This is a genomic window from Tepidicella xavieri, assembly GCF_004363315.1.
Lineage (GTDB): Bacteria > Pseudomonadota > Gammaproteobacteria > Burkholderiales > Burkholderiaceae_C > Tepidicella > Tepidicella xavieri.
This window is the reverse complement of the sequence record NZ_SNYL01000020.1, coordinates 1-44,602: the sequence shown is the minus strand read 5'-3', so window position 1 is coordinate 44,602 and position 44,602 is coordinate 1. Positions and strand designations below refer to the sequence as shown.

Here is a 44,602-nt window from a genome sequence, read left to right as displayed (position 1 = left end):
GCGCATGTCCAAGCTCAAGCACCTGCCGGCCAGCCCGTTCGCGCCGGCGATGCCCCAGTGACGGTGTTGCTTTCCACACGAAACGACATGGAGCCCTGATGCGCAGGCCGCCGAATGAGCCCGCCAGGCATTGAAACTTCCAAGGAGGACCGCATGAATCCATCCCCCCGCTCCCGACGCCCCGCAGCCACCACCGGCCCGCAACTGCTGGACCTGGCGCTGCAAGGCGGAGGCTCGCACGGCGCTTACACCTGGGGCGTGCTCGATCGCCTGCTCGAAGACGACAGCCTGGAGTTCGCCGGCATCAGCGGCACCAGCGCCGGCGCCATGAATGCCGTGGCCCTGGCCGCCGGCCTCATGGAAGGGGGGCGCGAAGGCGCTCGGCGCACCTTGCGCCATTTCTGGACCCAAGTGGGCGCCCACTCCCCCTTTGCCGCCTTTCAGCCCTGGTGGGGTGGTCTGGCCATGCCTGGGCTGCAGAGCTGGCAACGCTGGATGCGTGAATCCGCCGCCTGGTGGGCGCGCAGCTTGGCCCAGAGCCTGTCGCCCTATGGCTTCAATCCGCTCAACCTCAACCCGCTGCGCCGCATTCTGGAAGACACGGTGGACTTCGAGCGGGTTCGGCGCTGCCACAAGACGCGGCTGTTCATCGCCGCCACGCGCGTGAGCACCGGCGAGCTGCGCGTCTTCCGCCAGAGCGAGCTCAGCGCCGACGTCGTGCTCGCCTCGGCCTGCTTGCCCATGCTGTTTCAGGCCGTGGACATCGACGGCGAGCCTTATTGGGACGGCGGCTATGCCGGCAACCCCTCCCTCATGCCGCTGATCCAGGAAAGCCCGGCCGATGATTTGCTGCTGGTGCAGATCAATCCCCGCCAGCGCCCCGAGCGTCCGACCCAGGCGGCGGAGATTTTGGACCGCATCAACGAAATCACTTTCAACGCCAGCCTGCTCAAGGAGTTGCGTGCCGTGCAGATGCTCAAAAACCTGATCGCGGAGGAAGGCCGCCCCGGCCACCATTACCGCAACCCCTTGTTTGCCCGGGTGGAGGCGTTGCGCGTGCACCGCATCGACGGTGACGAGGGGCTGCGTGACCTGGGCGCGGGCACCAAGCTGCGCACCGATCCGGTGTTTCTGTGGCAACTGTTCGACAAAGGCCGCGCAGCCGCCGATGCCTGGTTGCGTCAGCACCGCGCCGCCCTGGGGCGGCACGCCACCTTGGATTTGCAGCGGGAGTGCCTGTCATGATCGGCATCATCGGCATCGTGCTGGCGCTGGCCCTGCTCATGGCGCTGGCTTACCGCGGGGTGAGCGTGCTCATCCTGGCGCCGCTGATGGCCTTGCTGGCGGTGCTGTTCAGCCCAGGCACGCCGCTGCTGGCCAGCTACACCCAGGTGTTCATGCCGGCCCTGGGGGGCTTCGTGATCGCGTTTTTCCCGCTGTTTCTGCTCGGGGCGGTGTTTGGCAAGCTGATGGAAGCCTCGGGCGCGGCGCTGGTGATCGCGCGCGGCATCGTGCAGCGCCTGGGAGAGCAGCGCGCCATTTTGGCGATCGTGCTGGCTTGCGCCGTGCTCACCTACGGCGGGGTGTCGCTGTTCGTGGTCGCGTTTGCGGTCTATCCGATCGCCGCGGCCTTGTTCCGGCAGGCGCAGGTGCCCAAGCGCCTCATCCCCGGGGCCATCGCGCTCGGGGCTTTCACCTTCACCATGACGGCCCTGCCCGGCACGCCGGCCATCCAGAACGCCATTCCCATGCCGTACTTCGGCACCACGCCGTTCGCGGCGCCCGGGTTGGGGGTGATCGGCGGCGCCATCATGCTGGGGCTGGGGATGTGGTGGTTGTCGCGCCGGGCGGCGGCTGCGGCCCGGGCGGGCGAAGGCTATGGGGCGCATGACGAGGACTTGCCCGCGCCGGCCCCCGATGCCCCGGCGGCCGATCGCGCGGCGTTCTGGCGCGCCCTGGCGCCGGTGGGGCTGGTGATCGCGCTCAACTACGTGCTGGCCACCTGGCTGTTGCCCGCGCTGGACACGGGCTATCTGGCCGAGCCGCGCTATGGCAACACGAGCATCACCGCGGTGCGCGGCATCTGGGCGGTGATCGTGGCCCTGGCGGCGGCCATCGTGCTGTTGATCGCGCTGCAGCGCCAGCGCCTGACCCAGCTGACTCGCACGCTGGAGCAGGGCGCGGCCGGCTCGGTGCTGCCCTTGATGAACACGGCCTCTCAAGTGGGGTTTGGCGCGGTCATTGCCTCGCTGGCAGGTTTTGCCTTGCTGCGCGACGCCGTGCTCGGCATCGCCCCGGGCAATCCGCTGGTGTCGATGTCGATCGCGGTCAACATCCTGGCGGGGATCACCGGCTCGGCGTCCGGGGGGATGAGCATTGCCCTGCAAACCCTGGGCGAGACTTGGCTGGCCATGGGACAGGCCGCCGGCATCGCGCCCGATCTGCTGCACCGCGTCACGGCCATCGCCACGGGCGGGCTCGATGCCCTGCCGCACAATGGGGCGGTCATCACGCTGCTGTCCATCTGTGGGCTGACGCACCGCCAGTCCTATCTGGACATTTTCGTGGTGGCGGTGGCCATCCCGTTGCTGGCCCTGGTGGCGGTGGTGGTGCTGGGCACGGCGCTGGGGTCGTTTTGACGCCGTTCTGAGACGGCGCCCGCCCAGGCCACGGGTGCGCTCGCTTCAGCCCTGCACCAGCTTGAACACCGCCGTGCTGGCCAGCAGGTTGGGCAGGAAGCGCACCTCGCGCCCCTGTTCGAGCCCGAAGCTGTCGGTGATCACCAGCCCCAGCCGCTGGGCCAGCACCTCGAAATCGGCGTAAGTGCCGACCCGGATGTTGGGCGTGTCGTACCACTGGTAGGGCAGCCGCTTGGTCACCGGCATGCGGCCTTGCAGCACGCTCAGGCGGTTGGGCCAGTGGGCGAAGTTGGGAAAGGCCACGATCGCCTGCCGGCCCACGCGGGCGGTCTCGCGCAGCATGGTCTCAGCGTTGCGCAGGTGTTGCAGCGTGTCGATCTGCAGCACCAGGTCGAAGCTATCGTCCTCGAACAGGGCCAGGCCTTCTTCGAGGTTGAGTTGCAGCACATCGATGCCGCGCTGCAGGCAGGCGTGCACCTTGGCATCGTCGATTTCGACTCCATAGCCGGTGCAGCCCAGGGTGTCGCGCAAATGGGCCAGCAAGGCGCCGTCGCCACAGCCCAGGTCCAGCACGCGGGCGCCGCGCGGCACCAGGCGGGCAATCGATTCGAGCATCAGTCGGTCGGTCATGCGCGGCCTCCGGCACTCAGGCTGTGCGCCACGCGGCGCTCGAAATAAGCACGCACGGCGGCGTGGTAGCGAGGGTCATCGAGCAAAAAGGCGTCGTGCCCATGGGGCGCGTCGATCTCGGCGTAGCTGACCTGGCGCCGGTTGTCCACCAAGGCTTTGACGATCTCGCGGCTGCGCGCGGGCGAAAAACGCCAGTCGGTGCTGAAGCTGATGAGCAGAAACTCGGCCTGGGCGGCGGCCAAAGCGGCGCTGAGGTGGCCGTCGTGCGCCCGCGCCGGGTCGAAATAGTCCAGCGCCCGGGTGATGAGCAAATAGGTGTTGGCGTCGAAATAGTCGCTGAACTTGTCGCCCTGGTGGCGCAGATAGCTCTCGATCTGGAATTCCACGTCCTGCGTGGTGTAGCGATAGGCCAGGCGCACGGCCTCGTCCACCGCGCCAGCTTGCACGGCATCGGTCAGGGGTTTGAGCTGGCGCCCAAACTTCTCGTTCATGACGTCATCGCTCAAGTACGTGATGTGGCCGATCATGCGGGCAATGCGCAAGCCGCGGCGCGGCTTGGTGCCGTGGCGCAGATAGTGGCCGCCGTGGAAGTCGGGGTCGGTCACGATGGCGCGGCGGGCCACCTCGTTGAAAGCGATGTTTTCCGCCGTCAGGTTGGGGGCGCTGGCCACCACCACGGCGTGGCGTACCCGTTCGGGGTATTGCAGGGTCCAGCCCAGGGTTTGCATGCCGCCCAGGCTGCCGCCCATGACGGCCGCCAGACGCTCGATGCCCAAGGCATCGAGCAGCCGCGCCTGGGTATGCACCCAGTCTTCCACCGTCACCACGGGAAAGTCGGCGCCCCACGGCTCGCCGGTGGCGGGGTTGACGTGGGTCGGCCCGGTGGAGCCGAAGCAGGAGCCGATGTTGTTGACCCCGATGACGAAAAACCGGTTCGTGTCCACCGGCTTGCCTGGGCCGACCATGTTGTGCCACCAGCCCTCGCTTTTGGGGATGGGCTGGCCGCTGGCATCGGCATGGTGGCCGGCCACATGGTGGCTGGCGTTGAGGGCATGGCAGATCAGCACCGCGTTGGCGCGGTCGGCATCGAGGGTGCCGTAGGTCTCATAGACGAGTTCGTAGCTGGGCAGCACCGCGCCGCTTTGCAGCGGCAGCGGCTGGTCGAACCGCATGCGTTGTGGCGTGACGATCACGTGCAGCACTCCGGGGGTGGCTCGCACCCCGCAAACAAAAAACCCGGGATCGCTCTCGGCCGCTCATGCTGTGTCAGAGCAGAAACGGCGGTGCGTATCACCGGGTATCTCCTCTTTAGCGGCATTTCTAAAAGCGCCCGCAATTCCGGAACAAATCGGCGCATGCCAAGTATAGGGCATGAGGCGGGGGTGTTGTCACTTCGCAACGGTCATCGCCCTGTCAGCGTGCAAATCGAAAAAAGTCCCCACGGTTTCGGTCAGACGCGCATAATGGGGCGGCGTGTGCGTTTCGCGCGCACGTCAAACGGTGATTGGTCAGTTTCGCGTGCCACTGCAGCCAGGTAAGCGGTTTCGTCGTGCCAACGGGGCTCCATCGCTATTTCGTTTCCTTTTGTGTTTTCAGGAGTCCCGTCAATGGGCAACAAACTGTACGTCGGCAATCTTCCGTATTCCGTGCGCGACGACGATCTGCAACAGGCTTTCGGCGCTTTCGGCCGCGTGGCCAGCGCCAAGGTGATGATGGAGCGTGACACCGGCCGCTCCAAGGGTTTCGGCTTCGTCGAAATGGGCAGCGAATCGGAGGCGCAGTCGGCGATTCAGGGCATGAATGGCCAATCGCTGGGCGGCCGCAGCCTGGTGGTCAATGAGGCCCGTCCGATGGAGCCGCGTCCGCCGCGCAGCGGGGGCTTTGGCGGTGGCCGCCGCGAAGGCGGCTTCGGCGGGGGTGAAGGCCAATTCCGCAGCCCCTATGGCGGCGGTGGCCGCCGAGAAGGTGGCCGCGGCGGCTATTGATTGCGATGTGATCGGCGGTGGGCCGCTTCGCAGGCGCAGCCTGTGCGCGGCCTCCTGTGCAGCCCCGTGCGCATGGCGCCGGGGCTGTGTCGTTTTCAGGGGCGCGGATTCAGCGTGGCACGAACCCGCCCTTGCAGATCGGCTTGCCGCGTGTCCTCGGCATAGCGCAGCCGGTCGGCGCTGACGCGGTCGGTGCCGCGCAGCATGACCACGGGTTGATCGGACTCCAGGCGCTCCTCGGTCACGAAATAGGTCAGTGCTTGGCCGCGAAACTCCAGCCGGGGCAAGGTACGGCCGTCGGCCAGACGCTGGGCTTCGCGCACGATGACCACGTCCCCCGTGAGGGTGTAGAACGACTGTTCGTCGTTGGTCAGCAGCCGCTGGGCCCGCGCCGTGGTCAGGCGCCCTTCGGGGTTGACGCTGCGCAGTTCCACCTGATCGACCTCCAACCGATCCGTGCCGGGGTAGTGCCGCAACGCGGCGCCGCGCAATTCCGATTGCAGCGAGCCATCGGCCGCGAACGTGCGCACGGCGAAATCGTGCATGAAATAGTCCGGCTCGGTGGAAGCGGGCCGCGGCGGGCGCGGCGGCTCGGGCTTGGGGGCCTGGCTGACCACCCAGTAGCTGCCCAGCGCCAGCAGCCCCATCATCAGCACCGGCAGGTAGATGGAGAGCCGATCCCACCATCGCCCCAGGCGCGAGGCCTTGGGCGCACCGCCTGTGGCGATGGGTGGGGGCAGCGATGGAGCGGCGTTCAAGCGCCGGCCTCCTCAAGCAGCGCGGCGTAATGGCCGCTGGCCACGAGGAGCAGGTCGCACAGCTCTCGCACAGCGCCTTGGCCGCCAGCGGCCTGGGTGATGTGGTGGGCCACGCCGCGCACTTCGGCCTGCGCGCCCGGCGGGGCCACGGCCAGGGCGCAGCGGCGCAGCACCGGCAAGTCGGGCCAGTCATCGCCCATGGCGGCCGCCTGGGACCAGTCCAGTCCCAATTCGTCGAGCAGCGATTCGGCGGCCGGTCGTTTGTCTTCGGTGCCGAAGCGGGCATGCGTCACGCCCAGGGCCTGCAGCCGCAGGCGCAGGGCGGCCGAATCCCGGCCGGTGACCACGGCGGCCGTGATGCCGGTTCGGCGCAGCAGCTTGATGCCGTGGCCGTCCAGGGTGTGAAAGCGTTTGAGGGTTTCGCCGTGCTCGCTGTAGTACAGCCCGCCGTCGGTGAGCACGCCATCGACATCGAAGAACACGACCCGCACCGGCTGCGCGCGCAGCAGCAGTTCGGGGTCGAATTGTAGGCAGGGAGGCAGCGGGGGCAGGGCGGCGGCAGGCTGTCGCATGGCTCAGATCACCTTGGCGCGCATGAGGTCGTGATTGTTCAGGGCACCGCAGAGGCGGCCGTCGGCATCGACCACCAGCACGCTGTTGATGCGGTGTGTTTCCATGAGCTCGGCCGCCTCGACGGCCAGCGCTTCGGGCCGGATGGTGCGTGGCCGCGGGTGCATGACCTGGGCGGCGGTGACCGATTGCAGATCGGCGCCGTGTTCGATGAGGCGGCGCAGGTCGCCGTCGGTGAAGATGCCCACCGGCACGCCCGAGGCATCGACGACGGCCGTCGCCCCCAGGCCCTTGGCGCTGATTTCGCGCATCATTTGCGGCAGCGTGGCGTCCAGCCCCACTTGCGGCGCCTGGTCGGCCGGGCGCATCACGTCGCTGACCAGGGTCAGCAGCTTGCGGCCCAGGGCGCCGCCCGGGTGGGAGCGGGCGAAATCGTCGGCCTTGAAGCCGCGCGCATCGAGCAGGGCCACGGCCAGGGCATCGCCCATGGCCATTTGCGCGGTGGTGCTGGCGGTGGGGGCCAGGTTGTGGGGGCAGGCTTCCTTGTCCACCCGGGTGTCGAGCACCACGTCGGCATGGCGACCCAGGGTGGACTGGGGGCGGCCGGTCATGGCCAGCAGGGGCACGCCCATGCGCTTGATGAGCGGCACGATGGCCGTGAGTTCGTCGCTCTCGCCGCTGTTGCTGATGGCCAGCACCACGTCGCTGGCGGTGATCATGCCCAGGTCGCCATGGCTGGCTTCGGCCGGGTGCACGAACATGGCCGGCGTGCCGGTGGATGCCAGGGTGGCGGCGATTTTGCGGCCGACGTGCCCGCTTTTGCCCATGCCGGTGACGACCACCCGGCCCGGGCAAGCCAAGATGCGCCGCACCGCGTCGGCGAATCGGGCATCCAGCCGCTCACTCATCGCCAGCACGGCCTGCGCTTCGATGGACAGGGCGTCTCGGGCCAGCGCCAGCAGGCGGTCGGCGGCGGGTTCAGAAGCGTTCGGAGGCATGGGCGGAATTATCCGCTACCGGCCATGCGCCTGGCGCAGTCCGTGGGGATGGCGGGTCGCGATGAGGGCGCGAGCAGGGGAATGATGCGTGTGGGGGCATGGGCAGGGGTTGTGGGCGCGTGAGGGTTATAGGCGCGTGATAATGGCGCCATGGACACTTCTGCCTATCTCAAGTCCCACATCCGCACCGTGCCGGACTGGCCGGCCCCTGGCGTGCAGTTTCGCGACATCACGCCGCTGTTGCAGGACCCGAAAGTGTTCCGGGTGCTGATCGACACCTTCGTGCACCGCTACATGGACCGAGACCTGCGCCCCGACGTGGTGGCCGGCCTGGATGCGCGGGGCTTCATCATCGGCTCGGTGCTGGCTTACGAGCTGGGCGTCGGGTTCGTGCCCATCCGCAAGAAAGGCAAGCTGCCGTTTACCACGGTGGAGGAAACCTACGAGCTGGAATACGGCAGCGCCACCGTGGAGCTGCACACCGATGCGGTGCGGCCGGGCGACCGGGTGCTGCTGATCGACGACCTGATTGCCACCGGTGGCACCATGATGGCAGGCAAGAAGCTGCTGGAGAAGCTGGGGGCGGTCGTGACGGAAGGCGCGGCCATCGTGGCCCTGCCCGAATTGGGCGGACTCGACCGGCTGCGCGCCTCCGGCTTGGCGCTCAACACGCTGGTAACGTTCGAAGGGCACTGAATCGTATTCAGATAAGCCTGTGTGCTACCCATCGAAAACCCGCCTGTGCCTTTCAAATCCGGCATTCAGCCGTCACAATGGACCTCATTGTGCCTCCAGATGGCCGTTTTTGTCCGATACTTGAACCCCATTCCTTCCACATGACCCAAGGAGATCGCATGACGATGACCGCGCAACAGCAGTCCGCCAAGGCGGGGGCGGGCGCCGCCAGGGCCGCCCAGGGCAGTTCCGAATTCCTGACCTTCCGCCTGGGGGCCGAGGAGTACGGCATCGACATCCTGCGCGTGCAGGAGATCCGCTCCTTCGAGGAGCCGACGCGTATCGCCAATGCGCCGCCTTTCATCAAAGGCGTGGTCAACCTGCGCGGCGTCATCGTGCCGGTGGTCGATCTGCGCATCAAGCTGGGCTGCGAGAAGGTCGAGTACAACGACTTTACCGTCGTCATCGTGCTCAACGTCAAGGGCCGCGTGGTGGGCGCGGTGGTGGACTCGGTCTCCGATGTGCTGGAGTTGGCGCGCGACGCCATCCGCCCCGCTCCCGAGATGAGCAGCGCCTCGGTGGACACGGCCTTCATCACCGGCATCGCCAGCGTGGGCGAGCGCATGCTCATCCTGATGGACATCGAAGCCCTGATGTCCAGCCCCGACATGGGTCTGATCGACAGCGCCGCGGCATAAAGCCCCGCGCCTTTTTACCACGACACCAAGCTATGCCGATGCGGCCCGCAGGCCGCGCCGTTCTTTTGATGAGAGGGAGATGACTGGATGAGCTGGCTGTTGACCTTCATGCGGGCGTTCACCATACGTCTGCGCATGATCGGTGCCATTGCGGTGGTGCTGGTGCTGCTTTCCATCGTGGGTGGGGCGGGCCTGTGGGGGATGTTCCGCATGCAGGCCTTCAATCACGAATTCGTGCAGCATTCTTTTGCCGAATCGGTGGCAATGGGGCAGTTGCAGGTCCAGCTCGGCGAATTGCGGCGCTACGAGCGCGACATGATCATCAATTACGAGCGGCCCGAGGCCGTGCGTGCCGCCAAGGACCAGTGGGACGCCGCCTGGCGCCAGGTACAAGCCCGCCTGGACGAGATGCTGCGTGGCGAGCCCGACGACGATGACGCCTTGGTGCGTCAGATTCGCGAATTGCTCACCGTCTATGGGCAGGCCATGGAACCGGTGGCGCGGCAACTCGAAGCCAGCGCCTACGACTCGGCCACCACCGCCAACCGCCTGCTGCGCAATGCCCACGAGGCTTTCGACAAGGTCGATGCCCTGATGGCCGAGCTCGACCGTTTGCTGGCCGAGGAGGTGCGCGCGTCCTATGAGCAGGCCGAACGCACCTCGCGCATCATTCTCATGCTGTTCGGGGTCGCCGTGGGGCTGGCGGCATTCATCGTGGTGCCCACCACCCTGGCCAACATGCACAGCATCACCCGTCCGCTGGAGCAGGCCCAGGGGCTGGCGGTGTCGATCGCCCGTGGCGACCTGACCACCCAGCCCGATCTGCGTGGCGCCGACGAACTGACCGAACTCATGCGCTGCCTGGCGGACATGCAGTCCTCCCTGTCGCGCACGGTGGGCGAAGTGCGTGCCGCGGCCGACAACATCCGCGTGGCCAGCACCGAGATCGCCTCGGGCAATCAGGACTTGAGTGCCCGCACCGAGCAGGCGGCTTCCAATTTGCAGCAGGCCGCCTCCAGCATGGACCAGATCGCCGCCACGGCGCAGCAGTCGGCCGATGCCGCGCGCTCGGCCAGCAGCATGGCGCAGGAAAACGCCACCGTGGCCCAGCAAGGGGGTGAACTCGTGGGGCAGGTGGTCCGCACCATGGAAGACATCCACCAGAGCAGCCAGAAGATTCACGACATCATCTCGGTCATCGACGGCATTGCGTTCCAGACCAACATCCTGGCGCTCAACGCCGCGGTGGAGGCGGCCCGCGCGGGCGAAGCCGGCCGCGGCTTTGCGGTGGTGGCCGGTGAGGTGCGCAGCCTGGCCCAGCGCAGCGCCGAAGCCGCCCGCGAAATCAAGAGCCTCATCAGCGCCAGCGTGGAGAAGGTCAACGTCGGCACCCAGATCGTCAGCCAGGCGGGGCATACCATCCGCGACATCGTGGACAATGCCCAGAAGGTGTCGTCCTTCATCGGCGACATCACGGCCGCCTCAGCCGAGCAGTCGCAGGGCTTGGCCGAAATCAACGGCGCCGTGGCCCAGTTGGATCAGATGACGCAGCAAAACGCCGCCCTGGTCGAGCAAAGCGCCGCCGCGGCCGACAGCCTGCGTGACCAGGCCCAGCGCCTGGCCGAACTGGTGGCGGTCTTCAAACTCATGAACGGATCGGGAGGGCATCCCCCGCTGACCCCGGCGGCTACCCGGGGCCACGGCACAGCTGGGGTGTACAAAGGCCCTGAGCGGCGCCTGGGCGCGCGCTAAGCGCCCACACCGTCGCAGCTGCGCGCTGCCGGCGGACAACGACAGGAGGTCATATGGGTTTGGGAAATGTTCGTATTGGTTACCGGCTCGGACTGGGATTTGCTGGCGTGTTCGTGCTCATGGTGGCCCTGGTGGGGCTGGCCGTGTATGAGTTTCGGGTGTTGCTGAAGGACGTCTATGAGGTGCGGCAGCAGGAGCAGCGTGCCACCACCGCCCGCGAATGGACCGACGCCACGCGGCTCAACATCACCCGGGTCATGGCGATAGCCACCTCTGGCAATGACCCGGCCGTGGAGCGTTATTTCTCTCCACTGATCAGCCAGACGACCGAACGCATCAATGGCCTGCAGAAAACCCTGGAGGAGGGCGCCAGCCATCCCCAGGAGCGGGAGATGCTGGCACGCATCGCCCAGTTGCGCACCGAGTACATCAACACCCGGCGCGATTTCTTTGCCTTGCTCAGTGCCCGCCCGCAGGCCGCGGTACCTGCGCCGGTGGAGCCGACCGAAGGCGAGGATGCCGAAGCGGCGCAAGCCGCGGCGCAGGCCGCGGCGGCTCAGGCTGCCGCGGCGGCCTCGGCCGAAGCCGAGCGCTTTGCCCAGACCCGCCTTTTGCCCGCCGCCGAGGCCTACATGGCTGCACAGCGCCAGTTCGTCGAGTTCCAGGACAGTTTGTCGGCCCGGGTGGCTGAGGATGCCGAAAAAGAAGCGGCATTTGCCACCACGCTGGTGCTGGCGCTGGCGGCAGCGGCGCTGCTGGTGGGCATGGTCATGGCCACGGCGCTGACCCGTTCCATCACCCGGCCGCTGCGCGAGGCGGTGGACATGGCCAACCAGGTGGCGCAGGGCGATTTGACGCGATCCATCGCCGTGGGGCGGCGCGACGAGATCGGCGAACTGCTCAAGGCCCTCGATGAGATGCAGCGTTCGTTGCTGCGCGTCATCGGCCAGATCCGGCAGGCCAGCGACGGAATCGGACAGGCCGCCAGCGAAATCGCCATGGGCAATCAGGATTTGAGTGCTCGCACCGAACAGTCGGCCAGCAGCTTGGAGGAAACCGCCTCCAGCATGGAACAGCTCACCGCCACCGTGCGCCAGACCGCCGACGCGGCCCGGCAGGCCAATCAACTGGCCTCCAGCGCCGCCGAGGTGGCATCGCGCGGCGGCTCGGTGGTCGGCCAGGTGGTGCACACCATGAACGACATCAACCAGAGCAGCCAGCGCATCAGCGACATCATCTCGGTCATCGACGGCATTGCGTTCCAGACCAACATTCTGGCGCTCAATGCCGCGGTGGAGGCCGCCCGGGCGGGCGAGCAGGGGCGCGGCTTTGCCGTGGTGGCTGGCGAGGTGCGCACGCTGGCGCAGCGCAGTGCCCAGGCCGCCAAGGAGATCAAAGACCTCATCAGCGCCAGCGTGGAGAAGGTGCAGGACGGCAGCCGGCTGGTGCAGGATGCCGGCACCACCATGAACGAGATCGTCTCCAGCGTGCAGCGCGTCACGGACATCGTGGGGGAAATCTCCGCCGCTGCGGCCGAGCAAAGCGACGGCATTGCCCAGGTCAACGTCGCCGTGACCCAGTTGGACCAGATGACGCAGCAAAACGCCGCCCTGGTGGAAGAAAGTGCCGCCGCCGCCCAGAGCATGCGCGACCAGGCCGAGCGGCTGGCGCAGGCCATTGCCGCTTTCCGCACCGGCGATGGGCACAGCGTGCTGACCGCCACCCCGCGGCGCAGCCCGCCCCCCCGGCCAGTCGCCCCGAAGCCAGCGGGTGACAAGCTGCCAGCGCCCAAGCCCCACGCGGCCGCCCAGGCCCCCGCCATCGCTGCCCCCGCCCCTGCTGCTGCGGGCAAGCCGGCCGCGTCGGCCAAGCCCGTTGCCGCGCCTGCGGCCACGCCAGCCGCCCCTGCTGCGGCGAAGGCGCTGCCCAAAGCCGCTGCGCCGGCGCCTGCCGCCAAGCCGGGCGCCGCTGCCGAAGGCGAGTGGGAAAGCTTTTGACCGTTTCCGGAGAATGCCATGAACGCCCGCCTGCCCGATACCGTGCTCGACGCCCGCCGCACCGCCGCCCTGGTGACCCAGCGCTGGCAGGAGCGCATCCTGCCCGCGCTGCACCGCTATATCGAAGTGCCGGCCAAGTCCCCCGCTTTCGATGCCGACTGGGCCGCGCATGGCCATCTGGAGACGGTTTTGCGGCAGGCCGCCGATTGGGTCCAGGCGCAAAAGGTCGAGGGTTTGCGGCTGGAAGTGGTGCGCTTGAACACCCCTGACGGACAGCCGCGCACGCCGGTGCTCTTTTTCGAGCTGCCAGCCAGCGCGGGCCGCGATGGCACCCCCGCGCCGGCCTCGGGGCAGACCGTGCTGATGTACGGCCATCTGGACAAACAACCCGAATTCAACGGCTGGCGCAGCGACCTGGGCCCTTGGACGCCCAAGCTCATCGATGGCAAGCTTTACGGACGGGGGGGCGCCGACGACGGCTATGCCGTCTATGCCAGCATCGCCGCCATCGAGGCCCTCAAGGCGCAGGGCGTGGCCCATCCGCGCATCGTCGGGCTGATCGAAACCTGCGAAGAAAGCGGCTCCCACGATCTGCTGCCCTATGTCGATGCCTTGCGCCCACGCTTGGGTGACGTGGGGCTGGTGATTTGTCTGGACAGCGGGGCCGGCAACTACGATCAACTGTGGCTGACCACCAGCCTGCGCGGCATGGCCAGCGGCGTGCTGCGCGTCGAGGTGCTGACCGAAGGCGTGCATTCGGGCGATGCCTCGGGGCTGGTGCCGTCCAGCTTTCGCATCATGCGCCAGGTGCTGGACCGGCTGGAAGACAGCGCCACCGGGCGCTTGCTGCCGGCCAGTTTCCATTGTGAAGTGCCTGCCGAGCGTCTGGCCCAGGCGCAGGCCACCGCCGCCATTCTGGGTGAGGAGGTGTACAAGCGCTTTCCGTGGGCGCACCACGATTGCGGTGGCTCCACCGTGTTTGCATTGCCCACCACCACCGATCCGGTCGAGGCGCTGATCAATCGCACCTGGCGTCCCACCTTGAGCGTGACGGGCGCCGAAGGGTTCCCGTCGTTGCAAAACGCCGGCAACGTCCTGCGGCCCTATACCGCGTTCAAGCTCAGCTTGCGGCTGCCGCCGCTGGTGGACGCGGCCCAGGCGGTGCAAGACCTCAAAACCCTGCTGGAAGACAATGCCCCCTACCAGGCCAAGGTGACTTTTGAGCCCGAAGGCGCGGCCACCGGCTGGAACGCCCCGGCGACGGCGCCTTGGTTCGAGCAGGCACTGCATGCGGCCAGCCAGGCCCAGTTCGGCGCGCCTTGTGGTTTCATCGGGCAAGGCGGCACCATTCCCCTGATGAATCTGCTCAGCCAAGGCTTTCCCAAGGCGCAAATGATGGTCTGTGGCGTGCTGGGCCCCAAGAGCAACGCCCATGGCCCCAATGAGTTTTTGCACGTGCCGTTTGCCCAGCGGCTGACCGCCAGCGTGGCCGAGGTGATCGCCCGCATGCCGTGACGGGCAGGTCTTTCCGCGTGGGGCTTGCGGGTTAACCCCGGTACTCCAAGGGGGAGAGGTGAGCGAGTCCGTGTCAGAATCCACGGACTCGTGACCTGCCGCTGGCGGCGGCAGTTTCTTCCTTGGGGCCCCGCCGTGAGCGACTCACCGTTTTCTGCGACTTTGCCGGGATCATCGGCCGCCCTTGAAGCGGCCGATGAGGTGGCGCGCAGCGGCCGGCTGTCGGTCGCCGAATTGCTGGATCAGCTCCGGCATGGTTTCATCGTGCTCGATGCCGATGGCCATGTCATTGGTTACAACCTCACGGCCCTGGCTCTGCTGGAACTGCCGGAAGCCTTTTTGGCCGAGCGCCCGCGGATCGACGATGTGGTCCGCCACCAACACGCCTGCGGCGATTTGCGTGGCGATCTCGACCATCTGCTCGAACGGGTTTGGCACCACCTGCGCCGCGTACAGCAGACGGCCGAGCCCCACGTCTACTCTTACACGAGCGCCAGCGGGCGCACCTTGCAAGGCGCGACCATGGCCCTGCCGGGCGGTGGCTGGGTGCGCACCTACACCGACATCACCAAGCACGCCCAGGCGTTGGCGGCTTTGCGCGAGAGCGAGGAGCGTTTCCGCAGCCTGACCGAATTGTCGGCCGACTGGTACTGGGAGTGGGATGCCGAGTGCCGCTACACCCGGTTCGAGGGGCGGCAGGTGCGTGAAAACAACCTGTTGGCAGAGCAGTCTCTGGGGCATCGTCCTTGGGACTTGCCCAGTCTGAATCTGCCTCGTCTCGATGATTGGGCGCCGCTGCGGCAGGCCGTGGCGCAGCGCAAGGTGTTTCGGCGCTGGGAGGTGCAACGTGCCCTGCCCGATGGCCGTACGGCCTGGTTTTCGCTCAGCGGCATGCCCATGCTCGACGCGCAGGGCCGCCTGCTGGGCTACCGGGGCGTGGGGCGCGACATCACCCTGCGCAAGCAGGCCGAGGCCGAGGTGCACCGGCTCGCTTTCTACGACAGTCTGACCGGCCTGTACAACCGCAGCGCTTTCCAGGACCGGCTGCAGCAGGTGCAGTCGGCTGCCCGCCGCGCCGGGACCTGGGCCGCCTTGTGCTTCATCGACCTCGACAATTTCAAAGACATCAACGACGCCTACGGTCACTCTGCTGGAGACGCCGTGTTGCGCGCGACGGCGCGCCGCTTGCAAGTGGCGCTGCGCGCATCCGACATCATCGGCCGGCTCGGGGGCGACGAGTTCATCGTTCTTCTGCAAGATTTGGCGCACGAGCGCGAGCAGGCCGCAGCCGTGGCGCAGGACGTGGCCGAGAAAATCCGCGCGGCCCTGGAGCAGCCGCTGGTGGTGGAGAGCAACGAAGTGCAAGCCACCCCCAGCATCGGCATTGCGCTGTTTGACGGGGGCGAGGAGCGGATGGAGGACATCTTGCGGCGGGCCGATTTGGCGATGTACGAGTCCAAAGCCGCCGGGCGCAACGCCGTGCGCTTTTTCGATCCGGCCTTGCAGGAGCGGGCGCTGCAACGCGCGGCGCTGCAGCGCGAGATGCGGCAGAGCCTGCGCGACGGCGACTTCCTGCTGCATGGCCAGCCGATCGTCGATGCGCAAGGCCAGGTGCAGGGGATGGAGGCGCTGCTGCGCTGGCAGCACCCGACCCGCGGGCCCGTCTCGCCCGTGCAGTTCATTCCTTTGGCCGAGGAGTCTGGCCACATCCTGGCGCTGGGCCAGTGGGTGCTGGAGCAAGCTTGCGCCCGGCTCGTGGCCTGGCGCCAAGACCCGCAGCGCTGCCACTGGACCCTGTCGGTCAACCTCAGTGCCCGGCAACTGCGCCAGCCCGATTTCGTCGCTCAGGTGCGGGCCGTGCTCACGCACAGCGGTGCCGACCCCCGGCGCCTGAAGCTGGAACTCACCGAAAGCCAGTTGCTGCATGACGTGGAAGACACCATCGGCAAGATGGAGGCGCTCGCTGCCCTGGGCGTGCAGTTTGCGCTCGACGACTTCGGCACGGGCTATTCGTCACTGGCCTATCTCAAGCGCTTGCCACTGGCGCAGCTCAAGATCGACCGTTCATTCGTGCGCGACGTGCTGGACGACCCCAACGACGCGGCCATCGCCAGGACCATTCTGCAGCTTGCCCAAAGCCTGGATCTGGACGTGGTGGCCGAAGGGGTGGAGACGCCGCAGCAGTTCGAGGTATTGCGGGCGATGGGCTGCCGGCTGTTCCAGGGCTACCACTTCGGCCGGCCCCAGCCGCTGTAGCCCAGTGGCGGGCGGATGGCCGCCCTCATGCCGCTGCCCCGGCTTGCGCCCGCCGCTTGGCCGCCAGCCACAGCAGCGACACCCCCAGCAGGCCCACCGGCACCAGAGAACCCATGTTCAGCCAGGCCCAGCCCTGGGTGGTGACCAAGGCGCCCGAGGCAAAGGAGGTCAGGGCCATGGTGGCGAACACCCAGAAATTGATGGCGGCCTGGGCCTTGTCCTTTTCCTCGGGGCGATAGGCTTCCATCGCCAGCGTCGTGCTGCCGGTGAACAGAAAATTCCACCCCACCCCCAGCAGAAACAGGGCGATCAGGAACTGGTGCAGGTCCTGCCCCGACAGGGCGATGCCGATGCAGGCGGCGTTGAGCAGCACACCCACGCCCATGATGGGCAGCACCCCGAAGCGCTTGATCAAGTGCCCGGTGAAAAACCCCGGCGCGAACATGCCGATGACGTGCCATTCCAGCACCAGGGCAGCGTCGGAAAAGGGCAGGCCACACACCTGCATCGCCAGCGGCGTGGCGGCCATCAGCAGGTTCATCACCCCGTAGCCCAGCGCCGCCCCCAGGGTGGCCACGATGAACACCGGCTGGCGCATGATCTCGGCCAGCGGGCGGCCACTGGCCGCGCCGGGTTTCTTGGGGGGCCTCCTGGGGGAAGCGGATGCCGGCCATCAGCACCATCGAGAGCACCGCCACCACGGCCAGCGCCAGGTAAGCGCCCAGGAAGGGCTTGCCCAGCCAGTCACGGGTGTGGTTGGCCAGATTCGGGCCGATGATGGCCCCGATCAGCCCGCCCGCCAGCACCAGAGAAACGGCCTTTTCCCGAAACGCCGGGGCCGCCAGTTCGCCTGCGGCGAAGCGGTAGATCTGCCCATTGGCGCTGTAGTAGCCCGCCACCACCGTGGCCAGCACCAGCAGCCAGAAGCTGCCCAGGTACAGCGCGGCCGCGCACAGCAAGGCCGACACGAAAGCCACCACCAGACCGATCTGGAACGCCACCTGCCGCCCCCAGCGCCGCTGGCTGCGGGCCACCAGCCCGGTGGACAGCGCCCCGCCCACCACATAGCCCATCACCGGTAGCGTGGCCATCCAGCCAAAAGGGGCCAGGCTCAGGCCCACCAGGCCATTGATGGCGATGAACACCACGTTGTTGGTGAGAAACAGGCCTTGCGCGCCAGCCAGCAGCCAGAGGTTTTTGTTCATAACGGCGTGTTTATATACGAATACGCCAAGCCTGTCTGTCGCCAGCCCATGCGCCCAGCCCTTGGAAACGCGGCCTTGATCCCCACTCTCTACAATCCGTCATCTGTCAACAGCCAATCCGCGGAGGGCCCTGCATGGTTCCCCATCTCGTCACGGCCCTCACCGGCCCGATCAACGAACTCGAACAGCGCATCCTCGAATCCACGCCCGTCATCGAACGCTGGTTCCGGCTGGAGTGGATGGAGCACACCCCGCCGTTTTACAGCTCGGTGGACATCCGCAATGCCGGCTTCAAGCTCGCGCCGGTGGACACCAACCTCTACCCCGGCGGCTGGAACAACCTCACGCCCGAGATGCTGCCGCTGGCGGTGCAGGCGGCCATGGCCGCGATCGAGAAAATCTGCCCCGAGGCCAAGAACCTGCTGCTGGTGCCCGAGAACCACACGCGCAACATGTTCTACCTGATGAACGTGGCGCAATTGCAGAAGATCTTCTACCAGGCCGGGCTCAACGTGCGCCTGGGCTCGCTCAACCCCGAGATCAAGGCACCCACCACCTTCGACCTGCCCAACGGCGAGCAGGTGACGCTGGAGCCGCTGATTCGCGACAAGCGCCGTCTGGGCCTCAAGCACTTCGATCCCTGCACCATTTTGCTCAACAACGACCTCAGCGCCGGCGTGCCCGGCATTCTGGAGGACTTGCACGAGCAATACCTTTTGCCGCCGCTGCACGCCGGCTGGCACATGCGCAAGAAGAGCAACCACTTCAAGGCCTACGAAGAGGTGGCCAAGCGCTTTGGCAAGCTGCTGGGCATGGACCCGTGGCTGATCAACCCGATGTTCAACCACTGCGGGGAAGTGAACTTTGCCGAAGGCACCGGCATGGAGTGCCTGCAGACCAACGTCGATGCCTTGCTCGCCCGCATCAAGAAGAAGTACAAGGAGTACGGCATCAACGAAAAGCCGTTCGTGGTGGTCAAGGCCGACAACGGCACCTACGGCATGGGCATCATGACGGTGCGCGATGCCAAGGAGCTTGAGGCGCTCAACCGCAAGACCAAGAACAAGATGAACGTCATCAAGGACGGCCAGCAGGTCTCCGACGTCATCATCCAGGAAGGCGTGCTGACCCACGAGCGCATCAACGACGCCGTGGCCGAGCCGGTCGTCTACATGATGGACCGCTACGTGGTGGGCGGTTTCTACCGCGTGCATGCAGACCGCGGCGTGGACGAAAACCTCAACGCCCCTGGAGCGAGCTTCGTGCCGCTGGCGTTCGAGAAGAGTGCCCAGCAGCCCCAGCCCGGGCAGAAACCCGGCGCCAGCGTGCCCAATCGCTTCTACATGTATGGGGTGATCGGCCGGCTGGCGATGCTGGCGGCCAGCTACGAGCTGGAAGCCACCGATCCGAACGCCGAGGAGTACGAATGACGGCGAGGCGCATCCTGTTCGTGGCCGATCCGTTGGCCACCTTCAAGACTCATAAAGACAGCACCTATGCCATGATGCGCGAACTGCAGCGCCGCGGGCACGCCGTGGCCGCCTGCGAGCCCTCGCATTTGCAGTGGCAAAGCGGGGAGCCCGTCACGGCGCTGGTGCGGCATCTGGCGCTCACGGGCGACGCCGCCGACTGGTTCCGCGTGACCCGACAGGGCCGCGAGGCGCTGAAGGACTTCGACGCGGTGCTCATGCGCAAAGACCCGCCGTTCGACAGCGAGTACTTCTACGCCACCCACCTGCTGGAACAGGCCGAGCGCGAGGGCGCCCGCGTGTTCAACCGCCCACGCGCCCTGCGCGACCACCCGGAAAAACTGGCCCTGATGGAGTTTGGCGCATTCGCACCGCCCACGCTGGTGACGCGCTCGCCCGAGGCCATCCGCCAGTTCCACGCCGAGCACCGCGACATCATCCTCAAGCCGCTCGATGGCATGGGCGGGATGGGCATTTTCCGCGTCGGGCCCGACGGCATGAACCTGGGCGCGATCGTCGAGACGTTGAACCACGGTGGGCGCACCAGCGTGATGGTGCAGCGCTTCCTGCCCGCCATTGCCGCTGGCGACAAACGCCTGCTGCTGATCGGTGGCCAAGCCGCCCCCTTCTGCCTGGCCCGCATTCCCCAGGGGTCGGAGGTGCGGGGCAACCTGGCCGCTGGCGGCAAAGGGGTGGCCCAGCCCCTGAGCGACAGCGATTGGGCCATTGCCCGGGCGCTGGCGCCCCAGTTGGCCGCGCGCGGGCTGCTGCTGGTGGGCCTCGACGTGATCGGCGACAAGGTCACCGAGATCAACGTCACCAGCCCCACCTGCTTTCAGGAGATCCAGCAGCAGACGGGCTTTGACGTGGCCGCCATGTTCGTGGATGCGCTGGAGCGCGCCCTGTTGGCGGGCTGACCTCCCATGGGCGCAGCAATCCGAGGTTGGGCGGCCGCAGTGCCGCGCTGGATGCGCGGGCTGGTGTTCTGGGCTGCGCTGACGGCGGTGGTGGTGCTGTCGCTGCTGCCGCCCCAGCACCTGCCCGAAGCGGCCTTTCGCCTGTGGGACAAGGCGCAACACGCCGTGGGCTTTGCCCTGCTCACGGTGCTGGGGCTGTGGGCCCATCCGCGCCGCGTGCGCACCGTGCTGGCGGGTCTGTTGCTTTTGGGCGCAGGGATCGAAATCGCCCAGGGCGCGACCGGCTGGCGCCATGCCGACGCCTGGGACCTGCTGGCCAATGCGGTGGGTGTCTGGGCCGGCGCCTGGCTGGTCTTCAGTGTCCGGCGCTCTTGGAAAACAGGTTGATCACCACCACGCCCGCCACGATCAGCCCCATGCCAATGAGCCCTGGCAGGTCGATCGTCTGGCGATAGACCACGAAGGCCACCAGTGTGATGAGCACGATGCCCAAGCCCGACCAGATCGCGTAGGCAATGCCCACGGGAATGGTGCGCAGCACCAGCGACAGGAAATAAAAGGCCGTCGCGTAACCCAGCGCCACGATCACGCTGGGCCACAGGCGTGTGAATCCCTCGCTGGCCTTCAGGGCCGAGGTGCCGATCACTTCGGCCACGATGGCCAGACCCAAGGCAAGATAAGCGTTCATCGTTGTATTCCCTGGTTCAGCCCAGCCATGCCACCCACAGGGTGATGAGCGCGATGGCCAGGATGTTCAGCCCCATGCCCATGCGCATCATGGTCTGCTGCGTCACCCCGCCGGAGCCAAAGACGATGGCATTGGGCGGTGTGGCCACGGGCAGCATGAAGGCGCACGAGGCCGACAGGGCAACCGCCGCCGCCACGGTCACGGGGCTCAGCCCCCAGGCCGCCGCCATGCTCATGGCGATGGGGATGATGAGGGCGGCGCTGGCGGTGTTGCTCACCAGTTCGGTCAACAACACCACAAAGGCCACCAAGGCCAGCACCACCAGCAGCATGGGCGCATCGGCCACCCACTGGATGAGGGTTTGGGCCAGGTAGTCGCTGCCGCCCGTGGTGGACATGACTTGGCTGAGCGTGAGCCCGCCGCCAAACAGCAGCAACACGCCCCACTGTGTCTGGCGTTCGAGGTCGGGCCAGCGCAGCACGCCAGTGGCGCCCAGCAGGGCGATGGCCGCCAGCGCGACCAGCGTGTCCATGTCGGCCTGCACACCCAGTGCCCGCGCCAGCGGCGCGCCCAACACCCAGCCGGTCACGGTCAGGGCAAAGATGCCGAGCGTGAGCACGCGCTCCCGCGTCCAGCGCCAGGGCTCGGCCGGCGTGGGCTGGGGGCTCGGTGCCGAGACGGCGCGCCATTGCGGCCGCAGCCCGAGAAACAGCAGCGCGATCATCAGCGGCAGCAGCAGCGCCACCAGCGGCAGTCCGATGGTCAGCCACTGGGCAAAGCCGATGCCCGCCTGGGCGGCGGCGATGGCGTTGGGCGGGCTGCCCACCAGCGTTCCCATGCCGCCGATGCTGGCGCTGTAGGCCAGCCCCAGCAGCACGAAGGCGCGGGTGCGCTGGTCCACCGGCGGCTCGGCTTGTTCGGGCTGGCGGTGCGGCAGCAGGCCCAGGGCCAGCGGCAGCATCATGGCGGCGGTGGCGGTATTGCTCAGCCACATCGACAGCAGCGCCGTCAGGCCAAACAGCATCAGCACCGCCAGCACCGCCCGCCCGCGCGCCAGGCGCATCATGGCCAAGGCCAGGGCCTGATCCAGCCCGTGCCGCGAGAGGGCGGCCGCCAGCGCGAACCCGCCCAGAAACAGGAAGATGACGGGCTGGGCAAAGGCGGCCAAGGCGTCGCGTACCGTCAATACCCCGGCCAGCACGGCGAGCAAAGGCACCAGCAGGGCCGTGAAGCTCAGGTGCAGCGCCTGCGTCATCCACAGGCTGCCGATCAGGGCAAACAGACCCAGGCCGGCACGAAGCTGGCCCGTCTCCGGAGTCAGGGCCACCACGGCGGCGGCAAAGGCCACGCAGCCCAGCAGGGTCCATGCCGAACGGGGCGCGCTCATGAGGTCTCCCCGTTCAGCGGCAGGCCGTCCACGAACACCTTCAACTCGCCAGGGGCGAAGGCGGTCCAGGTCTCGTTGCGGGTCAAGGGCGTCGTCACGATCACGGCGGCGCGGTCGCCGGGCTGGTTGATGTCGGCAAAGTTCACGGTCCAGTCCTCGTCCATCAGGGTGGCGGCGGCAAAAGGGTGTTGGCGAATCAGGTAGTGCAGTTGGGTGCTGCAATGGGCCCACAGTGCCTCGCCGTTGGACAGGAGGAAGTTGAAGCTGCCGTGGGCGCGGATCTGGGGCAGGAGCTCCTGCAGGGTCAGGGTCAGCTCGCGCACATCGGGCAGACCCGCGTGGGACTTGGCCAGTTCCTGCATCAGCCAGCAAAAGGCGCGTTCGCTGTCGGTCTCACCCACCGGGCGGAAATGGCTGTGCAGATGGGGGCGGTAGTCCTTGAGGTCGCCATTGTGCGCGAACACCCAGTGCCGGCCCCACAGCTCTCGCGTGAAGGGATGGGTGTTTTCCAGCTTCACCGCCCCTACCGTGGCTTTGCGTACGTGGGCGATGATGTTGGTGCTCTTGAGCGGGTAACGGCGCAGGAAATCGGCCATTGGCGAGTGGGCCGCGCTGTCGTGGTCCACGAACAGGCGCAGGCCCTTGCCCTCGAAAAAGGCGATGCCCCAGCCGTCGGCATGGTGGTCGGTGGCACCGCCGCGGCGGCGAAAGCCCGTGAAACTGAAGTTCGCGTCGGTGGGGGTGGCGCAATTGAGTCCGAGCAGCTGGCACATGGCCTGTAGGGTATCACTGCCCTGGGGCCATTGGCGGGGCCGTGTGGCCAGCCGCGCTGTGCCCACGCTGTACCCTGAAAGACAATCGCATCTTCAGCGGGATGTCGGGGACGAGGGCGTGTTCGCGGCGGGCCAAAGCACCGAGGCGATGGAGACCACCATCAGGGCCACGGCCACCCAGTCCTGCCAGAACAGGCGTTCGCCCAACCACACGGCGCCGCTGAACACGCCCAGCACCGGGATCATCATCACGCTCAGCGTGGAGGCCACCGGAGGCAGGCTGCGGGCGAGGAAGAACCATGTGGCGTGCGCAAAGCCGAAAATGAGCACGCCGTTGTACACGATGGCCCACAGCGTGGTGGCGGGCATGGGCGGCCACGCGCCGTTGCTGGGCCGCTCGAATGCCCAGGCCAGCGCCGACATCACCACCGCCGTCAGTGCCGTCATCCAGAACGAGAGGGTGAGGGTAGCCGCCGGCAGGGTGGTGCGGCGCAGCAGTTGCGTGCCCAGCGCCCAGACGGCGGCCGCCACCAGCGCCAGCCCCACCGCCTGGGGCTGACCGCTCAGGGCGGTGAACTCGTGCCAGAGCAGCAACAGTACGCCCAGGGCGGCTGCACCCACGCCTACCCAGCCGCGCCGGTTCAGCGCGGTGGCAAACAGCACCGCGCCGATCAGCGCGGAAAAAATGGGCATGGTGTAACCCAGGATGGCCGCTCGCCCGCTCGACAGCGCGCTGATGGCCAGGATGATGCACACATGCCACACGAACATGTTGGTGGCCGACAGCTTGAGCAGTTCGAGCCAGTGGCTGCCACCCGGGCCGGCCGGCAGGCGTAGCGGCACCTTCAACGTCCACATGGCTGCGGCCAGCACGGGCAGGCCCAACCACATCGACAGGGCGCGGAAGGTCAGTGGCGGATAGTCGGTCACCCCCAGTTTCATCACAGGCCAGTTCAGGCCCCAGGCCAGGGTGAGCAGCACCAGCAGGACGAGTTGGCGTCGATTGAAGGTCGGCATCAGGCAGGCAGGCGAAAACGTCACCCTACCAGAAAACCCACCGCGCTGGCGCCCTGCCTACAATCCGGGGCATGAACTTCACCGACATGCTGCTCGATGCCGAGCGCCAGAACCGGTCGCTGCTGTGCGTGGGGCTGGACCCCGATCCGGCCCGCTTCCCGCACCACATGCGCAACGACCCTGACCGGATCTATGAATTCTGCGCCGCCATCGTGGATGCCACGGCCGATCTGGCGATCGCTTTCAAGCCCCAGATCGCCTACTTCGCTGCCCACCGCGCCGAGGACCAGTTGGAGCGGCTGATGGCCCACATCCGGGTGGCGGCACCGCATGTGCCGGTGATTTTGGACGCCAAGCGAGGCGATATCGGCAGCACGGCCGAGCAGTACGCCAAAGAGGCGTTCGAGCGCTATGGGGCCGACGCGGTCACGCTGTCGCCCTTCATGGGGTTCGACTCGGTGCAGCCTTATCTGCGGTATCCGGGCAAGGGCGTGTTCCTGCTGTGTCGCACCAGCAATCCAGGCGGCGACGATTTCCAGAATCAGCGCCTGGCCGATGTGCCAGGGCAACCCAAACTCTACGAGCACATCGCCCGGCTGGCGCAAGGGCCGTGGAACGTGAGCGGCCAAGTGGGCCTGGTGGTGGGGGCGACCTATCCGGCGGAAATCGCTCGGGTGCGCGAACTCGCCCCCACGGTGCCTTTGCTGATCCCTGGCGTCGGCGCCCAGGGCGGCGATGCGCAGGCCACCGTGCAGGCCGGCTGGCGTGGGGGTGCCGGCGGCACCACCGCGGCGGTGGCGGTCAACTCCTCGCGCGCCATCCTCTACGCGGGCGCGGGCGCCGATTTCGCCCAGGCCGCCCGGCAGGAGGCCGAACGCACGCGCGAGACGCTGTGGCGCGCGCGCCTTTTCGACTGACCGTCAGACGGCGGGCGCGTTACACTGTGCGCCCCAGGATCTGATTGCCGCGCGCGGCCTCATCGGGAGCCGACCATGGAACATCCGGACCGCCATGCCCTCCGGCTGGAAAAGCTCAACCGCATTGGCGTGGCCCTGTCCAGCGAGACCCACATCGACCGCTTGCTCGAAGACATCCTGCTGGCGGCCAAAGACATCACCCGTGCCGACGGCGGCACCCTCTATCTGCCCACGCCGGACCGAACGGCGCTGCGCTTCGCGATTTTGCGCACCGATTCGCTCGGGATCGAGATCGGCGGCGTCAGTGGCCAACCCCTGAGCGATCGGTTCCACGACATCCCGCTCTTTTTGCCAGACGGCCGGCCCAACAACCACATGGTGGCCGCCTATGCGGCCAACACCGGCGAAACCGTCAACATCCCGGATGCCTATGCCGCCGAGGGTTTTGACTTCTCCGGCACGCGCCGCTTCGATGAACGCACAGGGTATCGCTCGACCTCGTTCCTCACCGTGCCGATGAAAAACCATGAGGGCGACCTCATCGGCGTGCTGCAGCTGCTCAACGCCCAAGACCCCGACAGCGGCCGCGTCGTGCCCTTCACGCCGGCCGACCAGCAATTGGCCGAATCGCTGGCCTCGCAGGCGGCCGTGGCGTTGACCAACCGCTACCTGATCCAGCAGTTGGAAAACCTCTTTGAGTCCTTCATCCGGCTGGTCAACACCGCGATCGACGAAAAATCCCCCTACACCGGGCGGCATTGCGAGCGGGTGCCCGAACTCACCATGATGCTGGCGCATGCCGTCAATGCAACCACCGAAGGCCCGCTGGCCGATTTTCAGCTCACCGACAAGGACTTTCGCGAACTGCGGATTGCCGCCTTGCTGCACGATTGCGGCAAGATCACGACGCCCGTTCATGTGGTGGACAAGGCCACGAAGCTGCAGACGATCTTCGACCGCATCGCCCTTATCGATGCCCGGTTCGAGATCCTGCGGCGTGACCTGGAAATCGAGTTGCTGCGTGAGCAGGCGCAAGGCCGTCTGACGGCCGATGAGGCGCGCGAGCGCCTGCAACAGGGCTGGGCGGCCATGCAGGCCGACCGGGATTTCCTGCACGCCGCCAACCGGGGCGTCGAGCGCATGAGCGATGCCGATGTGGCGCGGGTACACGCCATTGCCGAGCGTTATCGCTGGCGCGATGCCCAAGGGCAGATACGGCCTTTGCTCGATGAGGAAGAACGGGAAAACCTCGCCATCCGTGCCGGCACCCTCACGGCGGCCGAACGCGCCATCATCAACCACCACATCGTGGCCACCATCCAGATGCTGGAAAAGCTCCCGTGGCCCAAGGATTTGCAGAATGTGCCCGAGTATGCCGGCGGGCACCACGAACGCATGGACGGCAAGGGCTATCCCCGTGGACTGCGGCGCGAGCAAATGAGCTGGCAGGCACGCATGATGGGCATTGCCGACATTTTCGAAGCACTGACCGCCTCAGACCGGCCTTACAAAGCCCCCATGAAGCTCTCGCAGGCCCTGGCCATCATGGACCGCTTTCGCGACAACGGCCACATCGACCCCGATCTGTATCAGGTTTTCGTGGCCTCGGGGGTGTACCGCCGCTATGCCGAGCGGTTTCTCGATCCGGCGCAGATCGACTGTTGAGGTGGGACGGGCGCGGGCGATCGCCGCGGGCATTTCTACGGTTTAATGGCGGCCATGACAGCATCGAACGTGTCCTTGGCCACCGCACAGCGTATCGACGACTTTCGCCGCCTGGGGCGGATGCAGGCGGGCTCGCTCATCATCTCGGTGTTTGGGGATGCGGTGCTGCCCCGCGGCGGGCGCTTGTGGCTGGGCAGCCTGATTGCGCTGCTGGAGCCGCTGGGGCTCAATGAGCGGCTGGTGCGCACCTCGGTGTTTCGTCTGGTCAAAGACGAGTGGTTGACCACCCAGGCGGTGGGCCGTCGCAGCGATTACCTGCTCACGGCGGCCGGGCGGCGCCGTTTCGAGGAGGCCGCTCGGCAAATCTACGCTGCGCAAGCCCCCGCTTGGGATCGCCGCTGGCGCCTGGTGCTGGTGGTGGGTGAGTTGGATGTGCGCGCCCGCGAGCGCCTGCGCCGGGCCTTGTTTTGGCAAGGTTTTGGCGATTTGCGCGCCGGCTGCTTCATCCACCCCAGCGCCGACTTGCGGCAGGTGTTCGATGCCTTGACCACCGATGGCATGGGCGACACTTTGCCCGCCCTCATGCCCTTGCTGGCGGCCAACCCCCATCTGGGGGCCTCGGCCAATGACAGCGATTTGGTGCGCCGGGCATGGAACCTCGATGCCTTGGCCGCCGGCTACCAGGCCTTCGTGCAACGCTATCGGCCGTTGTGGGACGAGTGGCGGGTGCCGGCGCGTCGGCCACGCGATCCGGCCCTGGCCTGGCAGGCGCGGCTGTTGTTGATCCACGATTACCGGCGCCTGCTGCTGCGCGACCCGGAATTGCCCGAGGTGCTGCTGCCTGCCGATTGGCCCGGCCAGCAGGCCCGCGCCTTGTGCCGAGACCTGTATCGTTGCCTGCTGGAGCCGTCTGAGCGGTTTTTGGATGGTGCTCTGCGTCTGGCCAGCGGAGAGGTGCCCACGGCCACCCCCTTGCTGCAAGAGCGGTTCCAGCCAGTGGATCCCCTGGCCGTGCCGGTCTGATTCGCGCTGCCTGCGGCCGCGCTCCCGTGTGAGGATTGGAGATCCGGGTAAACCCCAGGTTTACCCGGTCGCGTTTTCGTTTGATACTATTCACATGTAAATTTCTAAGAATTTGTATCGTATCAACGACGCGCTGCCGGCGCTGGCTCACAGCCCGTGGCGGCCTTCATCCGCACCATGACCCATCCTTTGTTTGAGAAGCACCGCGCCACGCTCGACGGCGCCCTCCAGGCCATCGCCACCCGTGGCTATTGGTCGCCCTACAACGAAATGCCCAGCCCCAAGGTGTATGGCGAGACGGCTGCGGCCGACGGCAAGGCGGCCTTCGAGGCCCACCTGGGCAAGCCGTTCGAGCTGAATCAGCCCGGCCAGACGGGCTGGGGCGGCCGCGAGCGCTCGCCCTATGGTGTGGCGCTGGACGTGCGCTATCCCGTTTGCGACCCCGATGCGCTGGTGGCCGCGGGCCAGGCCGCCATGAAGGGTTGGCAGGCGGTCGGCGCGGCGGGCCGTACCGGCATCTGCCTGGAGATCCTGGACCGGCTGTACCGGCAGAGCTTCGAGATGGGCCACGCGGTCATGATGACCACCGGCCAGGGTTGGATGATGGCCTTCCAGGCCGGCGCCGCTCACGCGCTCGACCGCGGCTTGGAGGCCGTCGCCTACGCCTGGCGCGAGCAGAGTTTCGTGCCGGCCGTAACGGTGTGGGAAAAGCCTCAGGGCAAGAACCCCGCGCTGGTCATGAAGAAGCACTACGAGATCGTGGGCCGCGGCGTTGGCCTGGTGATCGGCTGCGGCACCTTCCCCACCTGGAACACCTACCCCGGCCTCTTTGCCGCGCTGGCCACGGGCAACGCGGTCATCGCCAAGCCGCACAGCAACGCCATCCTGCCGGCGGCCCTGACGGTGCGCACCATCCGCGCGGTGCTGGCCGAAAACGGCATCGACCCCAACCTGGTCACGCTGTGCGTGGCCGAGCAGCGCAGCGCCACCCAGGCGCTGGCCACGCACCCGGGCGTCAAATCGGTGGACTTCACCGGCAGCAACGTGTTCGGTCAGTGGCTGCTGGCGAACTGCAAGCAGGCGCAGGTGTACGCCGAACTGGCGGGCGTGAACAACATCGTCATCGAATCCACGAACGCTTACAAGGCCATGCTGGGCAACCTGGCGTTCACGCTGTCGCTCTACTCGGGGCAGATGTGCACCACCACGCAGGCCATCATCGTGCCGGCCGGCGGCATCGAGACCGACGAGGGCCACAAGTCGTTCGACGAGGTCTGCGCCGACCTGGCCGCCGCCGTGCAAAAGTTCCTCGGCAAGCCCGAAGTGGCCTGCGCCGTGTTGGGCGCCATCCAGAGCAGCGCCACCGCCGAGCGGGTGGAGCTGGCCAACAGCGGTGCCCTGGGGCGCGTGGTGCTGGCCTCGCAGAAGCTGGCCAATCCCGAGTTCCCCGGCGCCGACGTGCGCACCCCGGTGCTGCTGGCGGTGGACGCCACCGACGAAGCCGCCTACATGGAAGAGCGCTTCGGCCCCATCAGCTTCGTCGTCAAAGTGGCGGATGCGCAGGCGGCCATCGCCCTGTCGGAGCGCATCGTCAACACCCACGGCGCGCTCACCGTGGGCCTGTATTCCACCAAGCCGGAGGTGATCGACGCCATGACCGAAGCCAGCTGGCGCGGCAAGGTGGCGCTGTCCATCAACCTCACCGGGGGCGTGTTCGTCAACCAGTCTGCCGCCTTTTCGGACTACCACGGCACGGGCGGCAATCCGGCGGCCAATGCGTCCTATTGCGACTCGGCCTTCGTGGCCAACCGCTTCCGCGTCGTGCAGCGGCGCTTCCACGTCTGAAGGCGGCTCCGATGAGCACCCCCGTTCCCACCGATCCGCAGGCGCTGGCCGAAGCCGTGGCGCAGGCCATGTGGTCGCGCGATCACGCCTCCCAGGCCCTGGGCATGCGGTTGGAGTCCATCGGCCCTGGGCGCGCCACCCTGAGCATGGCGGTTCGCCGCGACATGGTCAATGGTCACGCCATCTGCCACGGTGGCTTCATGTTCACGCTGGCCGACAGCGCCTTTGCCTACGCCTGCAACAGCTACAACCTCAACACCGTGGCGTCGGCCTGCCACATCGACTTCCTGGCGCCCGCCCGCGAGGGCGACGTGCTGGAGGCCGAAGCCGTGGAGCGCTCGGCCAGTGGCCGCACCGGGGTGTACGACATCACGGTGCGGGTGCGCGGGGGCAAGACCGTGGCCCTGTTCCGCGGCAAAAGCTACCGTATCCAGGGCGAGGTGATCGCTGGTCTGCAGGCGCAGCCGGCCTGAGCCCGATATCGTGCCCACCCCATCGCAGCGAGGAGACTTTCATGCCCGTCAAACGCCCCGGCCCCGGCGACCTGGAGCCGATCGAGACCGCCAGCCGCGACGAGATTTCGGCCCTGCAACTGCAGCGTCTGAAATGGACGCTCAAGCACGCCTACGACAACGTGCCGCACTACAAGCAGAAGTTCGATGCGGCCGGTGTCCACCCGGACGACCTCAAAACCCTGGCCGATCTGGCCAAGTTCCCCTTCACCACCAAAGCCGACCTGCGCGACAACTACCCCTTCGGGCTGTTTGCCGTGCCGCGGGAGCAGGTGGTGCGCATCCATGCCTCCTCCGGCACCACCGGCAAGCCCACCGTGGTCGGCTACACGCAGCGCGACATCGACACCTGGGCCAACCTGGTGGCGCGCTCGATCCGTGCCGCCGGCGGCCGCCCCGGCGACATCGTGCACGTCGCCTACGGCTACGGCCTGTTCACCGGCGGGCTGGGCGCGCACTACGGCGCCGAGCGGCTGGGCTGCACCGTCATCCCGATGTCGGGCGGGCAGACCGAGCGCCAAGTGCAGCTCATCATGGACTTCAAGCCCGACATCATCATGGTCACGCCGTCTTACTCGCTGGTGATCGCCGAGGAGTTCGAGCGGCAGGGCATCACCCCTGATCAGATCTCGCTGAAAGTGGGCATTTTCGGCGCCGAGCCGTGGGGCGAGGGCATGCGCGCCGAGATCGAGCGCAAGCTCGGCATCGATGCGGTGGACATCTACGGCTTGTCGGAGGTCATGGGCCCGGGTGTGGCCAACGAATGCATCGAATCCAAAGACGGTCCGGTGATCTGGGAAGACCATTTCTACCCCGAGATCATCGACCCCGACACCGGCGAGGTGCTGCCCGACGGCGCCGACGGCGAATTGGTGTTCACATCGCTGACCAAGGAAGCCATGCCCGTCATCCGCTACCGCACGCGCGACCTCACCCGCTTGCTGCCGCCCACCTCCCGCGCATTCCGTCGCTTCGGCAAAATCACTGGCCGCAGCGACGACATGCTCATCATCCGCGGCGTCAATGTGTTCCCGACGCAGATCGAGGAGCAGATCCTGCGCGATCAGCGGCTGGCCGGCATCTACCAGATCCAGCTCAGCCGTCAGGGCCACCTCGACGAGGTGGAAGTGCAGTGCGAACTGCAGCGCGAGCTCATGGGCCGCATCGACGACGCCGAGCGCCGCGCCATCGGGCAGGCCCTGCAACACCGCATCAAGACCCTGATCGGCATATCCACCCGGGTCACGGTGCTGGATGCCGATGCCATTCCCCGCACCCAGACCGGCAAGGCCCGTCGCGTCGTGGACAACCGCCCCAAGACGCTCTGATTTCCGCTTCCCAGGAGAGCCGCCATGTACACCCAATCCTTCAGCGTGCCGGACGACACCGGCAAGACCGTTCAGCCCCTGACGCCCACCGAACCCGAGGAACTGCTGGCCCGCTTCGAGGCCCGCATCGCCGCCGATGGACGCATCGAACCGCAGGACTGGATGCCCGAGGCCTACCGCAAGACGCTGATCCGGCAGATCAGCCAGCATGCGCACAGCGAGATCGTGGGCATGCTCCCCGAAGGCAACTGGATTTCCCGCGCCCCCAGCCTCAAGCGCAAGGCCATCCTGATTGCCAAGGTGCAGGACGAAGGTGGCCACGGCCAGTACCTCTACAGCGCCGCCGAGACGCTGGGCATCAGCCGCGCCGAGATGCTCGACGCCCTGCACAGCGGCCGGGCCAAGTACAGCTCCATTTTCAACTACCCCACGCTCAACTGGGCCGATGTGGGCGTCATCGGCTGGCTGGTGGATGGTGCGGCCATCATGAACCAGATCCCGCTGTGCCGCTGCAGCTACGGCCCCTATGCCCGCGCCATGATCCGCATCTGCAAGGAAGAAAGCTTCCACCAGCGCCAGGGCTACGAAGCGCTGCTGGTCATGATGAAAGGCACCCAGGCCCAGCGTGACATGGTGCAAGACGCCGTCAACCGCTGGTGGTGGAAGTGCCTGGCCATGTTCGGCCCGCCCGATGCCGACAGCCCCCACACGGCCCAAGGCATGCGCTGGGGCATCAAGCGCATCAGCAACGACGAGCTGCGCCAGAAATTCATCGACGCCACCGTGCCCCAGGCCGAGGTGCTGGGCGTGACCTTGCCCGACCCCGACCTCAAATGGAACCCCGAGCGCGGCCATTACGACTACGGCCAAATCGACTGGGACGAGTTCTGGCAGACCGTCAATGGCCACGGGCCGATGAACAAGCAGCGCCTGGCCACGCGGGTCAAGGCGCACAACGACGGCCAGTGGGTGCGCGACGCCGCCCTGGCCCATGCCCGCAAACAACAGCAACGTGCCCTGAAGGAGGCCGCATGATCACCCCTGCCAACACCCCCGCCCTCAAAGACTGGCCCCTGTGGGAAGTGTTCGTCCGCAGCAAACAGGGCCTGGAACACAAACATTGCGGCAGCCTGCACGCCGCCGATGCCCAGCACGCCCTGCAGATGGCGCGCGACGTCTATACCCGCCGCCAGGAGGGCGTCAGCATCTGGGTGGTGCCCTCCAAGGCCATCACCGCCAGCGCCCCGGACGACAAGGCCGAATTTTTCGAGCCGGCGGCCGACAAGATCTACCGCCACCCGACCTTCTACGAGATTCCTGAAGAAGTGGGGCACATGTGATGAGCGCCACCACCACCACCACCGACGTCACCATCGACTACCTGCTCCACCTGGCCGACAATGCCGTGGTGCTGGGCCAGCGCAACGCCGAATGGTGTGGGCACGGGCCCGTGATCGAGGAAGATCTGGCCATGGCCAACATCAGCCTGGACCTCATCGGCCAGGCCCGGCTGCTGTATCAGCAGACGGCTGCCCGCATGGGTGGCGACGTGACCGAAGACACCCTGGCTTACTTCCGCGACGACACCCAGTTCCGCAACTACACCCTGCTGGAGTTGCCGCACCATGGCCCGCTGGTGGGCTATGCCCGCACCGATCGCGACTATGCCACCACCATCGTGCGCAACTTCCTCTACAGCGCGTTGATGGTGCTGGTGTGGGAGGCCCTGCAACGCTCCTGCGACGACGAACTGGCCGCCATCGCCGCCAAGTCGCTCAAGGAAACGCGCTACCACCTGCGCCATGCCCGCGACTGGCTGGTGCGCATGGGCGATGGCACCGACGAGTCACACGCCCGTGCCCAAGCCGCGCTCGACCACCTCATGCCCTATACCCAGGAATTCTGGGCCGACAGCCCGGTGGAGGCGGCCGCGGCGGCCTTTGGCCTGGGGGTGGACGTCAAAACCTTGCGTCCGGCCTGGGACGCCATCGTCGATGATGCCCTGGCCGAAGCCACGCTCAAGCGGTCTGCGGCCACCGGCTACGTGACGCAGGGCAAAAACGGCCTGCATTCCGAGCACCTGGGCTATCTGCTGGCCGAAATGCAATGCCTGGCACGCGCCCATCCCGGCGCCCAGTGGTGAGCGGGTTGCCATGAGCCAGACCGTCGAACGCGTATGGGCCGAGCTGGAGCGCCTCAGCGATCCGGAAATCCCCGTGCTGAGTCTGCGGGAGATGGGTATTCTGCGCGACGTGCGCGAAACCGCCGACGGTGTGGAAGTGGTCATCACGCCGACCTACAGCGGCTGCCCGGCGATGGCGCAGATCGAGGACGACGTGCGCCAGACGCTGCAAAGCCTGGGCGTGCCGGCGCGGGTCGTTACCCGGCTCGCCCCTGCCTGGACCACCGACTGGATGAGCGAGACGGCGCACGAAAAGCTGCGTGCTTACGGCATCGCGCCCCCCCAAGGGCGCTGCGCCGAAGCCGCTGTGGCCGCGCCGGCGGCCGAGCGGGTGCTGCGGTTCGTGCGTGGCGCCGGGCAAGGCGCCCCCGGCGTGGCCTGTCCCCGTTGCGGGTCGCTGCACACGGTCGAGACGTCTCACTTCGGCTCCACCGCCTGCAAGGCCCTTTACAAATGCCTGGATTGCCAGGAACCTTTCGACCATTTCAAACCGTACTGACATGACCGCACCGCGTTTTCACGAACTCACCGTCAAGCGGGTCAGCCCCGAAGCCGCGGGCTCGGTGGCCATCACTTTCGACGTGCCGCCCGAGCAGCGGCCGGTGTTTGCGTTCGAGCCGGGCCAGTTCCTGACGCTGCGCGCCCAACTGCAAGGGCAGGATGTGCGCCGCAACTACTCCATCAGCAGCCCACGCAGCCGTTTCGAGCGCCACGGCGAGCTGGAAATCGGCATCCGGCCGGTCGATGGCGGTCTGTTTTCCAACTGGGCCGTCTCGGCCATCCGGGTGGGAGACCGGCTGCACGTCATGCCGCCCGATGGCCGTTTCACCGTCAAGAAGGCGCGCGCCATCCATCGCGTCGGCTTCGCGGCCGGCTCCGGCATCACGCCCATCCTCTCGATTGCGGCCACCACGCTGGAAGAGCAGCCCGAATCCAAGTTCACCCTGGTCTATGGCAACCGCCGCATGAGCAGCGTCATGTTCAACGAGGCCCTGCAGGACCTCAAGGACCGCTACCCGGACCGCTTCACCATGATCCACATCCTCTCGCGCCAGGCGCAGGAGGTGGACTTGCTGCAAGGCCGCATCGACAAGCAGAAGGTGCTCGACATCGTGGCCGCCCTGTTGCCGGCCAAGAGCATGGATGAAGTGTTCATCTGCGGCCCTGAAGCCATGATCGAAGCCACCGAGCAAGGCTTGCTGGAGGCGGGCGTGCCGGCCAGCCGCATCTACACCGAGCGCTTCACCACCGGGGCGGCCATGGCGGCCAAAGTACAGGCCGACGTGGACGCCAAGTCCCGCCAGGTCGATGCGGCCAAGGGCATCCGGCTGACCGTGGTGCTCGATGGCAAGCAGCACGAGGTGCCCCTGGGCCGCGACGAGCGCGTGCTCGATGCCGCGCTCAACGCCGGCCTGGACCTGCCTTATTCCTGCAAAGCCGGTGTGTGCTGCACCTGCCGTGGCAAGGTGCTCGATGGCCGGGTAGAGATGGAGAAGAACTTCACCCTGCAAGACGATGAGATCGCCCAAGGCTTCGTGCTCACCTGTCAGGCCAAGGCGCTGACCGACCGGCTGGTCGTGAGCTTCGACGAGCGCTGAGCCGTCGCCCTTGCCGCGCGCTGGGTGGGCACGGCTACACTGGCGCCTTATGCAAGCCGAGACCATCGAACGCGCGCGACAGGCGTTTGCCGCCGGGGTAGCCCTCTTCGAGCAGGGCAACCTTCAGGCAGCCGAGTCCGCCTTCAGTGAAGCCCTGCACTGGGCGCCCGGGCGTCCGTCTGTGCTGCTGAATCTGGGAGTGACCCGGGTGCATTTGCAGCGCTACGCGCAGGCCCTCGAACCCTTGCGCCAGGCATTGCGCACCGAAACCCAGGCCGCCGACGGCTGGGCGGCGCTCGGGGTGGCTTGCTCAGAACTGGGGCAGTGGGCCGAAGCCCTGACTGCGCTGGAGCAGGCCATTGCCTGGGGAAGGGGGCATGCCGATCTGGCGCTGCGCCGGGCCCGTTGCCTGAGCCGGCTGGGCCGTTGGGTCGATGCCATCGACGCCTACCGCGAACTGCTGGAGCGCGACGTGGCTCAGGCCCCGGCCTGGGTCGAACTGGGGGAGTTGTACCGGGAGACGGGGGCGCACGATCAGGCCGCCATCTGCTACCGCGAGGCGCTGGCTCAGGGGGCCGATCCGGCACTGACCGGTTATCTCTTGGCCGCGGTCACTCGCGTGGGGTCGGTGCCTCGGCCACCGCAGATGTATGTGCAAAACCTGTTTGACCAGTATGCGGCCGACTTCGACGCGCACCTGGTCGATACCTTGGGCTATCAGGGCCACCGCGTGTTGGTCGATGGCTTGCCTGCCGAGGCGCCGCAGCGTTTCGAGCGGGTGCTCGATCTGGGGTGTGGCACGGGACTGTGCGCACCGCTGGTGCGCGATCGTGCCGCGCATCTCACCGGCATCGACCTGTCGGCTGAGATGGTGGCCCGCGCCCGCGAGCGCGGGCTCTACGATGCGCTCATCGTTGGGGATCTGCACCAGGTGTTGGAACAACCCTTGCAGCGCTTCGACCTGGTGTTGGCGGCCGATGTGTTCATCTATGTGGGCGAACTCGATGTCGCTTTCGCGCGTCTGGCGGCCTGCATGGTGCCGGGCGGATGGCTGGCCTTCAGCGTGGAGCCAGGGGCAGCCGGTAGCGCCGCCGAATTGCAGCCCAGCCTGCGGTACACCCATGCGCCAGACTACATCGACGCTCTGGCCGCAGCGCACGGGTTTACCGGCCGGCGCCGACTTGTGGCGCCCATCCGTCACGATCAGCAGCGCCCTGTGCTGGCGCACTACCATTACCTGCAGCGCTGCTGAAGGCCGCGTGCGGGCGTGGTGGCGAGCATCAGGCCGGATACAGGCCGCGCTGACGGGCAAACAGCCGGCTCAGGCCCAGCAGGGCGTTGGCGCAGGGGGTGGGCACGCCCAGCCGCTGGCCGATTTCGCACACCGCACCCAGCAGTGCGTCGAGCTCCACCGGGCGGCCGGCCTCGACGTCCTGCAGCATCGAGGTGCGGAAGGCCCCCAGCCGCGCGGTGACGGCGTGGCGGTCCTCGGGCGCCTGATCGATGGGGCAGCCGATGCGCTCCCCGATGGCGGCGGCTTCGCGCATCACCGATGAGCACAAGTCACGCACCAACGGGTCGGCCAGGATGCGGTCCACCGTGGCGCCGGTGAGGGCCGAGACCGGATTCATCGTCATGTTGCCCCAGAGCTTGTACCAGATGTCTCGGCGCACGTCGGGCGATACCGTCACTTCGAAGCCGGTCTGTTGCAGCAGCGCCCCGATGCGCTGGGCGCGCTCGCTCGTGCCGCCCCACGGCTCGCCGACGATCAGCCCATGCCCCATCTGGTGCCGCACATGGCCGGGGCCGATCGTGGCAGCACTGGCGTGCACCACACAGGCCAACAGCTGTTGCGCCGGCAGCGCGGCTGCCGTGGCGCCTGTGGGGTCCACGCTCTGCAGCGGCGCGCGTTCCCAACCCGGCAGCCGCTGGCAAAACCACCAGGGCACGCCGTTCATGGCCGGCAGGATCACCGTTTCATGGCCAATCAATGGGGCCAGCGCGGGCGCCAGGGCCGGCAGCGCCGGGCTTTTGACCGCGATGATCACCAGATCCTGCGGCCCGAGTTCGTCCGCGCAGGCGCGGGCCTCGACGGGCGCGTGCAGCGTCGTTCCCTGCGTCTCCAGCCGCCAGCCGTGGGCTTGCAAGGCGGCCAAGGTGGCGCCGCGTGCCAACGCGCTCACGCGGCAACCGGGTAGTTGCGCCAGCCGCGTCCCGATCAGCCCGCCGATGGCGCCAGCGCCGACGATACACACGTTCATGCTTGTCTCCTCCCAAACGGGGTCATGCCCGTGATTGTGCGCGAAGCAGCCAAAAAAAAAGCCCGGTCGCGGTGACCGGGCCTGAACCACCCGTTGAGGGCAGAGGAGACAACCACAACCCGGGGTCTGAACCTCGGGCGATGCAAAAGCCGGTTGGGGCAATTGCATACAATGGCATCAGTATACACTGTTTTTGCTGCAATGCAACATTCCGGAATCCGGATGTTGTTTTTTGGGGGAATCATTCGTGGAATGCACAGTCACCTGGACCGGCGCAGCCGGTACCCGCTCTGGTATGGGGTTTGTGGCCGAGACGGGCAGCGGCCACGTCCTGGCGATGGACGGCGCGCCCGATGCGGCGCGGCCCGAGCACGGCGGCGCCAATCTGGCCCCTCGCCCCATGGAGGCGGTGCTGGCAGGCACTGGTGGCTGCACCGCTTACGACGTGGTGCTCATTCTGCGGCGCGGGCGCCATGATGTGCGCGGCTGCAGCGTCAAGCTCAGCAGCGAGCGCGCCGAGACGGATCCCAAGGTTTTCACCCGCATCCACATGCATTTCACCGTCACGGGCAAGGGCATTCCGGCCGCTGCGGTGGAGCGCGCCATCCAGTTGAGTCACGACAAATACTGCTCGGCCAGCATCATGCTGGGCAAGACGGCCGAGATCACGACCAGCTTCGAGTTGATCGAGGCCTGATCACACCCGGTGCGCCACGGTCGTCATGACCTTGGCCGCCAGGCGCATGAGGCCCTTGACCGGGGTGGGCAGTTCGGCGGCGCCGGCATGCTGGGCGTCGCGCGCATGGCGGATTTCGTCGTCTTTCATCTGGGCGACGATGGCACGCGAGGCGTGGTCGTGGGCCGGCAGGCGGTCCATGTGGCCGTCGAGGTGGGCTTCCACCTGGCGCTCGGTCTCGACCACGAAGCCCAGGCTGACCCGCTCGCCGAAGCGGCCGGCCAGCAGGCCGATGCCGAAGGCGCCGGCAAACCACAAGGGGTTGAGCAGCGAGGGCCGGTCGCCCAGTTCGTCGAGCCGTTGCTTGCACCAGGCCAGGTGGTCTGTTTCTTCCTGGCCAGCGGCTTCCAGGTGACGGGCGAGTTTTTCTTTGGCGGCCGGGTGCCCGGGGCCCAAGCGGGCGGCCAGCGCCTGCGAGGTGTAGAGGGCCTGGGCGCAGATCTCGCCCACATGATTGACGCGCATCAGCGCGCCGGCGTGGCGCTTTTCGGCGTCGCTCAGGGGGCGGGCGTCGGCCTGCAGGGCCTCGGGCGGCGTGGGGCAGGCACGCGTGGCACGGTGCGGCGCAAACAGGGTGCGCAGCGCGCTGTCGGCGGCGATCAGGTGGGCATCGATGAAGGCGTTCATGACAGATTCCCGGCGGGGCTCATGCGTAGGTGGCATTATCCCTGCTCGCCCAGCCGGTGCAAGCGCTGACGCACCAACTCGATGTGGTGGCGCAGGGCGTAGAGCTCGTCCGTGTAGGCCAGGGGCAAGCTGATTTTCTCGGCCCGGTGTTCGAGTTCGTCGAGTTCGCGCAGCAGTTCCGCGATGGCGGCCATTTCGGCTTCGGCCCGGGTTTCGATGTCGCGCAGCTCGGCGTACCAGCGAAAGACGCGCGAGCGGATGCGGAAGCTGTACAGCGGCGGCAGGATGCGCGACAGCGGCAGCACGAGCGCGATGATCAAGCCCATGGCCAGCCACATGCGCTCCACCAGATTGGCCAGCCAGAAGGGCAGGTAGCGCTGCAGCAGGGGCTTGCCGTTGCGGATGGCGCGTTCGGCCTCGGGCGATACGGGCAACTCGGCCAGTTGCAGGTTGGGGTACTCGCGTGTGCGGTTGAACCAGCCGGGCGGGCCATGCAGGTCCAGCGCGGTCTGGGCAAAGAGCTGCAGGATGGCAGGGTGCGTGTCGTGACGGGCAATCAGGCTGGTGGTGGAGGCCACCAGTTGCAGGTCTTCCGGGGGACGGTTGTCGGCCAGGTCCACCACCCCTTGCGGCAACACCACCGGGGTGAGAAAGCCAAAGCGACGCGCATAGGCCTGGGCCTGCTGGAAGTTCATCAGTCGCACGCCGGGCGTCAGCAGCAGCATCTGCACCAGCGGGGACTCGGGCGCCGAGGCAAACACCAGCGCATCGACCTCGCGCTCCAGAAAGGCGACGGTGCCGGGGGTTTGCGCCAGCTCGCTCAGATGCACCTCGGCGGGTTCGAGCCGGTTGGCTTCGAGCAGGCGGCGAAACAGTTGGGGCACGCCGCTGCCTTCGGTGCCGACACTGATGCGCCAGCCGCGCAGTTCGGTCAGCGCGTTGAGCCGTGCGGTGCCGTTGAGGCGCTGGGCGGCCGCTTCATGGTAGAACAGCCACAGCGGCTCCACGAACAGGCTGCCCAGGGTTTGCAGGCGTTCTTCGTCCTCGCGCTGGATGTGGCCGCTGCCACCCTGCACGAAAGCCAGGTCGGCACGGCCACTGCGCAGCAGCGCCACGTTGTCGGCCGACCCGTCGCTGGGCAGCAGCTCCACCTCGATGCCATAGGCGGCCAGCGCCTCGGCATAGCGCTGGCCGAAGCTGTCGTAAGCGCTTTGTTCTGGCCCGGTGGCCAGCACCACCCGTTTGGGCGGGTTGGGGTTGAGCCACCAGTAAGCCAGCCACAGCAGCGCGGCGGTGAGCAGCACGAACGGGCCGACGGAGGCCAGCAAGTCGCGCAACGACAGCAGGGACAGGCGCAGGCGGAATCGGGGCATGGTCCCCGAAGCTTACTGCATGGGTTGCCACTCCATCACGGTGTATTGGCCGTTGACGCGGTCGGCGCTGAAGCGGATGCGCTCGCCCACCCGTACCCGCTCCAGCATGGCCGGATCGCTGACCTGGAAGAACATGGTCATGGGCGGCATGTCGAGGTTGGGGATCGGGCCGTGGCGCAGGCTCAGCCGGTTGCCACGCGTGTCGATGCGGCGCACCTCGGCTTCTGCCCAGGGGCGGCCCTGGGAATCGGTGGGGGTGGGGGCCGCGGGGGTGCCTCCAGCTTGGGCGGGGCGGTCGCCACCGGTCGGCTGATGGTAGGAAGCAAACACCCGGCTGCTGCCGTCGCGCTGCACCAGCAGCACGTCGTAAGGGTCCTTGCGGCCGCCGTATTCCGGGCCGTCCATGCCAGGGCTGCCGATGGGCATGCGTGGCACGCTCAGCCCCAGGGCCTGGGGCCGCTCCTGGAGCAGCCGGTGGATGTCGGCCGCCGGCACGTGGCCTTCGATCACATAGCCGCCCACCTGGGCCGTGTGGCAAGAACCTAAGGCTTCGGGCATGCCCAGGCGGCGCCGCGCAGCGAGGTTGCCGGTGTCGTAGGCGCGCACCGTGAAGCCGTGTTCCTGCAGATGGGCGATCCAGTCGTTGCAGCAGCCGCAATTCGGGTCTTTCCAGACCAGCACCTGGGGCTGCCCGGACTGCGCCAGCGCGGCCACGGGCCAGGGGCTGGCCAGCACCGTCAGGGCCGTGGTGAGTAGGGTGCGTCTTTGCATGGTCAGTTCCCTTGGGTCAGCGTCGCACGTGGATGGTGCCCTTCATGCCGGCTTCGAAATGGCCGGGGATGAGGCAGGCGAATTCAAACGTTCCGGGGCGGTTGAAGGTCCAGACGATTTCGCCCCGTTGGCCCGGGTCCACATGGGCCATGTAGGGTTCGTCGTGTTCCATGTTGGGGTGTTTCTTCATGAGCTCGGCGTGCGCTTTCAGTTCCTCGGGGGTGCCGATCACGATCTCGTGCAGCACTTGACCGGCGTTGACGGCCACCAGTCGCACGGTTTCCCCGAGTTTGACATCGATGCGGTCGGGGGAGAAGCGCATGTCGTCGGTCATGCGGATTTCGATGGTGCGGCTGACGGCTTGGGCTTCGCCCGCGATGCCCCAGGGTTTTTGTTCTTTCACCGGGGCACTCTGTCCATGGCCGTGGTGGCCGCCATGGCCGGCATGCGCGCCGTGACCGGCATGTCCGCCTGGGCTGTGGGCGGAGGCAGGCAGATGCAGGGCCAGACCGGCGATGGCGGCGGCGAGGGTCGCGACGAGGGGGTGTTTCATGAGGGGTCTCCTGGGAAGGTTCAGTGATGGGCATGGCCTTGGGGCCGGCGCACTTGGGGCAGGGCCTGCGAGGCCGAGGATGGGCCGCTGGCTGCAGGGGGGCGGTGGGCATCCGGCACGGGGCCTGGGTATTCGTAGGCCACGGTGCCGCTGGGGTATGCATAGTGGCCAGGATCCGAGTAGTCGTCGGGGGCCTGATCGGCACGCACCTTCAGCAGGGTGAACATGCCGCCCATGCCGATGGGGCCGAACTGGCCATGCCCGGCCATCATGGGGAAGGTGTTGGGGGGGAGCTCCATCTCCATTTCCTTCATGTCGTACATGCCGCGCTCGCCCATGACCATGTAGTCGGGCACGATACGCTGGATCTTGCTCACCAGACCGCGGTGGTCCACCCCGATCATCGTGGGGGCGTCATGGCCCATGGCGCCCATGGTGTGGTGGCTCTTGTGGCAGTGCAGGGCCCAGTCGCCGGGTTCGTCGGCGATGAACTCGATTTGCCGCATCTGGCCCACGGCGATGTCGGTCGTCACCTCGGGCCAGCGCGCCGATTTCGGCACCGGGCCGCCATCGGTGCCGGTGACCTCGAATTCGATGCCGTGCACGTGGATGGGGTGGTTGGTCATGGTGAGGTTGCCCACGCGGATGCGCACGCGGTCGTTCAGCCGGGCCACCAGCGGGTCCAGCCCCGGGAATACCCGGCTGTTGAAGGCCCAGATGTTGAAGTCCAGCATGGTGTTGATGTTGGGTGTCTTCGCACCGGGCTCCACGTCAAAGGCGTTGAGCAGGAAGCAGTAGTCCCGGTCCACCTCGTTGATGAGGGGGTGCCGGCCTTTGGGGTGGGTCACCCAGAAGCCCATCATCCCCATGGCCATCTGCACGGCTTCGTCGGCGTGCGGGTGGTACATGAAGGTGCCGGGGCGTCGGGCCTCGAACTCGTACACATAGGTCTTGCCCACGGGGATGGCGGGCTGGTTGACGCCGCCGACCCCGTCCATGCCGTTGGGCAGGCGCTGGCCGTGCCAGTGGATGGTGGTGGGTTCGGGCAGGCGGTTGGTGACGAACAGGCGCACGCGGTCGCCTTCCACCACTTCGATGGTGGGGCCGGGGCTCTGGCCGTTGTAGCCCCACATGTTGACCTCGAAACCGGGCGCGACTTCGCGCACCACCGGTTCGGCCACCAGGTGGAACTCCTTGACGCCGTTGTTCATGCGAAAGGGCAGCGTCCAGCCGTTGAGCGTGACGACCGGGCGGTAAGGGCGCCCGGCACCGGTGACGCCCGGAGGTGTCCAGGGCGGGGCGGTTTCGGGCCCCGTGGCCATGACGGGTTCAGGCAGGCCTGCGAGGGCGGCACGGCCCACGCTGGCCGAAGCGGCGGCGGTGAAGGCGCCGGCCAGCAATGCGCGATGGAAGAATTGGCGACGTTGCATGATCAATGTCCTTGGTCGGCGGCAGCGGCCGCGGCGGAAGTGGAACGAGGGGCAGCCCCGGTGTAGGGCAGGCCATCGAGCACGGCGCGCAATTCGGCCCAGGCCAGGGCGGCCCCCAATCGGGCCTGCTGCGCCTCGTTGACGGCCTGCAAACGGGCGCGGGCGGCGGCCAGCAGGTCCCAGGTGCTTTTGAACATGCCGTTGTAGCGTTGCAGCATGTCCTCCTCCAGGGCGGTGTGCAGGCGGGCGGCTTCGGCCGCGTGGTCTTGCGCCAGCCGCTGGGCGGTCTGCCAGGCGCTGTGGGCAATGCGCACATCGGCGCGGATGCGGCGCTCCAGCGCCTCGGTCTCCAGGTGGGTTTGCAACGCCTTGTCCCAGGCATGGGGCCAGCGCTGTGGGCGGTCGAAGCCTGGCAGGGGCTGCGGCCTGCCGCTGGTCGGGTCGGCCGCCGTGGCCTGCCGTATGGCCGTCAGCAGCGGCTGCAAGTCGCCCACCGCCTGACGGGCGCGATGGGCCTCCAGCGCCTGCCATCGCCACAGGGGGTGGTTGTCGAGCGCGGTTTGTTCCAGCGCGTCCAGCGTTGGGGGATCGTGAGGGGGCAGCGCCTCGGCCGGCAGGTCCGCTGGCAGGCGTTGCGCGAGCACCTCCGGCGCCCACTCGGCCCCGGTGAGCCGCCACAGTTCGATGACCGCGGCCCGCTGCGCGTGTTCGGCCAGTTGCCACTGGGCCTGGGCATCGAGCAGGAGCAGGCTTTCGCGCTGTTGCCGGGCCTGCGGCCAGTTGCCGACCCGGGCCATGCGCAGCGCCAGTTCATGGCCGGCAAGCGCTGCTTCGAGCACTTGCCGGTGCGTGGCCGCGGCGTGGCGGGCCGCGATGGCCTGCAGCCAGGCGCGCTCCACCTGCAGCGCCAGTTCGCGCTGGCGCAACTGCAGTTGCGCGCGCTCGCGGGCGTTCAGTCCGGGCTGGGCCAGCAGATCGGGGCGGGTCCGCTGCGCGGCGACGATGGCTTCGTGCAACGTCCAGGACGCTGACGGCGCTGGGGCTTCGGGGGAGGGGGTGGGCAGGTGTTCGGCCTCCCAGCGCAGCAGGTCGATGTGGCCGCGTTCGAAGCGGCCGACGGTCTCATTGGCCTGGCGCCAGTCTTCGATCGGCGCGACCGTCTCGGCCCGCACGGGCAGACTCAGCAAGCAGGCAATGGCCACCAGCCAGGGCAAGCCCGGCCGGGTGGTGATGGGGGGCCCGGGCAGTCGCCGGGCAGGGTTGAGGGACATGGGCAAACCTCCAGAAGACACGGACACATGGCGTTCATGCGGCACTGCAGGGCACGCATGGACGCACTGAGGGTGTGGAGGTCAGAAAATGGGCGGTTTGAAGCCGGGTTCAGGCTCGACGCTGGCCAGCGACACGTCCAGGCTGGGGGGGGCGTGATGAATGGGCCCACTGCCCTGGGCCGGATGGGGCGGGGCGAGCCAGTAGGCGTTGTGGCAGACGTCGCACAGCAGGCACAGCCCATGGTGGTCCGGGCCAGACGCAGACGAATCGCTGTGTGCATGCGCATCCGCCATCTGCCCGTGGGCGTGGGCCGGTTCTGCGGAGGGTTCGCCATGGCAGGCCACCTGTTCGGTGGATCCCGGTGGCAGGGATGCCATTTGCAGGGCCATGGCATCCGCTGCCCACAGCCGCCAAGGCAGGAGCACCAGAAGCAGACACAGGACCCAGCGGCGCATGTCGATTCAGAGGAAGTGCGGCGATTTTAACAGGCCGTTGAAAAACTCCCCTGTGGCCGGTCTTGGTACGGGTACCATGTGAGCCACGGCGACGACGACCAGACACCAGACACCGAAGATGAGAG

The 44,602-nt window shown here is 67.4% G+C and carries 42 protein-coding genes and 1 pseudogene; 25 read left to right on the top strand and 18 right to left on the bottom strand.

Annotation, left to right across the window (positions count from 1 at the left end):
- Nucleotides 1–153 precede the first annotated feature (153 nt).
- Nucleotides 154–1,245 (top strand): patatin-like phospholipase family protein, encoded by a 1,092-nt coding sequence (locus tag DFR43_RS12735; RefSeq protein WP_133599276.1) that lies wholly within the window; start codon nt 154–156, stop codon nt 1,243–1,245.
- Nucleotides 1,242–2,639 carry a GntP family permease gene (locus DFR43_RS12730; protein ID WP_133599274.1) on the top strand — a complete coding sequence of 466 codons (1,398 nt, stop codon included), beginning with the start codon at nt 1,242–1,244 and terminating at the stop codon, nt 2,637–2,639. The genes DFR43_RS12735 and DFR43_RS12730 overlap by 4 nt, the downstream gene beginning before the upstream one ends.
- A 45-nt stretch (nt 2,640–2,684) precedes the next feature.
- Here DFR43_RS12730 and metW read toward each other — a convergent pair whose 3' ends face one another.
- Together metW and metX are read right to left on the bottom strand one after the other, a co-directional pair.
- Entirely contained in the window at nt 2,685–3,269 is a 585-nt protein-coding gene (gene metW, locus DFR43_RS12725; protein ID WP_133599272.1) for a methionine biosynthesis protein MetW, read from the bottom strand.
- Nucleotides 3,266–4,441: a homoserine O-succinyltransferase MetX gene (gene metX, locus DFR43_RS12720; protein ID WP_245988931.1), complete on the bottom strand. Its 1,176-nt coding sequence runs from the start codon at nt 4,439–4,441 to the stop codon at nt 3,266–3,268. The genes metW and metX overlap by 4 nt, the downstream gene beginning before the upstream one ends.
- A 435-nt stretch (nt 4,442–4,876) precedes the next feature.
- On the opposite strand from metX, the gene DFR43_RS12715 reads away from it, so the two are divergent.
- A complete protein-coding gene (locus DFR43_RS12715) occupies nt 4,877–5,254 on the top strand; it encodes an RNA recognition motif domain-containing protein (RefSeq protein ID WP_133599270.1) in 378 nt (125 codons plus the stop codon).
- Between the two features lie 95 nt (nt 5,255–5,349).
- Here the strand turns inward: DFR43_RS12715 and lptC are convergent, their stop codons facing one another.
- The 3 genes from lptC to DFR43_RS12700 are packed head-to-tail and all read right to left on the bottom strand — an operon-like array spanning nt 5,350 to nt 7,580.
- Nucleotides 5,350–6,012 carry an LPS export ABC transporter periplasmic protein LptC gene (gene lptC / locus DFR43_RS12710; RefSeq protein ID WP_245988928.1) on the bottom strand — a complete coding sequence of 221 codons (663 nt, stop codon included), beginning with the start codon at nt 6,010–6,012 and terminating at the stop codon, nt 5,350–5,352.
- The gene (locus DFR43_RS12705) at nt 6,009–6,584 is read right to left on the bottom strand and encodes a KdsC family phosphatase (protein ID WP_133599268.1); all 576 of its coding nucleotides are present in this window, start codon (nt 6,582–6,584) and stop codon (nt 6,009–6,011) included. The genes lptC and DFR43_RS12705 overlap by 4 nt, the downstream gene beginning before the upstream one ends.
- 3 nt (nt 6,585–6,587) lie before the next feature.
- The gene (locus DFR43_RS12700; protein WP_133599266.1) at nt 6,588–7,580 is read right to left on the bottom strand and encodes a KpsF/GutQ family sugar-phosphate isomerase; all 993 of its coding nucleotides are present in this window, start codon (nt 7,578–7,580) and stop codon (nt 6,588–6,590) included.
- Nucleotides 7,581–7,730: 150 nt separating this feature from the next.
- On the opposite strand from DFR43_RS12700, the gene DFR43_RS12695 reads away from it, so the two are divergent.
- From DFR43_RS12695 to DFR43_RS12670, 6 genes are all read left to right on the top strand, one after another.
- The gene (locus DFR43_RS12695) at nt 7,731–8,276 is read left to right on the top strand and encodes an adenine phosphoribosyltransferase (RefSeq protein WP_133599264.1); all 546 of its coding nucleotides are present in this window, start codon (nt 7,731–7,733) and stop codon (nt 8,274–8,276) included.
- Nucleotides 8,277–8,434: 158 nt separating this feature from the next.
- A complete protein-coding gene (locus tag DFR43_RS12690; protein WP_425471099.1) occupies nt 8,435–8,953 on the top strand; it encodes a chemotaxis protein CheW in 519 nt (172 codons plus the stop codon).
- Between the two features lie 87 nt (nt 8,954–9,040).
- Nucleotides 9,041–10,705: a methyl-accepting chemotaxis protein gene (locus DFR43_RS13945; protein WP_211338663.1), complete on the top strand. Its 1,665-nt coding sequence runs from the start codon at nt 9,041–9,043 to the stop codon at nt 10,703–10,705.
- A gap of 107 nt (nt 10,706–10,812) precedes the next feature.
- The gene (locus tag DFR43_RS12680) at nt 10,813–12,702 is read left to right on the top strand and encodes a methyl-accepting chemotaxis protein (RefSeq protein WP_281276465.1); all 1,890 of its coding nucleotides are present in this window, start codon (nt 10,813–10,815) and stop codon (nt 12,700–12,702) included.
- Nucleotides 12,703–12,720: 18 nt separating this feature from the next.
- Nucleotides 12,721–14,217 (top strand): M20 family metallopeptidase, encoded by a 1,497-nt coding sequence (locus DFR43_RS12675; RefSeq protein WP_133599262.1) that lies wholly within the window; start codon nt 12,721–12,723, stop codon nt 14,215–14,217.
- Nucleotides 14,218–14,352: 135 nt separating this feature from the next.
- Nucleotides 14,353–16,473, top strand: coding sequence for a putative bifunctional diguanylate cyclase/phosphodiesterase (locus DFR43_RS12670; RefSeq protein WP_164499753.1), 2,121 nt, complete (start codon nt 14,353–14,355; stop codon nt 16,471–16,473).
- Between the two features lie 25 nt (nt 16,474–16,498).
- Here the strand turns inward: DFR43_RS12670 and DFR43_RS12665 are convergent.
- A pseudogene (locus tag DFR43_RS12665) lies at nt 16,499–17,678 on the bottom strand (MFS transporter).
- 134 nt (nt 17,679–17,812) lie between these two features.
- Here DFR43_RS12665 and gshA point away from each other — a divergent pair.
- The 3 genes from gshA to DFR43_RS12650 are packed head-to-tail and all read left to right on the top strand — an operon-like array spanning nt 17,813 to nt 20,451.
- Entirely contained in the window at nt 17,813–19,108 is a 1,296-nt protein-coding gene (gene gshA, locus DFR43_RS12660) for a glutamate--cysteine ligase (protein WP_133599257.1), read from the top strand.
- Complete coding sequence (gene gshB / locus DFR43_RS12655) at nt 19,105–20,064, top strand: glutathione synthase (protein WP_133599255.1); 960 nt, start codon at nt 19,105–19,107, stop codon at nt 20,062–20,064. The genes gshA and gshB overlap by 4 nt, the downstream gene beginning before the upstream one ends.
- A 6-nt stretch (nt 20,065–20,070) precedes the next feature.
- The gene (locus DFR43_RS12650; protein ID WP_245988927.1) at nt 20,071–20,451 is read left to right on the top strand and encodes a VanZ family protein; all 381 of its coding nucleotides are present in this window, start codon (nt 20,071–20,073) and stop codon (nt 20,449–20,451) included.
- On the opposite strand, the gene DFR43_RS12645 is transcribed toward DFR43_RS12650, so the two are convergent.
- The 4 genes from DFR43_RS12645 to DFR43_RS12630 all read right to left on the bottom strand — a co-directional run bounded on the left by DFR43_RS12645 (nt 20,420) and on the right by DFR43_RS12630 (nt 23,929).
- Nucleotides 20,420–20,752, bottom strand: a complete 333-nt coding sequence (locus DFR43_RS12645; RefSeq protein WP_133599253.1) for an SMR family transporter — start codon at nt 20,750–20,752, stop codon at nt 20,420–20,422. The two genes, DFR43_RS12650 and DFR43_RS12645, sit on opposite strands and share 32 nt — an antisense overlap.
- 16 nt (nt 20,753–20,768) lie before the next feature.
- Complete coding sequence (locus DFR43_RS12640) at nt 20,769–22,139, bottom strand: SLC13 family permease (RefSeq protein WP_133599251.1); 1,371 nt, start codon at nt 22,137–22,139, stop codon at nt 20,769–20,771.
- Nucleotides 22,136–22,912, bottom strand: a complete 777-nt coding sequence (locus tag DFR43_RS12635; RefSeq protein WP_133599249.1) for a class II glutamine amidotransferase — start codon at nt 22,910–22,912, stop codon at nt 22,136–22,138. The genes DFR43_RS12640 and DFR43_RS12635 overlap by 4 nt, the downstream gene beginning before the upstream one ends.
- 93 nt (nt 22,913–23,005) lie before the next feature.
- Entirely contained in the window at nt 23,006–23,929 is a 924-nt protein-coding gene (locus tag DFR43_RS12630) for a DMT family transporter (protein ID WP_133599247.1), read from the bottom strand.
- A 71-nt stretch (nt 23,930–24,000) separates the two neighbouring features.
- Between DFR43_RS12630 and pyrF the strand changes: the two genes are divergently transcribed.
- The 12 genes from pyrF to DFR43_RS13940 all read left to right on the top strand — a co-directional run bounded on the left by pyrF (nt 24,001) and on the right by DFR43_RS13940 (nt 36,251).
- Nucleotides 24,001–24,846 carry an orotidine-5'-phosphate decarboxylase gene (pyrF, locus tag DFR43_RS12625; RefSeq protein WP_211338661.1) on the top strand — a complete coding sequence of 282 codons (846 nt, stop codon included), beginning with the start codon at nt 24,001–24,003 and terminating at the stop codon, nt 24,844–24,846.
- A 75-nt stretch (nt 24,847–24,921) separates the two neighbouring features.
- Nucleotides 24,922–26,511: an HD family phosphohydrolase gene (locus DFR43_RS12620; protein WP_133599245.1), complete on the top strand. Its 1,590-nt coding sequence runs from the start codon at nt 24,922–24,924 to the stop codon at nt 26,509–26,511.
- Between the two features lie 54 nt (nt 26,512–26,565).
- Entirely contained in the window at nt 26,566–27,534 is a 969-nt protein-coding gene (gene paaX, locus DFR43_RS12615) for a phenylacetic acid degradation operon negative regulatory protein PaaX (protein WP_211338660.1), read from the top strand.
- 177 nt (nt 27,535–27,711) lie between these two features.
- Entirely contained in the window at nt 27,712–29,379 is a 1,668-nt protein-coding gene (paaN, locus tag DFR43_RS12610) for a phenylacetic acid degradation protein PaaN (protein ID WP_133599243.1), read from the top strand.
- Between the two features lie 11 nt (nt 29,380–29,390).
- Nucleotides 29,391–29,852 (top strand): hydroxyphenylacetyl-CoA thioesterase PaaI, encoded by a 462-nt coding sequence (gene paaI / locus DFR43_RS12605; protein WP_133599241.1) that lies wholly within the window; start codon nt 29,391–29,393, stop codon nt 29,850–29,852.
- Nucleotides 29,853–29,893: 41 nt separating this feature from the next.
- Nucleotides 29,894–31,219 (top strand): phenylacetate--CoA ligase PaaK, encoded by a 1,326-nt coding sequence (gene paaK / locus DFR43_RS12600; RefSeq protein WP_133599239.1) that lies wholly within the window; start codon nt 29,894–29,896, stop codon nt 31,217–31,219.
- A 24-nt stretch (nt 31,220–31,243) separates the two neighbouring features.
- Nucleotides 31,244–32,254 carry a 1,2-phenylacetyl-CoA epoxidase subunit PaaA gene (paaA, locus tag DFR43_RS12595; RefSeq protein WP_133599237.1) on the top strand — a complete coding sequence of 337 codons (1,011 nt, stop codon included), beginning with the start codon at nt 31,244–31,246 and terminating at the stop codon, nt 32,252–32,254.
- Complete coding sequence (gene paaB / locus DFR43_RS12590; RefSeq protein ID WP_133599235.1) at nt 32,251–32,559, top strand: 1,2-phenylacetyl-CoA epoxidase subunit PaaB; 309 nt, start codon at nt 32,251–32,253, stop codon at nt 32,557–32,559. The genes paaA and paaB overlap by 4 nt, the downstream gene beginning before the upstream one ends.
- Nucleotides 32,559–33,362, top strand: a complete 804-nt coding sequence (paaC, locus tag DFR43_RS12585) for a 1,2-phenylacetyl-CoA epoxidase subunit PaaC (RefSeq protein ID WP_133599233.1) — start codon at nt 32,559–32,561, stop codon at nt 33,360–33,362. The genes paaB and paaC overlap by 1 nt, the downstream gene beginning before the upstream one ends.
- Nucleotides 33,363–33,372: 10 nt before the next feature.
- Nucleotides 33,373–33,900 carry a 1,2-phenylacetyl-CoA epoxidase subunit PaaD gene (gene paaD, locus DFR43_RS12580; protein WP_133599231.1) on the top strand — a complete coding sequence of 176 codons (528 nt, stop codon included), beginning with the start codon at nt 33,373–33,375 and terminating at the stop codon, nt 33,898–33,900.
- A 1-nt stretch (nt 33,901) separates the two neighbouring features.
- Nucleotides 33,902–34,999 carry a 2Fe-2S iron-sulfur cluster-binding protein gene (locus DFR43_RS12575; RefSeq protein ID WP_133599229.1) on the top strand — a complete coding sequence of 366 codons (1,098 nt, stop codon included), beginning with the start codon at nt 33,902–33,904 and terminating at the stop codon, nt 34,997–34,999.
- 49 nt (nt 35,000–35,048) lie between these two features.
- Nucleotides 35,049–36,251 carry a tetratricopeptide repeat protein gene (locus tag DFR43_RS13940; RefSeq protein ID WP_133599227.1) on the top strand — a complete coding sequence of 401 codons (1,203 nt, stop codon included), beginning with the start codon at nt 35,049–35,051 and terminating at the stop codon, nt 36,249–36,251.
- 28 nt (nt 36,252–36,279) lie between these two features.
- Here the strand turns inward: DFR43_RS13940 and DFR43_RS12565 are convergent, their stop codons facing one another.
- Entirely contained in the window at nt 36,280–37,260 is a 981-nt protein-coding gene (locus DFR43_RS12565) for a 2-dehydropantoate 2-reductase (protein ID WP_133599225.1), read from the bottom strand.
- Between the two features lie 247 nt (nt 37,261–37,507).
- Here DFR43_RS12565 and DFR43_RS12560 point away from each other — a divergent pair, with 247 nt between their 5' ends.
- Nucleotides 37,508–37,957: an OsmC family protein gene (locus DFR43_RS12560; protein WP_133599223.1), complete on the top strand. Its 450-nt coding sequence runs from the start codon at nt 37,508–37,510 to the stop codon at nt 37,955–37,957.
- Here DFR43_RS12560 and coq7 read toward each other — a convergent pair whose 3' ends face one another.
- The 7 genes from coq7 to DFR43_RS12525 all read right to left on the bottom strand — a co-directional run bounded on the left by coq7 (nt 37,958) and on the right by DFR43_RS12525 (nt 44,477).
- Entirely contained in the window at nt 37,958–38,623 is a 666-nt protein-coding gene (gene coq7, locus DFR43_RS12555; protein WP_133599220.1) for a 2-polyprenyl-3-methyl-6-methoxy-1,4-benzoquinone monooxygenase, read from the bottom strand.
- Between the two features lie 35 nt (nt 38,624–38,658).
- Nucleotides 38,659–39,996, bottom strand: coding sequence for a TAXI family TRAP transporter solute-binding subunit (locus DFR43_RS12550; RefSeq protein ID WP_133599218.1), 1,338 nt, complete (start codon nt 39,994–39,996; stop codon nt 38,659–38,661).
- 12 nt (nt 39,997–40,008) lie between these two features.
- Complete coding sequence (locus DFR43_RS12545; RefSeq protein WP_133599216.1) at nt 40,009–40,767, bottom strand: DUF411 domain-containing protein; 759 nt, start codon at nt 40,765–40,767, stop codon at nt 40,009–40,011.
- Nucleotides 40,768–40,783: 16 nt separating this feature from the next.
- The gene (locus DFR43_RS12540) at nt 40,784–41,320 is read right to left on the bottom strand and encodes a cupredoxin domain-containing protein (protein ID WP_133599214.1); all 537 of its coding nucleotides are present in this window, start codon (nt 41,318–41,320) and stop codon (nt 40,784–40,786) included.
- 20 nt (nt 41,321–41,340) lie between these two features.
- Nucleotides 41,341–42,750, bottom strand: a complete 1,410-nt coding sequence (locus tag DFR43_RS12535; protein ID WP_133599212.1) for a multicopper oxidase family protein — start codon at nt 42,748–42,750, stop codon at nt 41,341–41,343.
- Between the two features lie 2 nt (nt 42,751–42,752).
- Nucleotides 42,753–44,021, bottom strand: coding sequence for a TolC family protein (locus DFR43_RS12530; protein ID WP_133599210.1), 1,269 nt, complete (start codon nt 44,019–44,021; stop codon nt 42,753–42,755).
- An 81-nt stretch (nt 44,022–44,102) separates the two neighbouring features.
- Entirely contained in the window at nt 44,103–44,477 is a 375-nt protein-coding gene (locus tag DFR43_RS12525) for a hypothetical protein (protein ID WP_133599208.1), read from the bottom strand.
- Between the last annotated feature and the right edge of the window lie 125 nt (nt 44,478–44,602).

What these genes read in the sequence shown, in the direction of transcription:
- DFR43_RS12735 (WP_133599276.1), top strand. Translation starts at nt 154, where the DNA reads ATGAATCCATCCCCCCGCTCCCGACGCCCCGCAGCCACCACCGGCCCG.
- DFR43_RS12730 (WP_133599274.1), top strand. Translation starts at nt 1,242, where the DNA reads ATGATCGGCATCATCGGCATCGTGCTGGCGCTGGCCCTGCTCATGGCG.
- metW (WP_133599272.1), bottom strand. Translation starts at nt 3,269, where the DNA reads ATGACCGACCGACTGATGCTCGAATCGATTGCCCGCCTGGTGCCGCGC.
- metX (WP_245988931.1), bottom strand. Translation starts at nt 4,441, where the DNA reads ATGCGGTTCGACCAGCCGCTGCCGCTGCAAAGCGGCGCGGTGCTGCCC.
- DFR43_RS12715 (WP_133599270.1), top strand. Translation starts at nt 4,877, where the DNA reads ATGGGCAACAAACTGTACGTCGGCAATCTTCCGTATTCCGTGCGCGAC.
- DFR43_RS12705 (WP_133599268.1), bottom strand. Translation starts at nt 6,584, where the DNA reads ATGCGACAGCCTGCCGCCGCCCTGCCCCCGCTGCCTCCCTGCCTACAA.
- DFR43_RS12700 (WP_133599266.1), bottom strand. Translation starts at nt 7,580, where the DNA reads ATGCCTCCGAACGCTTCTGAACCCGCCGCCGACCGCCTGCTGGCGCTG.
- DFR43_RS12695 (WP_133599264.1), top strand. Translation starts at nt 7,731, where the DNA reads ATGGACACTTCTGCCTATCTCAAGTCCCACATCCGCACCGTGCCGGAC.
- DFR43_RS12690 (WP_425471099.1), top strand. Translation starts at nt 8,435, where the DNA reads ATGACGATGACCGCGCAACAGCAGTCCGCCAAGGCGGGGGCGGGCGCC.
- DFR43_RS13945 (WP_211338663.1), top strand. Translation starts at nt 9,041, where the DNA reads ATGAGCTGGCTGTTGACCTTCATGCGGGCGTTCACCATACGTCTGCGC.
- DFR43_RS12675 (WP_133599262.1), top strand. Translation starts at nt 12,721, where the DNA reads ATGAACGCCCGCCTGCCCGATACCGTGCTCGACGCCCGCCGCACCGCC.
- gshA (WP_133599257.1), top strand. Translation starts at nt 17,813, where the DNA reads ATGGTTCCCCATCTCGTCACGGCCCTCACCGGCCCGATCAACGAACTC.
- gshB (WP_133599255.1), top strand. Translation starts at nt 19,105, where the DNA reads ATGACGGCGAGGCGCATCCTGTTCGTGGCCGATCCGTTGGCCACCTTC.
- DFR43_RS12650 (WP_245988927.1), top strand. Translation starts at nt 20,071, where the DNA reads ATGGGCGCAGCAATCCGAGGTTGGGCGGCCGCAGTGCCGCGCTGGATG.
- DFR43_RS12645 (WP_133599253.1), bottom strand. Translation starts at nt 20,752, where the DNA reads ATGAACGCTTATCTTGCCTTGGGTCTGGCCATCGTGGCCGAAGTGATC.
- DFR43_RS12640 (WP_133599251.1), bottom strand. Translation starts at nt 22,139, where the DNA reads ATGAGCGCGCCCCGTTCGGCATGGACCCTGCTGGGCTGCGTGGCCTTT.
- DFR43_RS12635 (WP_133599249.1), bottom strand. Translation starts at nt 22,912, where the DNA reads ATGTGCCAGCTGCTCGGACTCAATTGCGCCACCCCCACCGACGCGAAC.
- DFR43_RS12630 (WP_133599247.1), bottom strand. Translation starts at nt 23,929, where the DNA reads ATGCCGACCTTCAATCGACGCCAACTCGTCCTGCTGGTGCTGCTCACC.
- pyrF (WP_211338661.1), top strand. Translation starts at nt 24,001, where the DNA reads ATGAACTTCACCGACATGCTGCTCGATGCCGAGCGCCAGAACCGGTCG.
- DFR43_RS12620 (WP_133599245.1), top strand. Translation starts at nt 24,922, where the DNA reads ATGGAACATCCGGACCGCCATGCCCTCCGGCTGGAAAAGCTCAACCGC.
- paaX (WP_211338660.1), top strand. Translation starts at nt 26,566, where the DNA reads ATGACAGCATCGAACGTGTCCTTGGCCACCGCACAGCGTATCGACGAC.
- paaN (WP_133599243.1), top strand. Translation starts at nt 27,712, where the DNA reads ATGACCCATCCTTTGTTTGAGAAGCACCGCGCCACGCTCGACGGCGCC.
- paaI (WP_133599241.1), top strand. Translation starts at nt 29,391, where the DNA reads ATGAGCACCCCCGTTCCCACCGATCCGCAGGCGCTGGCCGAAGCCGTG.
- paaK (WP_133599239.1), top strand. Translation starts at nt 29,894, where the DNA reads ATGCCCGTCAAACGCCCCGGCCCCGGCGACCTGGAGCCGATCGAGACC.
- paaA (WP_133599237.1), top strand. Translation starts at nt 31,244, where the DNA reads ATGTACACCCAATCCTTCAGCGTGCCGGACGACACCGGCAAGACCGTT.
- paaB (WP_133599235.1), top strand. Translation starts at nt 32,251, where the DNA reads ATGATCACCCCTGCCAACACCCCCGCCCTCAAAGACTGGCCCCTGTGG.
- paaC (WP_133599233.1), top strand. Translation starts at nt 32,559, where the DNA reads ATGAGCGCCACCACCACCACCACCGACGTCACCATCGACTACCTGCTC.
- paaD (WP_133599231.1), top strand. Translation starts at nt 33,373, where the DNA reads ATGAGCCAGACCGTCGAACGCGTATGGGCCGAGCTGGAGCGCCTCAGC.
- DFR43_RS12575 (WP_133599229.1), top strand. Translation starts at nt 33,902, where the DNA reads ATGACCGCACCGCGTTTTCACGAACTCACCGTCAAGCGGGTCAGCCCC.
- DFR43_RS13940 (WP_133599227.1), top strand. Translation starts at nt 35,049, where the DNA reads ATGCAAGCCGAGACCATCGAACGCGCGCGACAGGCGTTTGCCGCCGGG.
- DFR43_RS12565 (WP_133599225.1), bottom strand. Translation starts at nt 37,260, where the DNA reads ATGAACGTGTGTATCGTCGGCGCTGGCGCCATCGGCGGGCTGATCGGG.
- coq7 (WP_133599220.1), bottom strand. Translation starts at nt 38,623, where the DNA reads ATGAACGCCTTCATCGATGCCCACCTGATCGCCGCCGACAGCGCGCTG.
- DFR43_RS12550 (WP_133599218.1), bottom strand. Translation starts at nt 39,996, where the DNA reads ATGCCCCGATTCCGCCTGCGCCTGTCCCTGCTGTCGTTGCGCGACTTG.
- DFR43_RS12545 (WP_133599216.1), bottom strand. Translation starts at nt 40,767, where the DNA reads ATGCAAAGACGCACCCTACTCACCACGGCCCTGACGGTGCTGGCCAGC.
- DFR43_RS12540 (WP_133599214.1), bottom strand. Translation starts at nt 41,320, where the DNA reads ATGAAACACCCCCTCGTCGCGACCCTCGCCGCCGCCATCGCCGGTCTG.
- DFR43_RS12535 (WP_133599212.1), bottom strand. Translation starts at nt 42,750, where the DNA reads ATGCAACGTCGCCAATTCTTCCATCGCGCATTGCTGGCCGGCGCCTTC.
- DFR43_RS12530 (WP_133599210.1), bottom strand. Translation starts at nt 44,021, where the DNA reads ATGTCCCTCAACCCTGCCCGGCGACTGCCCGGGCCCCCCATCACCACC.
- DFR43_RS12525 (WP_133599208.1), bottom strand. Translation starts at nt 44,477, where the DNA reads ATGCGCCGCTGGGTCCTGTGTCTGCTTCTGGTGCTCCTGCCTTGGCGG.